64 protein-coding genes and 1 pseudogene (2 of these 65 cut by a window edge) are annotated in these 55,827 nt (G+C 56.7%); 16 read left to right on the forward strand and 49 right to left on the reverse strand.

Going from position 1 to position 55,827, the window contains the following annotated elements; translation table 11 throughout:
• Positions 1 to 53 carry the 5' end (the start) of a 23S rRNA (adenine(2503)-C(2))-methyltransferase RlmN gene (rlmN, locus tag ACWFRF_RS15275; protein WP_378626392.1) on the reverse strand. It extends 1,057 nt beyond the left edge of the window, so the window shows 53 of its 1,110 coding nt (coding positions 1-53); it begins with the start codon at positions 51 to 53; its stop codon lies off the left edge, out of view.
• Positions 54 to 154: 101 nt separating this feature from the next.
• Between rlmN and ACWFRF_RS15280 the strand changes: the two genes are divergently transcribed.
• Positions 155 to 535 carry a LapA family protein gene (locus ACWFRF_RS15280; protein ID WP_378992208.1) on the forward strand — a complete coding sequence of 127 codons (381 nt, stop codon included), beginning with the start codon at positions 155 to 157 and terminating at the stop codon, positions 533 to 535.
• An 11-nt stretch (positions 536 to 546) separates the two neighbouring features.
• Here ACWFRF_RS15280 and ACWFRF_RS15285 read toward each other — a convergent pair whose 3' ends face one another.
• The 5 genes from ACWFRF_RS15285 to rpsB form a co-directional block, all read right to left on the reverse strand.
• Positions 547 to 1,425, reverse strand: coding sequence for a phosphatidate cytidylyltransferase (locus ACWFRF_RS15285; RefSeq protein WP_378992400.1), 879 nt, complete (start codon positions 1,423 to 1,425; stop codon positions 547 to 549).
• Positions 1,426 to 1,536: 111 nt separating this feature from the next.
• Entirely contained in the window at positions 1,537 to 2,094 is a 558-nt protein-coding gene (gene frr / locus ACWFRF_RS15290; RefSeq protein WP_101468579.1) for a ribosome recycling factor, read from the reverse strand.
• Positions 2,095 to 2,143: 49 nt separating this feature from the next.
• Entirely contained in the window at positions 2,144 to 2,872 is a 729-nt protein-coding gene (pyrH, locus tag ACWFRF_RS15295) for a UMP kinase (protein WP_378607015.1), read from the reverse strand.
• A gap of 168 nt (positions 2,873 to 3,040) precedes the next feature.
• Entirely contained in the window at positions 3,041 to 3,865 is an 825-nt protein-coding gene (gene tsf, locus ACWFRF_RS15300) for a translation elongation factor Ts (protein WP_378992207.1), read from the reverse strand.
• A gap of 108 nt (positions 3,866 to 3,973) precedes the next feature.
• Positions 3,974 to 4,864 carry a 30S ribosomal protein S2 gene (gene rpsB, locus ACWFRF_RS15305; protein WP_062989975.1) on the reverse strand — a complete coding sequence of 297 codons (891 nt, stop codon included), beginning with the start codon at positions 4,862 to 4,864 and terminating at the stop codon, positions 3,974 to 3,976.
• A 914-nt stretch (positions 4,865 to 5,778) separates the two neighbouring features.
• Here rpsB and ACWFRF_RS15310 point away from each other — a divergent pair.
• From ACWFRF_RS15310 to ACWFRF_RS15320, 3 genes are all read left to right on the forward strand, one after another.
• Positions 5,779 to 6,027 carry a hypothetical protein gene (locus tag ACWFRF_RS15310; protein WP_378992206.1) on the forward strand — a complete coding sequence of 83 codons (249 nt, stop codon included), beginning with the start codon at positions 5,779 to 5,781 and terminating at the stop codon, positions 6,025 to 6,027.
• A gap of 340 nt (positions 6,028 to 6,367) precedes the next feature.
• Entirely contained in the window at positions 6,368 to 6,847 is a 480-nt protein-coding gene (locus ACWFRF_RS15315) for a M23 family metallopeptidase (protein ID WP_378992205.1), read from the forward strand.
• 61 nt (positions 6,848 to 6,908) lie between these two features.
• Complete coding sequence (locus ACWFRF_RS15320; protein WP_378992204.1) at positions 6,909 to 7,421, forward strand: DUF1990 family protein; 513 nt, start codon at positions 6,909 to 6,911, stop codon at positions 7,419 to 7,421.
• 31 nt (positions 7,422 to 7,452) lie between these two features.
• Here the strand turns inward: ACWFRF_RS15320 and ACWFRF_RS15325 are convergent, their stop codons facing one another.
• The 6 genes and pseudogenes from ACWFRF_RS15325 to ACWFRF_RS15350 form a co-directional block, all read right to left on the reverse strand.
• Entirely contained in the window at positions 7,453 to 7,794 is a 342-nt protein-coding gene (locus ACWFRF_RS15325; RefSeq protein WP_378992203.1) for a GatB/YqeY domain-containing protein, read from the reverse strand.
• Between the two features lie 61 nt (positions 7,795 to 7,855).
• Positions 7,856 to 8,155: a DUF202 domain-containing protein gene (locus tag ACWFRF_RS15330; protein WP_378992202.1), complete on the reverse strand. Its 300-nt coding sequence runs from the start codon at positions 8,153 to 8,155 to the stop codon at positions 7,856 to 7,858.
• Positions 8,152 to 8,517, reverse strand: a complete 366-nt coding sequence (locus ACWFRF_RS15335; protein ID WP_378992200.1) for a YidH family protein — start codon at positions 8,515 to 8,517, stop codon at positions 8,152 to 8,154. The genes ACWFRF_RS15330 and ACWFRF_RS15335 overlap by 4 nt, the downstream gene beginning before the upstream one ends.
• Before the next feature lie 417 nt (positions 8,518 to 8,934).
• Positions 8,935 to 9,858: a tyrosine recombinase XerC gene (locus ACWFRF_RS15340; RefSeq protein WP_378626382.1), complete on the reverse strand. Its 924-nt coding sequence runs from the start codon at positions 9,856 to 9,858 to the stop codon at positions 8,935 to 8,937.
• Positions 9,859 to 10,119: 261 nt separating this feature from the next.
• The gene (gene dprA, locus ACWFRF_RS15345) at positions 10,120 to 11,301 is read right to left on the reverse strand and encodes a DNA-processing protein DprA (protein ID WP_378992199.1); all 1,182 of its coding nucleotides are present in this window, start codon (positions 11,299 to 11,301) and stop codon (positions 10,120 to 10,122) included.
• Positions 11,298 to 11,924, reverse strand: a pseudogene (locus ACWFRF_RS15350) (ATP-binding protein); the annotation flags it as partial. The pseudogene ACWFRF_RS15350 and the gene dprA, both read right to left, overlap by 4 nt.
• Before the next feature lie 19 nt (positions 11,925 to 11,943).
• Here ACWFRF_RS15350 and ACWFRF_RS15355 point away from each other — a divergent pair.
• The 5 genes from ACWFRF_RS15355 (at position 11,944) to ACWFRF_RS15375 (ending at position 17,122) form a co-directional block, all read left to right on the forward strand.
• Entirely contained in the window at positions 11,944 to 13,419 is a 1,476-nt protein-coding gene (locus ACWFRF_RS15355; RefSeq protein ID WP_452450454.1) for a recombinase family protein, read from the forward strand.
• Between the two features lie 245 nt (positions 13,420 to 13,664).
• Positions 13,665 to 14,030, forward strand: a complete 366-nt coding sequence (locus tag ACWFRF_RS15360; protein ID WP_452450456.1) for a hypothetical protein — start codon at positions 13,665 to 13,667, stop codon at positions 14,028 to 14,030.
• Between the two features lie 192 nt (positions 14,031 to 14,222).
• Positions 14,223 to 14,438, forward strand: a complete 216-nt coding sequence (locus tag ACWFRF_RS15365; RefSeq protein WP_452450458.1) for a hypothetical protein — start codon at positions 14,223 to 14,225, stop codon at positions 14,436 to 14,438.
• 36 nt (positions 14,439 to 14,474) lie between these two features.
• Positions 14,475 to 16,826 (forward strand): type IV secretory system conjugative DNA transfer family protein, encoded by a 2,352-nt coding sequence (locus tag ACWFRF_RS15370; protein ID WP_452450460.1) that lies wholly within the window; start codon positions 14,475 to 14,477, stop codon positions 16,824 to 16,826.
• The gene (locus ACWFRF_RS15375; RefSeq protein ID WP_452450462.1) at positions 16,823 to 17,122 is read left to right on the forward strand and encodes a hypothetical protein; all 300 of its coding nucleotides are present in this window, start codon (positions 16,823 to 16,825) and stop codon (positions 17,120 to 17,122) included. Before ACWFRF_RS15370 ends, ACWFRF_RS15375 begins: the two co-directional genes overlap by 4 nt.
• A 165-nt stretch (positions 17,123 to 17,287) precedes the next feature.
• On the opposite strand, the gene ACWFRF_RS15380 is transcribed toward ACWFRF_RS15375, so the two are convergent.
• The 34 genes from ACWFRF_RS15380 to ACWFRF_RS15545 all read right to left on the reverse strand — a co-directional run bounded on the left by ACWFRF_RS15380 (position 17,288) and on the right by ACWFRF_RS15545 (position 45,082).
• On the reverse strand, positions 17,288 to 17,710 hold the full coding sequence (locus ACWFRF_RS15380) for an HNH endonuclease (protein ID WP_452450616.1): 423 nt from the start codon (positions 17,708 to 17,710) through the stop codon (positions 17,288 to 17,290).
• Positions 17,711 to 17,777: 67 nt separating this feature from the next.
• Positions 17,778 to 18,167 carry a histone-like nucleoid-structuring protein Lsr2 gene (locus tag ACWFRF_RS15385; protein WP_452450464.1) on the reverse strand — a complete coding sequence of 130 codons (390 nt, stop codon included), beginning with the start codon at positions 18,165 to 18,167 and terminating at the stop codon, positions 17,778 to 17,780.
• Between the two features lie 286 nt (positions 18,168 to 18,453).
• A complete protein-coding gene (locus tag ACWFRF_RS15390) occupies positions 18,454 to 18,918 on the reverse strand; it encodes a hypothetical protein (protein ID WP_452450466.1) in 465 nt (154 codons plus the stop codon).
• On the reverse strand, positions 18,915 to 19,199 hold the full coding sequence (locus tag ACWFRF_RS15395; protein ID WP_452450468.1) for a hypothetical protein: 285 nt from the start codon (positions 19,197 to 19,199) through the stop codon (positions 18,915 to 18,917). The genes ACWFRF_RS15390 and ACWFRF_RS15395 overlap by 4 nt, the downstream gene beginning before the upstream one ends.
• Positions 19,196 to 19,663 (reverse strand): hypothetical protein, encoded by a 468-nt coding sequence (locus tag ACWFRF_RS15400; RefSeq protein WP_452450469.1) that lies wholly within the window; start codon positions 19,661 to 19,663, stop codon positions 19,196 to 19,198. The genes ACWFRF_RS15395 and ACWFRF_RS15400 overlap by 4 nt, the downstream gene beginning before the upstream one ends.
• A gap of 354 nt (positions 19,664 to 20,017) precedes the next feature.
• The gene (locus ACWFRF_RS15405; protein ID WP_452450470.1) at positions 20,018 to 20,803 is read right to left on the reverse strand and encodes a CHAP domain-containing protein; all 786 of its coding nucleotides are present in this window, start codon (positions 20,801 to 20,803) and stop codon (positions 20,018 to 20,020) included.
• Positions 20,800 to 21,999, reverse strand: coding sequence for a hypothetical protein (locus ACWFRF_RS15410; protein WP_452450472.1), 1,200 nt, complete (start codon positions 21,997 to 21,999; stop codon positions 20,800 to 20,802). The genes ACWFRF_RS15405 and ACWFRF_RS15410 overlap by 4 nt, the downstream gene beginning before the upstream one ends.
• Before the next feature lie 12 nt (positions 22,000 to 22,011).
• Entirely contained in the window at positions 22,012 to 22,416 is a 405-nt protein-coding gene (locus ACWFRF_RS15415) for a hypothetical protein (RefSeq protein ID WP_452450474.1), read from the reverse strand.
• Entirely contained in the window at positions 22,416 to 22,835 is a 420-nt protein-coding gene (locus tag ACWFRF_RS15420) for a hypothetical protein (protein WP_452450476.1), read from the reverse strand. Before ACWFRF_RS15420 ends, ACWFRF_RS15415 begins: the two co-directional genes overlap by 1 nt.
• 71 nt (positions 22,836 to 22,906) lie before the next feature.
• Positions 22,907 to 23,428 (reverse strand): hypothetical protein, encoded by a 522-nt coding sequence (locus ACWFRF_RS15425; protein WP_452450477.1) that lies wholly within the window; start codon positions 23,426 to 23,428, stop codon positions 22,907 to 22,909.
• Entirely contained in the window at positions 23,425 to 24,621 is a 1,197-nt protein-coding gene (locus ACWFRF_RS15430; protein ID WP_452450480.1) for a hypothetical protein, read from the reverse strand. Before ACWFRF_RS15430 ends, ACWFRF_RS15425 begins: the two co-directional genes overlap by 4 nt.
• Positions 24,621 to 25,472 (reverse strand): phage distal tail protein, encoded by an 852-nt coding sequence (locus ACWFRF_RS15435; RefSeq protein WP_452450482.1) that lies wholly within the window; start codon positions 25,470 to 25,472, stop codon positions 24,621 to 24,623. Before ACWFRF_RS15435 ends, ACWFRF_RS15430 begins: the two co-directional genes overlap by 1 nt.
• Complete coding sequence (locus tag ACWFRF_RS15440) at positions 25,469 to 26,995, reverse strand: hypothetical protein (RefSeq protein ID WP_452450484.1); 1,527 nt, start codon at positions 26,993 to 26,995, stop codon at positions 25,469 to 25,471. The genes ACWFRF_RS15435 and ACWFRF_RS15440 overlap by 4 nt, the downstream gene beginning before the upstream one ends.
• A 424-nt stretch (positions 26,996 to 27,419) precedes the next feature.
• Positions 27,420 to 27,776, reverse strand: a complete 357-nt coding sequence (locus tag ACWFRF_RS15445) for a hypothetical protein (RefSeq protein WP_452450486.1) — start codon at positions 27,774 to 27,776, stop codon at positions 27,420 to 27,422.
• A 23-nt stretch (positions 27,777 to 27,799) separates the two neighbouring features.
• Complete coding sequence (locus ACWFRF_RS15450) at positions 27,800 to 28,753, reverse strand: phage tail tube protein (protein WP_452450488.1); 954 nt, start codon at positions 28,751 to 28,753, stop codon at positions 27,800 to 27,802.
• Positions 28,746 to 28,898 carry a hypothetical protein gene (locus tag ACWFRF_RS15455; RefSeq protein WP_452450490.1) on the reverse strand — a complete coding sequence of 51 codons (153 nt, stop codon included), beginning with the start codon at positions 28,896 to 28,898 and terminating at the stop codon, positions 28,746 to 28,748. Before ACWFRF_RS15455 ends, ACWFRF_RS15450 begins: the two co-directional genes overlap by 8 nt.
• 38 nt (positions 28,899 to 28,936) lie before the next feature.
• On the reverse strand, positions 28,937 to 29,392 hold the full coding sequence (locus tag ACWFRF_RS15460; protein WP_452450492.1) for a hypothetical protein: 456 nt from the start codon (positions 29,390 to 29,392) through the stop codon (positions 28,937 to 28,939).
• Positions 29,393 to 29,420: 28 nt separating this feature from the next.
• A complete protein-coding gene (locus ACWFRF_RS15465; protein ID WP_452450494.1) occupies positions 29,421 to 29,870 on the reverse strand; it encodes a hypothetical protein in 450 nt (149 codons plus the stop codon).
• A 5-nt stretch (positions 29,871 to 29,875) separates the two neighbouring features.
• Positions 29,876 to 30,769 carry a hypothetical protein gene (locus tag ACWFRF_RS15470; protein WP_452450495.1) on the reverse strand — a complete coding sequence of 298 codons (894 nt, stop codon included), beginning with the start codon at positions 30,767 to 30,769 and terminating at the stop codon, positions 29,876 to 29,878.
• A gap of 170 nt (positions 30,770 to 30,939) precedes the next feature.
• Entirely contained in the window at positions 30,940 to 33,369 is a 2,430-nt protein-coding gene (locus ACWFRF_RS15475) for a hypothetical protein (RefSeq protein ID WP_452450497.1), read from the reverse strand.
• Positions 33,369 to 34,076, reverse strand: coding sequence for a LamG domain-containing protein (locus ACWFRF_RS15480; protein ID WP_452450499.1), 708 nt, complete (start codon positions 34,074 to 34,076; stop codon positions 33,369 to 33,371). The genes ACWFRF_RS15475 and ACWFRF_RS15480 overlap by 1 nt, the downstream gene beginning before the upstream one ends.
• Entirely contained in the window at positions 34,073 to 34,960 is an 888-nt protein-coding gene (locus ACWFRF_RS15485; protein ID WP_452450501.1) for a hypothetical protein, read from the reverse strand. The genes ACWFRF_RS15480 and ACWFRF_RS15485 overlap by 4 nt, the downstream gene beginning before the upstream one ends.
• 6 nt (positions 34,961 to 34,966) lie before the next feature.
• Positions 34,967 to 35,770 (reverse strand): hypothetical protein, encoded by an 804-nt coding sequence (locus tag ACWFRF_RS15490; RefSeq protein ID WP_452450503.1) that lies wholly within the window; start codon positions 35,768 to 35,770, stop codon positions 34,967 to 34,969.
• Between the two features lie 119 nt (positions 35,771 to 35,889).
• Positions 35,890 to 36,372 carry a hypothetical protein gene (locus ACWFRF_RS15495; RefSeq protein WP_452450505.1) on the reverse strand — a complete coding sequence of 161 codons (483 nt, stop codon included), beginning with the start codon at positions 36,370 to 36,372 and terminating at the stop codon, positions 35,890 to 35,892.
• 11 nt (positions 36,373 to 36,383) lie between these two features.
• Entirely contained in the window at positions 36,384 to 37,007 is a 624-nt protein-coding gene (locus tag ACWFRF_RS15500) for a hypothetical protein (protein WP_452450506.1), read from the reverse strand.
• Between the two features lie 11 nt (positions 37,008 to 37,018).
• The gene (locus ACWFRF_RS15505; RefSeq protein WP_452450508.1) at positions 37,019 to 37,966 is read right to left on the reverse strand and encodes a hypothetical protein; all 948 of its coding nucleotides are present in this window, start codon (positions 37,964 to 37,966) and stop codon (positions 37,019 to 37,021) included.
• Positions 37,967 to 37,983: 17 nt separating this feature from the next.
• Positions 37,984 to 38,352, reverse strand: a complete 369-nt coding sequence (locus ACWFRF_RS15510) for a DUF2190 family protein (RefSeq protein ID WP_452450509.1) — start codon at positions 38,350 to 38,352, stop codon at positions 37,984 to 37,986.
• Positions 38,353 to 38,354: 2 nt separating this feature from the next.
• Entirely contained in the window at positions 38,355 to 39,509 is a 1,155-nt protein-coding gene (locus ACWFRF_RS15515; RefSeq protein ID WP_452450511.1) for a phage protease, read from the reverse strand.
• A 40-nt stretch (positions 39,510 to 39,549) separates the two neighbouring features.
• Positions 39,550 to 40,347, reverse strand: coding sequence for a hypothetical protein (locus tag ACWFRF_RS15520; RefSeq protein WP_452450513.1), 798 nt, complete (start codon positions 40,345 to 40,347; stop codon positions 39,550 to 39,552).
• Positions 40,322 to 41,695, reverse strand: coding sequence for a phage portal protein family protein (locus tag ACWFRF_RS15525; protein ID WP_452450515.1), 1,374 nt, complete (start codon positions 41,693 to 41,695; stop codon positions 40,322 to 40,324). Before ACWFRF_RS15525 ends, ACWFRF_RS15520 begins: the two co-directional genes overlap by 26 nt.
• A gap of 16 nt (positions 41,696 to 41,711) precedes the next feature.
• Positions 41,712 to 43,226, reverse strand: coding sequence for a hypothetical protein (locus ACWFRF_RS15530; RefSeq protein WP_452450517.1), 1,515 nt, complete (start codon positions 43,224 to 43,226; stop codon positions 41,712 to 41,714).
• Complete coding sequence (locus tag ACWFRF_RS15535) at positions 43,186 to 43,683, reverse strand: hypothetical protein (RefSeq protein ID WP_452450519.1); 498 nt, start codon at positions 43,681 to 43,683, stop codon at positions 43,186 to 43,188. The genes ACWFRF_RS15530 and ACWFRF_RS15535 overlap by 41 nt, the downstream gene beginning before the upstream one ends.
• Before the next feature lie 314 nt (positions 43,684 to 43,997).
• Positions 43,998 to 44,204, reverse strand: a complete 207-nt coding sequence (locus tag ACWFRF_RS15540; protein WP_452450521.1) for a DUF397 domain-containing protein — start codon at positions 44,202 to 44,204, stop codon at positions 43,998 to 44,000.
• Positions 44,201 to 45,082, reverse strand: coding sequence for a helix-turn-helix domain-containing protein (locus tag ACWFRF_RS15545; RefSeq protein ID WP_452450523.1), 882 nt, complete (start codon positions 45,080 to 45,082; stop codon positions 44,201 to 44,203). Before ACWFRF_RS15545 ends, ACWFRF_RS15540 begins: the two co-directional genes overlap by 4 nt.
• Positions 45,083 to 45,505: 423 nt before the next feature.
• On the opposite strand from ACWFRF_RS15545, the gene ACWFRF_RS15550 reads away from it, so the two are divergent.
• On the forward strand, positions 45,506 to 45,697 hold the full coding sequence (locus tag ACWFRF_RS15550; RefSeq protein WP_452450525.1) for a hypothetical protein: 192 nt from the start codon (positions 45,506 to 45,508) through the stop codon (positions 45,695 to 45,697).
• 1,520 nt (positions 45,698 to 47,217) lie between these two features.
• On the opposite strand, the gene ACWFRF_RS15555 is transcribed toward ACWFRF_RS15550, so the two are convergent.
• From ACWFRF_RS15555 to ACWFRF_RS15565, 3 genes are all read right to left on the reverse strand, one after another.
• Complete coding sequence (locus tag ACWFRF_RS15555) at positions 47,218 to 47,463, reverse strand: DNA cytosine methyltransferase (RefSeq protein ID WP_452450527.1); 246 nt, start codon at positions 47,461 to 47,463, stop codon at positions 47,218 to 47,220.
• A gap of 14 nt (positions 47,464 to 47,477) precedes the next feature.
• Complete coding sequence (locus tag ACWFRF_RS15560; protein ID WP_452450529.1) at positions 47,478 to 47,933, reverse strand: hypothetical protein; 456 nt, start codon at positions 47,931 to 47,933, stop codon at positions 47,478 to 47,480.
• 108 nt (positions 47,934 to 48,041) lie between these two features.
• A complete protein-coding gene (locus ACWFRF_RS15565) occupies positions 48,042 to 48,755 on the reverse strand; it encodes a replication-relaxation family protein (RefSeq protein WP_452450531.1) in 714 nt (237 codons plus the stop codon).
• Positions 48,756 to 49,430: 675 nt separating this feature from the next.
• Between ACWFRF_RS15565 and ACWFRF_RS15570 the strand changes: the two genes are divergently transcribed.
• The 6 genes from ACWFRF_RS15570 to ACWFRF_RS15595 form a co-directional block, all read left to right on the forward strand.
• Positions 49,431 to 50,372, forward strand: coding sequence for an ERF family protein (locus ACWFRF_RS15570; protein ID WP_452450532.1), 942 nt, complete (start codon positions 49,431 to 49,433; stop codon positions 50,370 to 50,372).
• 826 nt (positions 50,373 to 51,198) lie between these two features.
• The gene (locus ACWFRF_RS15575) at positions 51,199 to 51,522 is read left to right on the forward strand and encodes a hypothetical protein (protein ID WP_452450534.1); all 324 of its coding nucleotides are present in this window, start codon (positions 51,199 to 51,201) and stop codon (positions 51,520 to 51,522) included.
• Between the two features lie 2,167 nt (positions 51,523 to 53,689).
• Positions 53,690 to 54,037, forward strand: a complete 348-nt coding sequence (locus ACWFRF_RS15580) for a hypothetical protein (RefSeq protein ID WP_452450535.1) — start codon at positions 53,690 to 53,692, stop codon at positions 54,035 to 54,037.
• Between the two features lie 397 nt (positions 54,038 to 54,434).
• Complete coding sequence (locus ACWFRF_RS15585; protein ID WP_452450537.1) at positions 54,435 to 54,893, forward strand: hypothetical protein; 459 nt, start codon at positions 54,435 to 54,437, stop codon at positions 54,891 to 54,893.
• Between the two features lie 271 nt (positions 54,894 to 55,164).
• A complete protein-coding gene (locus ACWFRF_RS15590) occupies positions 55,165 to 55,461 on the forward strand; it encodes a hypothetical protein (protein WP_452450539.1) in 297 nt (98 codons plus the stop codon).
• Between the two features lie 157 nt (positions 55,462 to 55,618).
• On the forward strand, positions 55,619 to 55,827 hold the 5' portion of the coding sequence (locus ACWFRF_RS15595; RefSeq protein ID WP_452450541.1) for a hypothetical protein. 19 nt of this gene lie beyond the right edge of the window; only the first 209 of its 228 coding nucleotides appear in the window; the start codon lies at positions 55,619 to 55,621; its stop codon lies beyond the right edge, outside the window.

Here is a 55,827-nt window from a genome sequence, read left to right on the forward strand (position 1 = left end):
GGCGGCATACCGCGGCGCGGGGCATCGAACACGAGGGGCAGGGAGATGGCCATAGTTTCACCATTGTCCCAAACGCCACGTCGGACCTGCCACGCCGGGCGACGTTATCGAGAAGATGCGTGCGTGAGCCATAGCAGTCGGCCATGATCGAACCATGAGTACACACGCGGAATCCGGTGCGTCACCGGCCGAGCACGACCCGCCGACGACCGATCTCACCGGCAAGCACAGCAAGCCCGCCGAACCGGCGAAACCCGCGGCCGCGCCGGTACCCGTCCCACGCGACGCCGTGCACGGGTCTCGCACCGGCTACACCTGGATCGCGTTGCTGGCCGCCGCCCTGCTCGGCATCGTGCTGCTGACCTTCATCATCCAGAACCTCGACAAGGTCCGTACCAACCTGCTGTTCTGGGATTTCGAACTGCCGCTCGGTATCACCGTGTTGCTGTCGGTGATCGCGGGCGCGCTGGTGATGGGTCTGGTCGGCGGGGTGCGCATTCTGCAACTGCGGCACGCCGCCAAGCGGTCGTCCTGACGCTGAGTCGATCAGATCAGCGCGCTGAGTACCAGCCAGGACACGAACGCCGAGGGCAGCATCGAGTCCAGGCGATCCATGATTCCGCCGTGCCCCGGCAGCAGGGTCCCCATGTCCTTGATGCCGAGTTCCCGCTTGATCTGCGACTCGATCAGGTCACCGATGGTCGCCACGGCCACCAGGCCGACACCGAGCACCACACCGATCATCGAGTTCGCCTCGAGCAGCAGCGTGACGGTCAGCAGACCGCCGATCACGCTGAACACCAGCGACCCGCAGAACCCCTCCCACGACTTCTTCGGACTGATCGCGGGCACCATCGGATGCCTGCCGAACAGCACACCGGCGACGTAGCCGCCGACATCGGAGCACACCACCAGGATCATGAAGGTGAGTACCCGGAGATTGCCGTCGGGTTCGAGCAGCAGCAACGTCGAGAACGCGGCCAGCAACGGAATCCAAGTGAGGGTGAACACAGCGATCGCCGTGTCACGCAGGAAGTTCTTCGGCGCGGTACTGAGGCCGTGGTCGAACAGACGCCACACCATGCACACCAGCGCGGTGGCGGCGAACGCGCCGAGCACCCCACCTGCCCCCCACGGCCAGCCCAGCCAGAACACCGCCTGACCGCCCACCAGCAGCGGAATCCGCGGTACCAGCACATCGGCTTCGCGCAGCCGCTTGGTGACCTCCCAGGTCGCCACGCCGACGCCGATGCCCGCGACCGCGATGAACACCTTCGGGACGAACAACAGGATCGCGATCAACGACAGCCCGAGCGTCAGCCCGACTGCCAGTGCCGCGGGCAGATTGCGCCCGGCCCGTGAGGTCGGGGCGGGCGGCTGCTCGTCCTGCGGCGCGGCCGCGGTCTCCTCGACCTTGTCCGGCATGGGATCCGGTGCCGCCCCGGTGGCGGCGGCGTCTTCGGCCACGATTGTCCCGTCGCTCAACTCGTCGTTCCGTTCATCCCCCGCACGAGCGGGACTGGCGAGATCTGGCGCTCAGACCTCGAGCAGTTCGGCTTCCTTGTGCTTGACCAGCTCGTCGACCTGGGCCACATACTTGGCGGTGGTCTTGTCGAGCTCCTTCTCGGCGCGCCCGACCTCGTCCTCACCCGCTTCGCCATCCTTCTGGATGCGACCGAGTTCGTCCATCGCCTTGCGGCGGACGTTGCGAATCGAGACCTTGGCGTCCTCGCCCTTGCTCTTGGCCATCTTGACCATCTCGCGGCGGCGTTCCTCGGTGAGCTGCGGCACCGAGATGCGCAGGATGTCGCCGTTGTTGGTCGGGTTCACGCCCAGGTCGGAGTTGCGGATGGCGTTCTCGATCAGGCCGAGCGAGCTCTGCTCGTAGGGCTTGATCACGACCATGCGCGGCTCGGGCACGGTGATGCTCGAGACCTGGGTGATCGGGGTGAGCGAGCCGTAGTACTCGATCAGCACACGGGTGAACATGCCCGGGTTGGCGCGACCGGTACGGATGCTGCCCAGGTCGTCCTTCGCCACCGTGACGGCCTTGTCCATCTTCTCTTCGGCATCGAAGAGCGCTTCATCAATCACGACCGAATCCTCCACAGCGTCGTCATCGTCATCGTCCGCGGGTGCGGGGTCACGACCGAACCAGGGTGCCGATGGGTTCACCGGCGACCGCGCGGGCAATATTGCCCTTGATCAACAGATTGAACACCAGCATCGGCATCTGGTTGTCCATGCAGAGACTGAACGCGGTGGCATCGGCCACCTTCAGGCCCTTTTCGATCACTTCCTTGTGGGTGATCTCGGTGAACATGCTCGCATTCGGGTCGACGCGCGGATCGGCGTCGAACACACCGTCGACCGCTTTCGCCATCAGCACCACGTCGGCGCCGATTTCCAGCGCGCGCTGCGCGGCCGTGGTGTCGGTGGAGAAGTAGGGCATGCCCATTCCCGCGCCGAAGATCACGACGCGGCCCTTCTCGAGGTGGCGCTTGGCGCGCAGCGGCAGGTAGGGCTCGGCGACCTGGCCCATGGTGATGGCGGTCTGCACGCGGGTGTCCACACCCTGCTGCTGAAGGAAATCCTGGAGGGCAAGGCTGTTCATCACGGTGCCGAGCATGCCCATGTAGTCGGAGCGCGCCCGCTCCATGCCGCGCTCCTCCAATTCGGCGCCGCGGAAGAAGTTGCCGCCGCCGATCACCACGGCCACCTGCACGCCGGTCTCGACGATCTCGGCGATCTGCTCGGCCACGGTCTGCACGACGTCGGGATCGAGGCCCACTCCGCCACCACCGAACATCTCCCCACCCAGCTTGAGCAGCACCCGGTTGTATCCAGGGCGGTCGTTACCCGGGTCGGTCATGGGTGTCGGTCTCCTTCGGCGAGGTCGAGAGCGGGGCGAGCAGGCGGCATCCATCCTGCCCTATCAGGTTGCGGTCACCCGGAAGTGGGGTCGGTCGATCCATGAGGAAAGCCCCTCCGGCGCGGCATCACACCGCGCCGAAGAGGCTGTTCGTGAAGTTCAGGCGGATCAGGCCTGGCCGACCTCGAAACGAGCGAAACGCTTCACGTTCACGCCCGCCTCTTCCAGAAGCGCCTTGACGGTCTTCTTGGAGTCGGTGACGGCGGACTGCTCGAGCAGCACGACGTCCTTGAAGAAGCCGTTCACGCGGCCTTCGGTGATCTTCGCCAGCGCGGCTTCGGGCTTGCCCTCTTCGCGCGCGGTCTCCTCGGCGATGCGACGCTCGTTGTCGACGACATCGGCGGGCACCTCCTCGCGGGTCAGGTACTTGGCCTTGAGCGCGGCGACCTGCATGCCTGCGGCACGCGCGGCGTCGGCAGCGGCGTCGCCGGTGCCTTCGTACTCCACCAGCACGCCGACGGCGGGCGGCAGGTCCGAAGCGCGCTTGTGCAGGTAGGTGGCGACCGGGCCGTCGAAGGACACGACGCGACGCAGTTCCAGCTTCTCGCCGATCTTGGCCGACAGCGCCTGCACGGCGTCGTCAACGGTGCCGTCGGTCAGCTTGAGCGCCTTGAGGGCGTCCAGGTCGGCCGGCTTGGCCGCGGCGGCCGCGGTCACGATCGCGTCGGCCAGCTGCTGGAACTCGGCGTTCTTGGCGACGAAGTCGGTCTCGCAGTTGATCTCGACCATGACGCCGTCCTTGGCGATGACCAGGCCTTCGGCGGTCGCGCGCTCGGCGCGCTTGCCGACGTCCTTGGCGCCCTTGATGCGCAGCACCTCGACGGCCTTGTCGAAATCGCCGTCGGAGTCGGCCAGCGCGTTCTTGCAGTCCATCATGCCGGAGCCGGTGAGCTCCCGGAGCCGCTTCACATCAGCAGCGGTGTAGTTCGCCATCGGGGGCGAGCCTCCTCGTGTGTGGGGTGCTTGGGTGTTAACACCACCTTGCCGACCGCTTCTGAATTCAGAAGGGCCGGCAAGGTGAACGTAGTGCTACCGGTCAGCTCAGAAGTCGGCCGGGGTGTGCTGTGCCGGGTCGGCCTTGACCTCGGCCTCGGCCTCGGCCGGGGTCTCGACGGCCGGGGCCTCGGTCGCGGCAGCGACATCGGCTTCGGCAGCCGGGGTCGCCGAGGACAGGAGCTCCTGCTCCCACTCGGCCAGCGGCTCGCCTGCGCCGGCTTCGGGCTTCGCGTCGCCGGAAGCCTGGCCCGCGCGGGCCTGCACGCCCTCGGCCACCGCGGAGGCGACGACCTTGGTGAGCAGTGCGGCGGAACGGATCGCGTCGTCGTTACCCGGGATCGGGTAGTCGACCAGGTCGGGGTCGCAGTTGGTATCCAGGATCGCGATGACCGGGATGTTCAGCTTGCGCGCCTCGCCGACGGCGATGTGCTCCTTGTTGGTATCGACGATCCAGATGGCCGAGGGAACCTTGGCCATGTCACGGATACCGCCGAGGGTGCGGTCCAGCTTGGTCATCTCACGCGTGAGCATGAGGATTTCCTTCTTGGTGCGACCCTCGAAGCCACCGGTCTGTTCCATCGCCTCGAGTTCTTTGAGGCGCTGCAGGCGCTTGTGCACGGTGGAGAAGTTGGTGAGCATGCCACCCAGCCAACGCTGGTTGACGTAGGGCATTCCGACGCGCAGCGCCTCGGAAGCGATCGACTCCTGGGCCTGCTTCTTGGTACCGACGAAGAGGACGGTGCCACCGTGGGCGACCGTCTCCTTGACGAACTCGTAGGCCTTGTCGATGAAGGTCAGCGTCTGCTGCAGGTCGATGATGTAGATGCCGTTGCGGTCGGTGAAGATGAACCGCTTCATCTTCGGGTTCCACCGACGAGTCTGGTGGCCGAAGTGCGCGCCGCTGTCGAGCAGCTGCTTCATAGTTACGACAGGCATAGCCTTCGTATCTCTCTTTCGTTGCCGGTTGTCGCGGTCGATCGGCGATCGACTGCCCTGGCGCCACCGAAACCGCCGGACCCGATTCGAAGAATCCGGGACCAGCCGACGATTTCCCTGTTCATCCGCTGGAGAACTCGCGCTGACATGCCCTCGCGGACCGTCTGCATTGCGAGCGACGACCGGATGGACGAGCACGGGTGGCGCGCGAAGTCGGTCCGTGCTGTGCACACGCATTGGCTGCTGAGCACAAACCGCTTGTTCAGTCTACGCGGAGCAGGGCCAGGTCCGAAATCGCCCCTGCGCAAAGACCGCCCATTTCGCGGATGAAGTACGCGATATCCACATGCGGGAACGTTGTCCACATTCCCGAAATCGTTGTCCCGGTGGGGTTGTCCAGCGCCCAGAGTTGGGGCATGAACACTGTGACACGCACCCTGATCACTACATTTCCGCTGCTCTTCGCGGCGGGGGTCGCTGCCGCACCGGCCGCGGCACACCCTGAGAGCGGTGCTCCACCCGCAGCTCGACCCTCCGCTACCGACGTCGCACCAACGGTCCCACACCCCAGCGACCCATCGCCGATATGCGCCGGTGGCGGGGCACACGGGGCCGTGGTCCTGGCCCACCCGCCCGAGCGGGTCGGCCAGGCGACTCGCCCATCGCAACGTGCGGCCGCGCCCGGCACGGTGCCGACAGCGCCGCCCGCGCCCAACCCACAGAACGCGCCCACCTCGACAGGCCGACCAGCGGCGGCCGCTGTTCCCGTTTCGATCATCCTCGCAGCGGCGGTAGCTGTGGAACTCCCGCCGAGGCCGGCGATGGAAGGTGCGCGCAGGAGTGGTTCGCCTGTCCAGCCGCCGGAGCACCCGTCCGGCGCCGTCTCGTGCGGCCGGGAATCGAATGTGGTTCCGGTGACCGTGCCCCGACGGGAACTCGTTCCCGCTCCTGTCCCGGTGCAGGTGACGATTCACGATTTCGGATCCGCGCCGGCACGACCGCAGGGTATGGATCCGAGTGCCGGGGCTCGGTCGGAGATAGGGATCAGGGTGCTGGCCGGAGGCGGGAGCGGGTCGGCGGCGCAGCTGCCCGCGGTTCTGCGGGAGATGCTGCGGGCGCTGGCGGCGCAGCAGCGGGTGCCGACACCACGACCGCACCGCTGAGGCCTCGATGTTCGCGACCCACGACGGTGGGCTGAAGATGGCGGGTCGCGTTCTTCGGCCCGGTTGGTCCCGACCCCGCTCCACAGCGTGGCCAGCTGGCGCCAATCGGCCCGGTCGGTCTGACGCCGTGGCGTGGTCGACGAACCGAGCACCCCGTCATCGATCTGACGCCATCACATCAGCGACCCGCCTGTACCGGGTCGACCAGCCCTGGCCCGGCTGTGATGCGTGGTCGGCGGCACCCGATCGTGGCCGGCGTCCTCGCATTCCCGAGCAGCTGCGACGCGCGGCGCTTCGGGTGCGGTCGATTTTCCGGGGAGTACTCGGGGTCGTCTGTCCGGTGGCCATTGTGCTCAGTGGCGCGGTACCGGCCGATGCGGCGGAAGCGGGGCCGTTCGGTTGGCCGTTGCGGCCGCGACCGGCGGTGGAGCGCCGGTTCGACAAGCCGGAGCGGAATTGGCTGCCGGGGCATCGGGGAGTGGATCTGGCGGGTACCGCAGGGCAGACGGTGCTGGCGGCGGGGGACGGCATCGTGGTGTTCGCGGGGGAAGTGGCGGGCAAACCCGTGGTGTCCATCGATCATCCGGGCGGCTTGCGCACCACGTATGAACCGGTGACGGCGAAGGTCGCGGTGGGAGGCCGGGTGGTCAGGGGTACGGCGATCGGCACGCTGGTGACCGGACACGAGGGGTGTCCGGTCGCCGCGTGCCTGCACTGGGGAGCCCGACGTGAGTCCGGTGCCCACAACCGGCGCGAGTACGTCGACCCGCTCGGACTCCTGCACGAGGTGCCGGTCCGGCTGAAACCGCTGGATCCGTGATGTGACGAAACGCTCCGCCACCCCGCACCTATGACAGCCCGGAGCGGACGAGAATCGAGGTGTGTCCGAGAAATCAGCGCCTTTCACCTATCCCGACGTGGGCGCCACCCGCGCCACGATGCCCGACGGGTACCACCGGTTCCGGAATCGGCGGCCGATCGGCCACGGCCGCGATCTGTTCGAGCGCGCGGCCGCCCACATTCTCGACTTCGGAATTCAGAAGGGCGTCGGCACCTTTCGCGGCGCCGATACCGAAACCGCGCAGCCCGGAACCGAGTTGACCGTCGTCCTCCGCATCGGGCCACTGAACATCAGCGCGCCCTGCCGCGTCGTCTACGTCCTCGACGAACCCGACCGCCGAGGTTTCGCCTACGGCACCCTGCCGGGACACCCCGAGGTCGGCGAGGAACTGTTCGCCGTCGAATACGACCCGACCGACGACACCGTCTACGGCCTGATCACCGCCTTCTCCCAGCCGGGTGCCTGGTACGTCCGTCTCGGCGGACCCGTCGCCCGGCTGATCCAGCGCTGGTTCACCCACCGCTACCTGAACACTCTGCCCACCAACGACTGACGTCGCAGCCCGGCCCGCCCGGGTACGGCCGTCAGAGCAGCGCGGCCAGCGCGTCGGCCTCGGCGCTCAACCGATCGCGGCGATCGATCGCGCCGAGTCGGTCGTAGTCAGATGCCGCGCAACGTCTTTCGTCGATCTCCCGACGGACGATCGCCTCGATCTCGACCTCGGTGAGGTCGCGGCGAACGGCCTCGGCCGCACCGAGGCCGACTGCGCTTTCCTCCACGGCGCCGGCTCGTACGTCACCGGCATCGATCGCCTCCGCGTTGTCGATCGCCGCCAACGCCGAACGCAGCGCCGTGACCGCACCGAGGTCACGGGCCTTCATCGCAGTTTTCAACGCGGCGCGCAGCCGCTCGCGCAGGGAAGTCACGTCCACCACAGTATTTCTGACAACGCCACCGGTGCCGAGTACATCGCAGGGCGAGCGCGCGCTACCCGTTGAGCACTACGGTGACTGCCGCGATGAGGGCGACGGTCGCAACGGCGAGGGTGGTGGTCGCGACGAATCGGTGCGCGGTGCCGCAGTGTCCGCGATCGAGTGCGCGGCCGCGCGACCAGCCGACTCCGGCCACGAGCAGGGCGACCGTGGCGGCGGCGAGCGGGACCGGCCATGCCGGCCAACCGTCGACAGTCGCCTCGTGCACGAAGAGCAGCGCGCAGCCGGCTGCTCCGAGAGAGGTGCGCCGCCAAGCCAGAGCGGTGCGCTCCATCGCCAGGGTCGCTGCGGTCACGACAGCACGACCGCCACACAGGCGAGCACGGCGACGATCGCGATGCCGGCCGACAACACGGGAACCAGGACCGTTCCTGGCAACGGTCGCCCGGTCCGCATCGCGAGATCGACCCGCCGCCAGTGCCGGAAGGCAGCGAGCGCGACGGCCAGCGCCATGATCAGGCAGATCATCGAGATGGCGCCGGCGAATCCGGCCAGCCGAGTCGGCTGCACGAGGGTGTGCACCGCGACGCCGCCGGCGAGCAGACCGATCGCGGTCCTGATCCACGCCAGAAACGTCCGCTCGTTGGCGAGGGTGAACCGATAGTCGACCTCCTCCTCGCCGTCGTCCGATTCGGCCCCGACCTCGGGCAACGTCACGACCACCACCTCCTGCCCCCATCATGCGCTACCCCGATCCACCCACGGATGATCCGCACGAGCGCGGCGCCGATCAGGTTGTCGCCGCTGATCTGTGCGGTGCCGGCGCGGCGCCGATCGTGCGCACTCCGTGACAAGGACTCGCGCGGGTTCCCCGCCCACCCAGAAACTCCCGGAGCGGCACGGTTCCTGAAGCCGACTTCCAGACCGGACACGAGAATAGGCACGTTGCGGGCCAGACCGAGGTCACCTGCCGACGGGTGGGATCGGGCGTAAAACCGCTCCAAGGCGACCGGTCGCCGGGTGGGCCGGCCGCTGACCGCTCGAGTCGGTCGGCCGCGCACGGGACCTGGCCGAGAACCCACTCGACACGATCAGCCATCGAAGTCGACCGGACCGAAGACCGACTCGACACGGTCAGGCGCGGGGGTGGGCCTGGTCGTGGACTCGTTTGAGGCGCTCTACGGAGACGTGGGTGTAGAGCTGGGTGGTTGCCATGCTGGCGTGACCGAGGAGTTCCTGGACAACGCGCAGGTCGGCGCCGCCCTCGAGGAGGTGGGTGGCGGCGCTGTGGCGGAGGCCGTGCGGGCCCATGTCGGGAGCGCCGGGGATCGCGGCGATGACATCGTGGACGACGGCACGCGCTTGGCGCTGGTCGAGGCGGCGACCGCGCTGGCCGAGGAACAAGGCGCGGCCCGAGTTGCTGTTGACCAGCGACGGCCGGCCCGCCCGGAGCCAGGCCTCGAGCGCGGTGTCGGCCGGACCACCGAACGGTACCGAGCGCTCCTTGTTGCCCTTGCCGAGCACACGCACCAGACGACGCTCCCGGTCGATGTCGTCGAGGTCGAGACCGCACAGCTCGCTGACACGAATCCCGGTGGCGTACAACAACTCCACCACCAGCCGATCCCGTAGCGCCATCGGATCCTGCTGCGCCGCCCCGGATTCCGCCGCGACCATGGCCTGTTCGGCCTGACCACGGCCGAGCACCGCGGGCAACACGCGATGGGCTTTCGGAGCCTGCAGGCGCAGCCCCGGGTCGACACCGAGCCGCCCGGTCTCGGTCAGCCACGCGGTGAAAGTCCTTGCCGCCGATGCCCGCCGAGCCAGGGTCGTCCGGGCCACCCCCGCCGCCGCCAGCTCGGCCAACCACGACCGCAGCAACGGCAGATCCAACTCCCGCACCGCCGAATCCGCCGACCGCGCGTACAGATGCTCGAGCAACGACCGCACATCCCCCAGATACGCCCGCACCGTATGCGCCGACCGATTCCGGCCCAACCGCAGATGCCGCCCGAACTCGGTGAGCAACGCGGTCAGGTCATCAGGCAACACATCCATGACCCAACCGTCACCCTTCCCGGTCCCCCACGCAACCCACCACGCCGCCGAGCCGACCGAACGGTCCGCTTCCCCGTACTGCTCGTCTTCGCACCGTCGCCGCCCGGCCCGCGAAGCACTCAGTCGCGATCCCACTCGACCATTGCCGCGCAGCCGGGACAGACCTGTACTCGCCGAAACGTCGATGTCCACACGTCACGCGACCTGCGCTCGCCTGAAACGTCGATGTCCACACCTCACCCCCGCTGGACGCCCACCGTGTCAGCTGGCCCGTCGACTGGATGTCCGAAACCAGCCACCGGAATCGCAGCCGACCAGTTCGGCGAGCTCCAGGCTCGGCAGGACCGCTCGAACCGTGGCCAGGTCCAAGCCGGACTGCTCAGACAGTTCGCGAGGTAGACGCGAGCCGATGGTGGGTAGAGCCGCGTAGATCTCAGCTTCAGCACCGCGCAGGTGGCCGGCGCGGTCCGTCGAGCCACCTTCGCTGACAGGGAGGCGGAGGGGACCCGCTTCGTCGATGATGTCTTCGGCTCGGGTTACCAGCAGCGCCTCGCCGTCTCTGATCATGCGATGACAGCCTGCCGAGGAGGCCGACCCGACCGGCCCCGGCACAGCCATGGCCGGCCTGCCCAGTCTGCGGGCCCATTTCACGGTGTTGCGAGCGCCGCTGCGCAGCCCTGCCTCGACCACCAGAACCCCGTCCCCGAGCGTCGCGATCAACCGGTTCCTCGCCAGGAACTGATGTTTCTGCGCCGAGATGCCCGGCGGGTATTCGCTGACGACCAGACCACTGTCGGCGATGGCGGCGAGCAGGCGGTCGTGCTGCGCCGGATAGGGACGGTCGACACCGCAGGCGAGGACGGCGACGGTGGTTCCACCGACGGCGAGGGCCGCCCGGTGCGCCGCCGCGTCGATGCCGAAGGCCGCTCCGGAGACGATCGTCCAGCCCCGGCCTGCCAGGTCGCACGCGATCTCGCTCGCCACCTGCAACCCGTATCCACTGCTACACCGCGAACCGACCACCGCGACAGCACGTTCGGACGCGGTGTGGAGCGAGAGGGGACCCCGCGCCCACAGCACCAGCGGCACCGCCGCCTCGCGATCGCGCTCGCTGTCGAGTTGGTCGAGTCCGAGCATCCGCCAGCCCGGCCATTCCTCGTCGTCGGGAGTGATCACCCGCCCGCCCAGACGAGCAATCGCCTCCAGATCTGCTGCTGCCGAGTCGATCTCACGCCGCATCGCGGTGGGACCACGCAGTGCCGCGGGCAACTCGTGCTCACGGACAGCACGCGCGGCCTCGCACACCCCGACCGAGGCGATCAAAGCCGACAGTGGCGCACACGGCCCCTGCACCACCCGCGACAGGTACACCCAGGCGAGTCGGCGCTCGTCCGGATCACCGTCGAGATCCACCATGTCGCCGACCGCACGCGATTCGCTCATTGCGCACCTCGCTGCCGGAAGTTCAACGACGACATCACATCCCGCACCGTGGGCAGCTCCCCTTCGCGCAGGTCGCAGACCGTCCAGGCGACCCGGATGGCCCGGTCGGCGCCACGGGCCGACATGCGCCCCAGCCGTAAGGCCGTCTCGATCGGCGCGATCGATTCCCGCGGCAACGTGAATCGCTTCCGCAGAATGTGGCCCGGCACTTCGGCATTGGTCGCCCACCCGTCCTCGCTCCACCGCTGCGCCGCGCGGGCTCGCGCCCGGGCCACGCGTTCGGCCACCGTGCCGCTGCTCTCGGCCTGTTCGTCGCCGAACGTCGCACCGGCCTGCCCGTGCATCTGGACCCAGATATCGATGCGGTCGAGCAACGGTCCCGATAGTTTGCCCAGGTAGCGGCGTCGTGCCAGTGGCGCGCAGATGCAGTCCACATCGCGTGCCGGAGCGCACGGACAGGGATTGGCCGCCAAGACCAGCTGGAAGCGGGCCGGGTACCGGGCAACGCCGTCGCGCCGGGCGATACGCACTTCCCCCTCTTCGAGCGGAGTCCGCAGTGCCTCCAAGACTTTGGTGCCGATCTCGGCGCATTCGTCGAAACATTGCAAAGTACGCCACAACCTGCGAAAATAAGGGTACCCTATGTTGGCGTCAATCCCCCAGTCCCACAGTCGATTCGCAGTCATCTACTGCCGGATTTCGAGTGACAAAACAGGCAAGGCCGCAGGTGTCGAGCGACAGGAGGCGGATTGCCGAGCACTTGCGGAACGCCTCGGGCTGACAGTCATAGACGTTCTGGTCGACAATGATATCTCCGCCTACTCGGGCAAGCCACGTCCAGGATACGAGAAACTTCTTGGGTTGATGAAGGACGGCGGAATCGGCACGGTTCTTGCCTATCACCAGGATCGTTTGCAGCGCTCGCCGGTAGAACTTGAGACTTACGTCGACATTTCAGACGCAGGCAAAGTGACGACTCACACCGTGTTGTCCGGCCACCACGACTTGTCGACACCGTCCGGCCGGTTCCAGGCCCGCATCATTGGCGCAGCCGCTCGCTATGAAGTCGAACATATGATCGAGCGCCAACGAGACGCCAAGCTTGATGCGGCAAAGGCTGGCGAATACCTGGGCGGTCAGCGTCCGTATGGCTTCGAGCCTAAGCGTGTGGCGCTCCGCGAGAGTGAAGCTGAGGTCATTCGTGAGATCGCCCGCTCATTGATCAAGGGCGCATCATTCAACTCGTTGGCTATCGACTTGAACAAGCGAGCCATCCCGACTCAGCACGGTAATCAATGGAACGCCGCCAACGTCCGCAACCTCATGATCCGACCAATCAATGCTGGCATCGTCCATCACAAAGGGATTGACTACAAGGCAACGTCTCCTGCGATCCTCACCCCCGAGGAGTGGGGTTCGATGATGGCAATCATCAAGATGAACGCCGCCAAGTCTCCTCATCCAGGCCGGTTTCGTAAGTACATGCTCAACCGACTGATCTTCTGCGGGGCCTGTGGTGGACCGATGTATCACAAGCCTAAGCAGCAGCGCGACGGGTCATATAAGCCCACGACATCATGCGGCAAGAGTGACCCTCATACAGGCAAGTTCGTTGGGTGCGGCGGGGTTTCACGCATGGTCGAGCCGATTGAAGTTCTCGTTACTGACGCTGTTATCTACCGCCTGTCGTCACCCGAGTTTGCTGCGATGATCAACGCCGAGCAGACCGAAGCCAGCAGTCTCGATGATCTTCGCGGCCGACAGGTTCAACTTGAAGCGAGCATCGCCGAGGCAACGACCGACTACTACAAGAACAAGCTGCTCAGCCGTGAAGAGTTCCAGCAGATCAAACGACAGCTCGATGATGAACTCGCCGCTGTCACAAAGGAAACGAGCTCGCAGTACTCCCGTCGACTGAACGTTGATATTGATCTTTCAGGCGACATCCGGGCGGCCTGGGAAGATTTGGAAGTGTCACAGCGGCGGGAACTACTGATGACCTTGATCAGCAAGATCTATGTGGACCCGCGCCCCAAGGTGGAGGGATACACCTACCCGAAGTACAAGGACAAGTACCGGTTCGATCCTGAACTTATACGCATCGAGTGGGCGGCCTAACCGATCTAGTGTGATCGATGTCACAGCGGCCTAGGGTCTTAAGAACCCTAGGCCGTTCGCCTCTTCAGGACTGAACACGCATCTCAAAACCCACCCTCCGGTTTGCTTTGGATCTCTATCGCCTGTGCATGATCCTGATTTGGCTCATCATTCTAAATAAAACGGATGCATAACGCGCTGTGGCACTCTATGCAGCCCAATTCGCGATCACTAGATTGCTCGCCAACCCAACAGAAGGAGTGGTTATGAGCGACAACGAAGTGATCCGCTGGACTGGGAACCCGAGTCCCTTCCCCCCTACGCGTAGCCAGCCACCGGCTCGTTGGAGCACGGAGGGGCGAACCGTGTCTAACATCGAGCGCACCGCCAGGGAGGGCGCAATAAGCGCCGTGAATCAGGCAAAGCTCAATATGTTGCGGGCCGAGCTGCGTAAGGCGGAGATCCAGCAAATCATGATGAACACGGGTGAGATCATGCAGACGGCTCTTAATCTGGCTCAGGGTGATCCCGGCAAGTTGGATGTGTTCATTGAAATGACGCGTAGCTACGCTCAGATCGAGATGAACATCTTCAAGACAAACAATAATCCTCTGCTTAAGGGGATGTTGTGAGCGCCCTTCTGTTGGTACTCGGCATTCTGGGTGCACTCCTCCTTATCTACATGGTTCTGGCGATGGTGTATAGGGCGGCTCGTCCTAAGCCCGATCCTCCGGAGGTTGTGTACATGAATGAAATCGCCGCCTCTCAAGCCAGGAGGGCGGCCTCCAATGGTCGCAAGTATCGAGTGATCCAGGAGATGCAGCGTGAAGCAGGCAACTAAATACCTGTGGAGCTTTGCCTGGGTGCTGCTCATCATCATCGTGCTGCTGCCGTTGGCTATCGAGGTCATCAAGCCGCTGATCGTTCCCTTCCTGATCGCGCTGGCGGTGATAGGAGTATTGCTTCTCCTCCGGCGGTTCGGTAAGGCACTTCAGGCAAGTGGTGGTGACGGTGTGCGGTCGTTGTTCAACCGCTACTAAGAAACAACAAAGCGAAAAAGAAGTAGTATGGGGAAGATGGATTTGGCCGCCCTCTCCCCCATACTACTTTCTATTTTGATCGGAACTCCTACATATCTGGTATGGGACGATATGAAGATTAAGAATCAGCGAGCGCACGATTTGAAGCGTGACAGGTTTGAGCTCATCTTTCCTAACGATCTTAGAGCCGAGCAGGTTCAAGACTTCGCCAGGTCTATCGGCAGAAGTCTGGACAACAAGCTTGCTCGCTTCGCCGGAGTCCCTACGGTTGTATTCGAGGTGGTGGCGTCGGACAAGGGTATATCCCACTATCTGCGTGTGCCCCACGTGGATTCCGAGTATCTTCAGGGCCAGCTCGACGGCCACCTCCCTGGCATCGATGTAAGCCCGGTCGAGAGCGGTATCGAGGGGTTTGGTACTTCCCCACTGTTCGGCGTGGATCTTCGGATGAGCGATCCCCTGCGCCCTCTGCGAATCAACAGCGTCGTAGCGCACAGTACGAAGATCCTGAAAGCTATCTACACCGACCATCCAGGCGAAACCGTAGTGCTTCAGTGGATCGTCTCGCACTCCAATGGCTCGAAGCTTCCAGACGATGGCCGCACAGTCATGACGTCTAAGCCGACGTTGTTGGGCGCCTTTGTCTTTGGACTTGAGGCCAAGCCAGGGGAGATCAAAGACCGCCAGATCAAGGCGGTCGAGCAGCAGTTCGCCGCCGCCGGGCGAATCGTAGCGACCGCCAAGGACTCCAAGCGGGCCGAGCAACTAGTCTCCAAACTTACCCATGCGCTCCAGTCGGAGAACAAAACCAACTTGATCCAAGTCGGCCGGAAGATCCCGGCCGATCGCTTGGAAGAGGTTGTTACCCAGGCGCTCACGCCTCCGCGGTTCGCGAGCCAGCTCACTGTGACTGAACTGTCTGCACTGGCGGGATGGCCCCTCGGGAACATCCAACTCCCCGGCTTACGGCAAGGTTCGGCACGACGTTTCCCGGCGACCGAAGCGTTTGCCCGTGAAGGCTGGGTATTGGGGCACAGCGACGTTCCAGGTAGGAACCGTCCCATTGCTCTGTCTCCCGCGCACATGCCGAAACACACGATCATCGTGGGCAGCTCCGGATCAGGTAAGACTTCGCTCATGGGCAACGGTGGCATCCAGGTTGCCCAGCAGGGCTACGGCCTCTTCGTCATCGACGCTGGAACCGACGTCTCACAGGAGCGGCTGTTCTACCGCGTTCTCAACGGCCTTCCAGTGAAGAGGCTGCGTGACATCGTCCTAGTGAACCCAGCGGAGAATCGTGAGTTCCCAGTATCCATCAATCTGCTCGACCAGGGCTTTGGTCTGGGTGTGATTGATCAGATCGTCGGTGTGTTCGAAACCTTGTATCCCAGCATCAAGGAAGGCGTCTCGGTACGGGAGCTGTTGTACTTCGGTCTGTGGACGCTGCTTGAGGCGGGCGGATACACCTTGATCGACCTGGCTTCCCTACTGAGTCCACGTAACCCGGTGGAGCGCGCCTGGGCCAAGCAGCTTATCGAGGGTGTCAAAGATCCCGAGCTCAAAGACTTTTGGGATCGCAATCCAGGTGCAACCGCGGACCCAACGTCGGGCCGATCTACCAAGGCTGACGAGTGGGCACGGTATGTACAGCCGCTTCACCGTAGGCTCTGGCAGCTCGCCGGCCGACCCGAGATCCGCAACATAATCGGTCAGACTAAGAGCACGATCAACCTCCGAGAGATCGTGGCACACAACAAAATTCTGCTTGTCAGCGTCGGCGGGTTGCCTGACGATACGGCCGAGCTCTTCTCGACCCTGATCTTCAATCAGCTGTGGGCCATCGCCCAGCAGACGCGCGTCGAGAAGATGAACGTCCTGATGATCGACGAGTTCCAGGTGGCTGCGAACGTACGGGGAGGGTTGCCTGACGTCCTGGCGCGCGGGCGGGCGCACAAGCTCGGCCTTGTCCTTGGAACCCAGTTCATCACCCGCCGGGTCATTGGAGCTGAGTTGCAAGGATCAGTCATCAACAACACGGCTACGAAGATCGTGCTCAAGTCATCGGCTCAGGAAGCGGCCTTGTGGGCTAGGGAGCTGGGCGGCCGACAGGTAGCCGAAACTGACATCTCCAAACTACGGCCGTACCACGGCATGGCGCAGATCGCGAACGATGCAGGAGACAGCAGCCCAGTCACGTTCCGTGCACTCAAGCCACCGGAATCAACCGGCATCACCCGGCTAGCCCTTGATCGGAATCTTCAACGCTACGGCCGTCCGGTAGAGCAGGTGAGGGAAGAGATCGCGAACCGCCGTCAACCCGCAGTCAAGGCCACGAGAGCCGCTAAGCCGCAGGGGATTACCGACTACGACCCGGACGAGGAAGCATGAGCGAAGCCGTTCAAGAGTGGGCCAATCTTGTCCTTGGTGCCGTCGACGAGATCGACAGTCTCAGTGCGGAATTGAGCCGATGCGCGAGCAATATCGAAGCGGCTAGGCGAGAGTGTGAGCGCCTAGCCAATGACACTCGGCTCCCGGATACGGCGGAAGACTACGAAGTCCTGGAGCGCGCACGAAGCATCGCCGCTTCAGTCGAATCGTCGGCTACTCACATCCGCAATCACGTGATGGATGCGGGCAACGCAGCGCAGGACTTGAGCCGAGTACTGGGCTTCTATCACCACTAGGTAGGGGCGGGTGTTGGGGCGTACTCCCCTACTCCCCTACTTACGCATAAAAACAGCTGTAACACCTTACAGCTCCCCCTACCCTACTGGGTTCGAGAGGGGTCTAACGGAGGTAGGTGTTGTAAAAATTAAGTGGGGTAAAATACCGATAATATGCGCGATAGGCTAGTTCAGAGTAGGAGAGTTGGCTCCACCGAACCGCCAATAGTCCATATTGAAGAACTTGTGCCATAAAGCATGGCAAGGATGGCACAGTACAACTAAATTGTTCGGGTCATCCTTACCGCCGCCAATACTCTGAGACTTGATATGGTGCACCTCAAGCCTGTTCCGAGTTCCGCATCGCAGGCACGGATGACTTGCGCGCAGACGCGCCCCGACCGACGGATTTATCTTGGGGACCGAATTTCTGTACGTGCGGTTATACTTTGCGGTTTCACTAGCAACCTTTGCTCGATATCGCTTCTTTCCTTCGAGATACGTCGCACGATTGTTTAGCTTCCATGCTCGAACCTGGCAAGCATGTGAGCAATACTTTCGACGATTCTTACCAACAATTTCTATCCGACATACTAAACATAAGATCATATACAAATAGCTAACCACTCCCCGCCATCAAAATCAAGGGAGTGGTTAGCTATTTGACATTCAGAACCTAGCTGCTTTTCTTGTGCGCCTCGTCGTAGAGGTCGAGGAACTCTGCCTTGATACGACCGCGATCGTTGACCTCGTGGCCTTGTTTCTTGAGCCACTCGCGGATGTTGGCGAGCTCTTCCTTGGACCGGCCGGAGCCGGTATCTGGTCGGGTTCCGGTGGATGAGGAACCAGCCGGGCGACCACGACGACCCGGCTCCGGAGGAGCAGGTACAACTTCAGTAGCAGCCTCGACCCACGGCTGAAGGACCTTCTCAAACTTGTCGAAGTTCGTCTGACGAAGATCGATCTGGTAGTGCTTGCCGTTGAAGGAGAACTCTACCGGTGCCTCGAAACCTCCATCGATCTCCTTGCCGTCAACGTCATCAATAAGGATGACCTTCTTGCCCATGGCTCTAGCCTCTCTAAGACTGCTCGGGACGATACTAGACGTGTGTTAGTACATCATGCAGCTTAGACATCAACTAAGCAACTAGGGCGTGATAGCGTGGCTTAGGCGCGCTCGCGGGTCATGTAACCAGCCACGAAGACTCCTAAGGCCGTGATGGCCGAGGCAACTTCAGGCGGTACGGTGATACCGAACATACCTAGCATCCACACGACTATGACCGTGATAGAGCCACTAATACCCACAGCGGCGATCTTCGATGTTGGTTGCAGTGTTGGTTGATCCAATTTCATCTTTCCCCCTTCTTCGAAATCACTGTGAACCAGTTACTTTCGTTGTTCTCAGTGAATTTCCTAAATGTGTAAATGTTGTAGTCGACCGATATGGCGGCGCGACAGCGAGCGGGTAGACCTGGAATAGCAGTCGGTAGTCTCATCGGAATCTCGGTACTCCCGCTTCCTGCTCTACGATTACCCTCAGATTGACTGATAGGGTATCTCGATATTGAGCCCCTTTGATTCTGGCAGTCAACGTAGTAGTAAGCAGTGCCAGTCACTTCCATGACTTTCTTGTAGCTCGCCTGGATAACGAACTCGTCGCCAAGGGCGTATTCCCTGTCCTCTACAGAGATCTTCCAATCCTGGACCACATCTATGGGGGCTAGGAGCGCGTAGGCAAGAGCTAGAGATGCAGTCACCAGGGCTCCAGCAAAGGCAAATGCCAAAAAGTTAGCCACCCTGGCGAATGCGATCATAGACCACCTCCAAATGCAAACTTGAGAACAGCAAGGACCACAGCACCTCCAACTGTCACGGCGATACTAATGATGATCGTGTGCCAGGGTTGCTGCGACTCCTTCGTGACATACTTCTCGAACTTCTGATTAGTCTCTTTTACAAACTCGTTGAAGTCGGACTGTTTCACGAATGCAAAGTTGTTCATCGTGCTCTCGATACGATCCAGGCGCTTGAATAGCTCGGTAAAGCGATACTCGATGAGATCGCGGGGCGTATCGTTCTCGTGTTCATCTTTCACGGACAGCTATCCCCTAGGATTGGATTGTTCTTTATAGGAGACCAGATATTGTCATCGAGACATCGCCATTCGACTGCATCTGTAGATGGATTCTGACGGAACTCGACTTTTAATACAGTCACACCGTCTTTGCCATCTGACCCACCCTTAGGCGCGGGAAGCTTTGCAACCTCTTCTTTTACCTTGGTGCCAATGGCGGTTTCTAGGAGTGGGTAGTTGACTGGCTCCGGCTTGACTGTCGGCTTAGGCAGTGCCGCTACAGCTTGATTTACTGCCTCAGTAATGTGACCGTCTATCTTCTCATAGTCGACAACTGCCGGCCTGCCGTCGTCTCCCTTGATTGGGAGTACCGAGGCGGGGACCTTATTAGCCGTGTCCCTTTGGGTGACCGTCACTAGAAGGGCTACGAATAGAAGAGCTATGGAGAACTGCGAGAGCAGGATTACCACCCACACCCGTTTCATGCGGGGTACACCTTTCCAGATACACGGTATCCAGACACAGTGGTGATGAAGTTGAGCGTAAAGCCGTCAGGATCGAAGGAAGCAAAGCTAGCCTGGATGAGTCCACCTGGTGTCTGTAGGTTAATCAGCCTGTCGGTATATACAGGGAAAGTACCTATCGAGCTCTCGGCGGATAGGCAGGTCTGTATTGACCCATCTGAATCGCCCATACTCCACCGAATGCCTGCTTCGGTGACTGAATTCTTGCCCGAGGCTTTCAGCTCTATAAATGCTGGCTGAAATCCTATGCCGGTGAACGGTCGAAGTCCTGGCGTACTGTTTGTTGTAAATCGGATTGGTTTAGGTGCAGCCATATCACCCCTTGATTTCTAGCGCATCTTTCAGTGCTGCGCTTAAAGCCTTCAGTTTCCTCTCAGCCTCGGAGGTGTCTTGCGGCATGGCTGCCATCTGCTTCCGCAGATCGGCAATATCCACCTGAGCATCTTTTAGTGCCTTGACTGCCTGCGGGTAGAGGTCCAGCAGGATTCCGTTATCCCGGTGCCAGTCTTGTCCCCTCGGCGTGTTCGGGTCCAATGTTATTCTAGCCAGCTGGGAATACTCACCGCCTACCCAACCCGCAGCTTCCTCGTCTGAAATAGTGTTCCGAGGATAGTGGGTCATCGCAACGTTGACGTCTTTGTATTCATCTATGCTTGATACTCTTCCCATATCATCTCCGTTCTTAAATCTTAGGTATCCGAGTAGACCGTTTGTCGTGATGTATCCGATCGCGCATAGCGGGAGCGGAGCGTTCTGCTCGAAGACGTTTATGCTGTTGTGGCCGTTCTTACTGAGGAATATGGCAACGTGACTATCCGGCGTGAAGGGAGCATTTCTCCATACTGCGATGTCTCCGTACTCCGGTTCACCCTGGACCTTTTCTAGCCATTGACCTAGCCCGAGACCGTCAAAGTTGTTCCAGAGATCTTTTGCGTAGCCGGTAGGTCTCAGGGTCAGATAGTTGAATCCGGGCACTACGTCGCGCATGTACTGGACCCACAAGTCAAAGCACTGATAAGGCTGGTAGTTGGGAAAGCTATCCAGATCGAGCGGTCGACCATCCCATTTAGAAATGAGCGCCTTTACCTTACCGTCTATCATGGCGTCCTTAGCTCAAAGTCAACCCACCCGATATAGGTAGCGCTGGCTCGTGCTTGTGCGTTGTAGCTTAGGGATGTTGCCGAGGTATTAGTGTGCTGGAGGCCATGCAGGGTATCGGTGATGAAGTTGCAGATCATCGAGGTTCCAGATGGCGTATTGTTTCCGATCGTCGCGATGCCGACAGGGAGGCTCGTAGTCGCAGGCGTGAAGTACTCGCCGCTCACCTTCGTGAATGAGAATGATGAGCTGCGCTTTGCATAGCGTCGGTAAGTTCCCATGTCATAGATAGTCCAACCGTTCGCGTCAGTTTGTTTCGTACCGTAGGCCATAGGTCGGATGAGCTTTGCGTTAGTATCGACATTGGTCGTGTAGACTGCGGTGACAGCAGATCCATTGGTGACAACGATTGCTAGCCAGATGGAATTAGCGGGCAGGGTTGGGCTTGAGGCATTGTTAGCGACCTCCGTGTAGGTGATAGTGCCTAGGTAGTCGACGCTCACATACGTGTCTTTGGATGCAGTAAAAGAATGGTTGGTTATCACTGCGGGGGTTATCGGGATCATGATGCCGCCGACGTTTATATACCCAGTTCCGGCGGTCATGCTCGCCAGGAGGCCCGCGCCAGCTGACCACTGAGCGCCAGAGGTTATATGGGAAGCAATGCCTAGAGCTGGGGTCTTCGAAGGCGCTACGAATGATCGGACGTCAGTAATCTTGTCTGCTGCTATTACACTCACTCCCGCTTCTACACGGACCTGTGCAACAACGTCGTAAGGATTACCTGAACCAACTGCGGATTGAATAGCGGCTGAGTTAGGGGCCGATGGGCTGGCGCCCGGAGTGCCGGCCACGACGAGAGCCTTTGATGCGGCCTTTCCATCTGGTGTGTTCGCAGCAAGGGTATCGTCATCGGTATAAACAACGACGAGGTCTATGCGTGGATTGCTTACATCAGGCGTAGTGATCGTCAGGTTGAAGTTGGCTACAAGGCTTACGAGGCGAGCAGAGGCGACGTTCGCTGAGCCGTATCGGGCGAGGAGGTTTCCCGGCGCTAGTACTACCTGCAATCCGGTACCAGGACTGACAGTGAAGCCGTCGATGACTTCACCAGAAAACATCCTCGATAAGTGACGAGCATAGAGCTCAGGTGACATCAAGGCGTTTGGATAGTTTGCTGTTTTGAAGTCGTCGTACATATCTTGAGTTCACTATATTACGTTTATACTAAATGATCCAGCCCCAGCGGTGTAGAAGTAGAACTTGAGCTTTTGGCTATTCGATACTGCGATACGCCACACCTGTTGATTATTACTGACGCGCTTCCGGTAGATCCCGGATGTTTTTTGAGCCGGAGTACCAGTCACATCTACGACCACAAGCTTGTAGCAGAACGCTCCTCCGAAGGTCAGATCAGCAGGAAGGAACTCCACATCAACCACGTGGGTTCCGGACGCCGGAGTGAGCACGTCATACGTACTGGCACTGAAGATTCGACTAGTCAGGATGCTCCGGCTACCAAGCAGCTGAGGGGCTTTGAGCTCGCGCTCCAACTCCTCAACGGAGCGAAGCGCACTCACCATCTCTCCCTGTGGCAGTCGATCGAGAACGCCCACTAGTCCCTCCTCACTACACCAATGGTTACCTCATCCGTAGTGAGCGCCTGGAGCTTGAAGGCCACGTATGTGTTGATCGGACCGAACAACGACAGGAACCACTTCGCCTGAAACGGCGTGATCTCGATGGGGGCCGCAGCTTCGAGGATGTACAGCACGTAGCCGGAGGACGGATCGACCGCGGAGTAGGTAGCCCCGGCATCGACAGACTTGAACAGATCGACTACCAGGTCGTTCAGGAAGACCTCGGCGTTCACCGATGTCAGGGTCACGACAAAAAACGCCCCACCAGTGCTAGGGCTACCCGGTGAGGCTGTAGTGACTTGTCCAGTCCACGCGTAGGTTCCAGCGTTGTCCGTGCGGATGTAGTGAACGCTCGCCCCACCAGTGCGCTGTGCCGAGCCCTTGAGCTCGCGCATTACCTGCTCCGCTTCCCGGAGGACTGTCACAGGCAGATTGCCGGGCAGAACACTGAAATTCGTTGGGCCCATTACAACCTCACCAGTTCAACTGATCCGCCGGATGATGCGACGACTTGGGCCTTTGCTCGTATCGTGATGCTCCCCTGATACGTCAGGAGGATCGTCCAGCGCTGAATCTGTTCGTCTGCCAGGTACGACAGGGCAACCTTGATGCCGCCGACCAAGAGGATGTCCGAACCACTGTGGTAGCCCAGATCCCCGGCGAAGCCACCACCAAACAGGTAGTCGACTCGATTGGCGTCCGCGGTGCCGTTGATCCGGAGATCAAGGTAGGGCAGGGCAACAGGGAAAGACTGCGAGCCATCGGCCGTGTACGTGAGCTGAAGCGTCTTCTGCTGATAGGTGAACGGTGGTGTGGTCGTGAAGGTTTCGTTCACATCCCACGTGGCCGCGTTCTGAATCAGGTAGCTCAACTGACCACCGATGCTACTGATCCGCTGGCGAGATTTGATCTCGTTCGCTAACCGTTCGGCTTCCCGGAGACCAGTCACGAGCTGCTGGGCTGGAAGATTGGAGACAAGTCCGCTCATCCCTCGTAGTCCCCAGTCTTCTCGAAGTAGAGCGTGACAGCCTTCTGGAAGTGGTTCTCGTCGACTTGGGTCTCCATGCGCTCGATGCGGTAGTAACCCGTCAGGTCTTCCAGTAGCCGGCGCCCGGTCATGACGATGGGGATGATGTCGCCGATCTCTAACCGGACCGCTGGCATGTCCGCGCCCGACAGGGTTATCTGCGGCATACGTAGGAGATCCTTCACGCGCTGAAGGCGAGCCTCAGCGTTCTCGACCAACGTTGCGGCGTTGGAGACCTCATTAAACAGTACTGGCAGCTCGCGGAGGCCAAACTCCACCTGTGATGTGAGATCATCGACGCTCGGCACGAGCAGACCTGTCTGCGGGTCGACATGACCGGTCATCAACGAGTCCCCGCCAAAGCCTGAGCCGATGCCGTGAATCTTATTGAACAAGTTATTTGCTCCGCGATTCAGCACAGCGCTGTCGATGGTGGAGCGAAACTGGTTGCGGTCGAACTGTAGGCGGAAGTCTGATCGAGGTGAGCCGAGCGCCGGGTAGGTCATGAAGGTCTTGTCCGCTAAGAACTTGAAGTCAAACGTGCCGTCGACCAGGTTAGTAAGCCGCTGGAGGTTGAGTTTAGTTGAACTAGTATATTGTTCAAAGGTTCGATCTCGCAGCTTGGTCGTCACGTAGTAGCCGCTCGTAGGCAGGATGATTCCGTAGTTTCCATACACTACCGACTGATTCGACTGGATGAGCTGACGCGCTATCTCGACTGATTCAGTATTCGTGAAGGTCAGCGACGGATCAGGGTATCGGGTAGCGAAGAAGTTGAGGTATCCGTGTGCGTTGACGTCCACATCAGCAGAGCCAGCCGGAGAGAGCCGTATGGGAGCCCAATAGAGCTGTGTGCCAAACAGATACTCCCACGGTCCATTACCGCGCTTTTCTTTCACCTTGATCTCTGTTTGGCCCTCACGGAAGTTACTTACCGGATCGGCACCGACGTTGTTAATCAAATAGCTTTCGAAGGCGTCGAGGTCGAGATTAAACCTCAGCACTTCCGCCTCGTTGCGCTCCTCTGTCCATCCAAGATCCCTCGCCAAGTGGGTTATCTCGCAGATTCTCACTCCAGCACGGCTCCAGAGCTCGACGCCGAACTTCGTGATCCTTGAGGCCCGCGCTGCTGCCAACTGTTCCCGAGCTTCCATTAGATCCCTCGAAGCCCCGGACGCCACTCCATCGCGACACTCGATACATCACTAGATGAATCACTCTCAAACAAGAATTCGTTGTCACCAACTACAAGGCTGATCCACTCTGAGTCGAGGGGCACATAGCCGAACGCGTTGCCGCCATTGAGCGTGACCGTGTGGTTGAACATATCGATTACAGTGACCGATCCACTATCAACCGCGTAGCCAGCTAGATAGAATCGTTCACCGGTAGTGACGTTCGTGATCGATGGGTTTGTTGTTTTGCCTGTGATAGTGAAGACCGGATAAACCGTAGTAGTCCCGGGATTATTCACCGTCGTGTTAGGCATCCCCTCGCTGAAGGCAACCGACGTACCGAAGGTCGGGGTTGAGGCAGAGAAGAGCATTCCACCAGGTACCGCCTTGTGAATCGTAGCGGTAAGCGCTGCGCCGGCCGAGTTGTCATAGATGGTTGGATCTGGCGCTTCAAGCTCAATCTTGAAGTAGTGCTGGAATCGTTGTCGTTTGATAGGCATCTTGAAGTCCATTACTTGGCAATACATGATGTAAGACCGGCCGTCGTCGTCAACCATCGTCAGTATTACCGGCTCGGGATAGAGCGGTAAGGCGGCCTGTAGGTCCCGTCGCGTCTGCAAGGCTATATCTACGCTTTGATTGAATACACGACCGTTTAGGGTGATCTTACGCGAATCGGGGAGCTGCATACCGATATACGAGCCCCCTTGCCCCGAGCGCTGTCCGCGACTAGTCCTGATATCTGGCAGTTCGAATCCTTCCAGATCTTCATCCAGATAGACGCCATTGTCCGGCGCGTTGATTTCATAGTCGTTTAGAAAGATCCTCATGATGCTTGCCTCAGAGCGAAGCCGATATCGTTGAGCATTCGATGGGCATCACCGCCATTATTTATATTCATATTTTGGATTACAACAGTAGGGCTGTTGTTTGTCACTGAGTTGTTCTGCGACCGATAGGCCGGACTGACCTTAGATCCTCTAGGTAGGTCGACAAGTTCCGGGCCGTGTTCACCAACCCATGCTGACCCGCCTGGTGCATAGTTTGTGCCCATCGCAAAGCCAGGGAAGCCTGTGTTATGGAGGTATCTCTTGGCCAGTTCCTTGGCCTTCGGGCTGCTCACGCCGTTGTGATAGATGTCCAGATACTTTTGATCCAGCTCTTTACTGACTGAGTTGAATTCTTTCTGCGCTGCCTTCGCGCCCTCTATCGCCGACTGCATCTTGTTGTACTCGTTCCATACCGTTGCGATAGCCGCTAGCGCTGCGCCGATCGCTATGGCGGGCATGACCATCGGCGTTGAGATGAGAGTGTTGAGAGCGGCCATCTGAACCATCGTCTGCGGAATCGTCACAGTACGAATAAAGGCAAGACCTGCGTTGAAGGCATTGAAGGTCGCGTTCAAGGCCATAGCAGCGGCGAGGCCACCGAACGCACCCGCTAGCGTCCATACCCACGGGTTGCCCGCCTCAAGCTCGTCGTAGAGCCAGCCGAGGACCTCTACCAAGAGCCGCGTGGCATCGACCCCTAGACCGATCGCACCAACGAGCGACACGCCCAGCACTGGTATGAGCGGTTCAATCACCTCGTGCCGCAGCTTGTTGGTGACCGGGAACACCCGCTCTTCGAGTACGCGCCAAAGGTCATCAAACTTAGGCCCCAGATACCCACCTACCTGGCGCCCAAGCTCAACGGCCTTGGGTATGAACTCGTCGACGGCATCGATAGAACGGCCCACGACGCCGGCCAGGTTTTCCCCGAGCCCCGCGAAGTCGTATCTCCCGATGACATCTAGTTCACTCGAGATTCGAGTAAAGATCGGCTTTGTTGCCGCTCCGGCCATCATGGTGAGCTTGTCCTTCACCTGGTCGAATCGGGCGGCGGTAGTCTGCCCCTGCTTCGCGACCAGACTCATGTCGATACCCATCTCGTTCAGGGTCTTCGTGATGATCTCCATAGCCGGAACGCCCTGAGCCTTAAGCTCATTGATCCGCAGACGCGGCAAGTTGAAGCGCTCGACGATCGAGACCCAGTCACCGGACAAAGCCTCACGCAGAGCGAACGTCGCACCCGTCAGCCCCTCGGCGGGGTTCAGAGAGGCCAGCAGCTCGGCTTGACGTACGAGGTCTTCCAGGGACTTCCCAGACGACTTAGCCACTGGAGTTAGGTTTGCCGCAGCTTCTGCCATCTCAGCGAAGGCGAACTGTGTTGCAGAGGCTTCGTCTTTAACCCAAGCCAACGTTTTAGCGACACGCTCGTTGTCCTTCATGAAGGCCATCATTTTTGTCTCGGCGGCCTCAACCGAGCTGTTGAACTTGATTCCTATAGCGGCACCAGCCGTTGCCGCGGTCACACCGGCGGTCCCGACCGCTAGAGTCGCTGCACCAACAACACCGGTCAATGAGGCGAGAGAACTCCGTAATCTACCTGCGCGACCCTCAAGGTCCTCGATAGATTCGGCGGTCTTTCGAATAGGGCCATCTGCCCCGTTCGCTGTAACGACAATGTTTATTCGGTTATTAGTGGCCACGTAGATTAATCTCTGGGCGACTGGCTTTCTACCTGTCGCCTTCTATTGTCTAGATTATCACGCTCGGCCTCTAGCGACCAGATAAGCCTTGCTTGCTCTAGCGCTTCCCATGGCTCGTTGTCGTATTCTTCAACCGTCAGATGGAAGTGTGATCTATACCTCCATGCAAACATCTCTTCGTGAATCTCTAACGGAATTTTTGCCCGGAGATCGTGAAGGATGTAGTCACGATAGTGTTCTTCGACTTCTAAAAAGTCGTTTTCGCTTTTAAACGGTCGGCACCCGAGCTGAGCGCCACTGCATCATTAAGCCATGCGAAGCCCAAAGCATCGGCAACCGCAGGCACGTCTTGAGAGGTGATAGTTACGAGCTCGGTAGAGCCATCTTCATTTGTATTGAGAATAACACCGCCAATGATAGTCTGCAGCGCGCCTTCACGAACAAGCGCTTCAGCTTGCTCATTAGTCATGCCGGGCGTGAACTTCGACTTCCATTCATCTCGGAGCGCCTTGTTTGCAGCGCGGACTAATAGATAACAGTCCTGCCAACCTTGTCCAAAATCGGCTAAGCTCATCCGACGCGTTGCGGTAATATTTAGTCCCATAGAATTCTCCTATCTTTAGTTGTTTATGCAGCGGCGTAAGTCGCGCGAGAGTTGCTCAGTATGGCCTCGACAGTCTTGCCAGTGCTGGCATCTACTTCGTAGTAGAGGCTGAGGGTTTGCGTGACAATTTCGCCTCGACTAACAGTCTTTGCAAGCTCCCTGATTCGGACGTTGCCACCAACGAGGTTCAGACTGTTGGTGCCGTCGGTGATATAGATACCGAGAGCTTTAGCGGTATTAGCCAAGAAATCAGTATCATATGTCGTCGCATCGTACCGAACAACGATCTCCGCTTTAGCTTCCCACTCACCACGATCAAACTCTGCTGAGTTATCTGTACCGAGTGGATCAAACTTCTGTGATGCGCGCTCAAGAGTGACTTTTACCTTGCTCGCCTTGATAGCAGTAGCAGCGCCGAGACCGGCAATATTGGCGGCCTGCTTGACGGTGATGTGCTTACTAGTGAATTCAGCTTCCGTAGTGAAGGCTGGAGACTCTGAAGATGTCGAGCCGTAGCGCGCTTTTACCTGAGTCGCGAACATTACGTATCCGCCGGCCTCGGCAGATATTTCGAGGTTATCCAGCACCGCGTACGGATGACGGCGAGACTCAAGAGGGGTGACGTGAGAGATAGTGAGGGTAGTCGGTAGAGCCAACTGGTTCACAGAGAAGGTGTGAGGGTAAATACCGCTGGTAGGTGATCCGGTACTGACAGAGCCAAACATACCGAGCAAGAAGAATCCCATGCCATGAGCGGTGATCGTCCCGCCGATAGGTCCTTCAACCCATTTCGCAGTAACAGCGCTACCATTTACCTTTTCCACTACGCCCGTAGCGCTTTCGTTTTCCACGATCTTAGTCTTGGGCTCGATCTTCTGATCTAGCCAGCGGGCCCATATCTGCGGAGCTACTGCCGTCCCCGCGGTTCCTTCAATACCGAGCCCGATTAGCTCGCGTCGTCCAATATAGTTAGGCATCACCGTCCTCTTCTTGCTTTAGTTTTTCGAGCGCTTCCTCATAGGTGTCAGCTTTTACGGTACGGCTCAGCAGCGGAAAGAAGTACAGAGTAGGCTGATCCTGCTCGATTGCTTCAGCTTCGCTGCTTGAACCTTTCGTCTTCATATTCGTATAATATCTCAAATCAACAATTAGTTAAATACCTATAGAGCTTCATTGACGTCTATCGAGTACTCGATAGTAAAGGTGACGTGCCCCTCGGCAGTAACGATGCCGTTCGCTCTAGGCAATATGCCGTAGTTCACGCTGAAGCTTGGAGCGACCGCAACAATGCCCTGGGTCCGATACCGACGGATAGCGCCCTTCACGGTATTCTCTCCATAACTACCGGTCGCAGGATTGCGCTTGCCGACAAGATCCCTGATCTTACGACTCGTCGTTCCTTCTTCCTTCACCTTGTTATTGTCGTAGTCATCCTTCTTATTAAAGATCACTTTCACGACAATCTCATCTATAACATCGTCCTGGCCGATAGCGCCTTGATCGGTGTTGTCGTTGGGTTGATCGACCACTATTGCAGGCAGATTGAATTCCGGTATAGCTTCAGGATCGCCGTCATAGAACGACTTGATATCGCTCCCTTTGAAGGTAGCCTTCATCAAGTTCAGGATACGGGTGACACTATCCTCATACACCAGCGCGGCCCATCGCTTTCTCGATGTCACGCTCGACGAAGCCCTTAATGCGGTTTTCACGGCTGGAATCAATGTCCATCATGATGCGAGCGGGCATGTTCTTCGTACCGTCCTGGTGGAACTTGAAGTACCACGCCTCGTTGAACACTTCTACGGACAGTCGGCCACTGGTGTACTTGAACGAGCGGTTCATCAGGCCCTTGCGGAAGAGTGGCGGGCGGCCGGGGAACTGTCGAGCCTTCTCAGTCGCGTACGCCTCGTTGAGTCGGGGCCACGGATGCCCGATGATCCCTCCCCTAGATGCGAACACCTGGCCGGAGAAGAAGTCGGTCAGGTAGCGACCGCTGTCTGACATGGCGTCACTGAGGTCAAGCACCGCCAGGCCGAACTTGCGGAGTCGTCGAGCAAGTTCGTTGGCCCCCTCTACCCGGATGCTAACCACCGTCACTAGAAAATGTCTCCCATGCGGAAAGCTCTGTGCGCGTTTGCATCTGGGTATCCAGAGAAGGCGCCAGACTCCACGAGGGAGTTGCCTTCATCGTCGGTGATAGTCGCGGCTCGGTCGGCGTACGCCTTGATTGCGTCACGTGCTGATTTGAGTCTGTGCTCATAGATCGCCCCGAAGGCAGCCACTAGGAGCATGGACGCCGCCAGCTCGACGGTGAGTGTGTTGACCTCCCCAGGTACGGGGCTGAACGGAACGCTATAGCTCGCAGCCAGTGCACCGTTGACCTCTCGTTCAGCAGCTCGACGGTGTAAGTCGATGTCACTGTCCTTTAGGTTCACGGCTTCAGCCAGGCCGGCCTTCGATCGGATCTCGCTCAGGCTTGCGTAGTGGCCATAGTCGTCCCCGCGGACAGGTTCTGAGTTCTGCAGCAACGTCTCGTCGCTCGAAGTGGCGTTGTAGTACGTGTAGCGGTACCAGTACGAACTAGAACCATCGGCGTCTCGGTAAAAGCTCGATGTCTGATCGGGATCGATTGAGCGGGTTGCTATTACAGTGAAGTCCCCATCAGCTGGGACCGATCCATCAACGTTCGCAGCTCGCCAGAAGTGGATCAGGTCTCCCAGGACCGCCGTCACGTCGGCGTTGACTGCGTGGTCAAGCTTCAGGTTTGCAGTAAGCCCCAGGGTCACGCCATCAGCGTTGACCGAGGAGACCACAGCGCGTTCGCAGCCTTCGCGGCTCAGGGTGCCAAGGTAGATGATCCGGCCTACTTCAATGCCTTGAGTACTGACTAGGAGGAGCGAGTTATCCCCGGTCTCCGCAGCCTCGGCTAAAGACGATCGCTCGACGATGTTTATATCATTGAATGAATCTGCCTGGAGTGTTGTTGCCATAGAGCGTGACTAATTTCCTTTGGTCCTCATTATGGTGACCTTCGATTGATTGGTCAACCGGCTAGTTGCATCCCCAGAGTGCAGAGTCGTGAAGCGCGGTAAATCATTACTTAACCAGCCGATGAAGTAGTACGAACCGAAGTATGTGAATCCAAACATGATTAATCCCCCTACGCTTGATAGTGATACTCAAGCAAATAACTTTTAAGTTCTATGTTGTCACCAGAGTTAGCAAGCTCTCCCGAGATTACGAGCGTCTGCGCTGATGTCGTGTCGATTGCGGCGGTCACCTGGGCGCTCGTCGACTGGCCGTATCCGCTTGTGTTCCCAGGGTTGCTCCCTCCTATCTGCGCGTTCGTAGCATTCTGGTTGTAGATCATCACGACCACATGAGTACGGAGCTGGCTGGCGGCTGCTGCCGACAGGAAGGCCGTCCCCGCGGCACCACCGAAGCGGGCGCGGATAGTCTTGGCATTGCCGTTGTTATTGTGTGAGAAGTTCAAGGTAAGGCGGATGACTCCATTGGGGCCAAGCGCATTAGCGGGGATCGTCAGCGTAGCTAGGACCGTCTCTAACACTGAACCGGTCACCGCGACACCGACGCCGCTAACTACCTTCCAGGCTTGATCGACGTAGCTCTTAAAGGCAACAACCTCAGTCGTTGACCCTTTGCGAAATTTGAGATCGCTGTTATACCATGATTCACCATCATTAGGTGACACAGGATCGTCGCCGGACCGCCATCGAGCAGACGCTTTACTGGTAGTCGAGGGCGCAAAATCCACATGAGAGGTAGCGGCGCCAGCCGATCCCCCGAGATAGGTGCCACCGTTTACGTTGAGCACCGAGCCCGGATTAGAGCCTTGGCCGATAAGCATCTTGGGAGTACTGCTCGATGTATCGATATAGACAACATTAGTAGTTCCGTCGGCTCGAGTAACCTGGAATGCTCCCGCGCCGTTAGCTGGCGACCATTTCGCGACCATGGGTAGTGCAGCGTCGCTGATCCAACCCTTTCCAGTAATGAGGTTTATTGCCTGGTTGGTAGTATTAGAGCCGACTAGCGCGCCTACAACAATCCGGCCGCCCTTATCTACCGAGTAACCGACAGTGGAGCCTACCGCAGTTGACGCGTAAGCATTAATCATGCTCCCTTCAGTCGAGCTAAAGCCAATAGGACAGCCGGTAGCGCTCGCTCCATGTGCATTGACTATCGCGGCACCTGTAGCACTGACCCCAATAGTAAGACAATTGTCAGCAAGGCTGCCGTCTGAGAAGGTAATGGTAGAGGTTTCACTAGCATGAACACCGATACCGGAACCAGACACATTGACCTCAGTGGCATCGATATGGCCGCCATAGGCGGCTAGTACTCCATACTCGATACAGTCCTTCGCACTGTCGCCAATCCACATTGCAGCTGGATCAGCCAGCGAATTGTGTGAGCGGGCGTCGATAGTCCCAACGTGGAGCGCATGATAGCCGCGCCTAGAGCGCGCCACCTGCGATTCACGCATATTTAGAATCGAAGCGTCCCTGGCTACAGCCGCAGTACCGTTGATAGTGTCGTTTACCTGACTTTGATAGAAGTCGCCATCAGACCTCCAGATCGCGTAGATACCATAATCACCTAGGCAGTGGTCAAGTTTAGAGCGCGCGAGACCGGCTGTAGAGTGGAACGACAACATCACCGCCCGAACGGTCGCATAGGAGAAGTTGACTCCTGTTACTAGACCTGCGCCCGATCCTCCCCCGCCCTGAGTTAAGCCAGGCATATAACAAGTAGGATCCGATCCGTAGAGAGCTCTCAAACCATTTCGAGCTCTCTTGACACCCGCACCTGGCCTGAATAGAACGCGCGACTTAAAGGCAATAACAATCCCGTCCTTTGGCGAGGCGGCATAGCCATCGCCCCGATCGGGATAAGCAAATAGAACATCCATGATTGGTAGGTCGGCATTGTCGATTCCACCGAAGATGGGAGTTAAGTTGTCCTCATCAATAAGCTCAGCGGAGATGAAGGTCGGATTTACAGGCACCTCAGCGTCTTCGCTGGTAATGGTGATCCATGATAGATCCAACGATCGAACAAATACTTGCTCTGCCATCGTAAAGCCGGAGAGTAAGTTGATCGTCGCCGCAAACCCGTTGTCCGTGTAGGTTCCTTTCAGCCGAGACAGTGCCGCGATAGCTGCCTTAACAGTGGCGTAGTCGCCGCTAGACCCAACAGTGACTGTGATATCACTGTTGCGAAAGAGCGCTTCAATCTGTGCACTTGTGTAGGTCGGGATATAGGTCTCAATGTCCTCGAGTGTCTTGGCCGTGATCGAACCGATCATCATCCAGCCGGCCTCGACGGCCTTAGCTGGGGTCTCCTGCCCTCTGTTAACAGTCACGGTGTCGCCGTTAACCGCTGTCACATAGGCAATCTCGGCGTTCCCGTGTTGAGGCACCACACCAAAAGGCACCAGGGTAACCGGCATGTTGGGTGCGAAGTACTCGCCCTGGCCGTCGTAGAGCACAAAATCTGTACCAGCTAGGGCATCGTCCGGTGGGGTGACGATAGTAGCAACAGCTAAGTTTTTGTGCGTATCAAACATTACGCAGCGGCTCGCAGCTTAAAGGGCGTATCAGTGGTAGACCACGAGGCCGAGGTAATCGTTCCGTTGTTGCTGTTCCCGGAGGAGTCGACTGCGGTACTACCGCTAGCATCGTTGAGTTTGTAGAGGATATCCAGAGTCACGAGAGAGAAACGCCCGTTCATGATATCTACGAGGTTTGTAGGTGTCAGGGCAGATTGCACACAGAAGAGTTCAGCTATCGAGCCGCAGAAGCGACGCTCCGCAGCACCCGTGCCGCCACCTTCCTGGAGGAATAGATTTCCGCCAACGTCGTTAGCCTTGCGGGTAACTGATATAGACCATATCTCGGTGCCGTTCACGTAGCCCTTAAGCGATGTGCCGCTTAGTACCCACGCCACATGAACCCACTCGCCATAAGGTATTGAGCGGACGCCTGAGAGGCCCGTAGCGTTGCCACAGAGCAAAGCCATAGACCCATCGCTCGGACGAATCTGGAACATATAGCCAAGGTTGCTCGCGAAGTTGAAGCCAGAGCGCAGGATCGTGTGCGCGTCGGCGTTGCCGGTAATAGATTTCTGTTTAAGCTTTACCCATGCACCAACTGAAATCGAGTTGGTAAGTCCGACAGTCAGAGGCGTAGTGTTCGATGGTGTAATGTTCCCCGTCGTGCCGTTTCCCGGAAGTACTAGCGCTGACGCCATGCTCCTAACCACTAATCTGCTCATATGACTGTTTCTCCTCTCTTTAAGTAGACTCTTCTACCGTTATTGCTCTCTATGGCGTTCCATGCTCGCCGGAAGGTTCCATCGTTGTAGCGCATATAGAAGCTGTCGTTACCGTCGATGCCGTCGTAAGCGCGGTACTGGTAGAGATAAGCCCGTGAGACACCGCTTTTAGATATAAATCGGTGCATCTCAGTCAGCTCGTCTTCGCGCAGATCCTCTGGCATACCGTTGAAGGTCGCCGATACGGCCTCGACGTTGAACTCTGAGATATACCAGCCAGAGCCGAAGGCCGCCTGCATCTGCGGGATAACTGTCCGGTAGTTGAGACGGTTGTAGTATCCGCGCGCGGGGAAGTAGTTCCCGTAGACGTTCCCAGCTAGGTAGTCGATATCGCCCTTACCCGCAGATATCCAGAAGTTTCCATGGTTACCGAAGGCGCCGAAGCTATAAACGATTTTGATGCCTGGTGCCGCAGCCTTGACCGCGGTGGCGAGCTGCTTGGTTCTTGTGACGAAATCAGCTTCGGTAATGTCGACTAGATGAAGCTCTAGCTCATTACCAATATTGAACTCTGCACAAATACCGTTGTCGGCGCAGTATTTAGCCTCAGCCACTACATGATCTGCCCAGTTCTGCCACTCAGCATCATTGGGGTTGACCCATGAGATCCCAAACAGGACGGTGAAGCCAGCCTCCGTAAAGCGCCGGGCGATTACTCGCCACAGCGCATACGAAGTTGAGTTCCAGGTTTGTCCACTCTTGAAAGCAGGGATGTGAACTCTGATGTATCGGAGACCGATCTTGCGGAAGTACCGAATATCTTCAGCGATCACGTCGGTGTCGCGAGACTTGTAGTTGAGTCCTAACCCTGGCCAGACCGTCATAGCAACCTATTGGTTGGTGATCTTACGGACTAATACATACACAGCTGCTGAACCTGATACGAGATCGAAGTACACACCGTTGGTCATGATGACTGGCTGAGCAAACAGGACCAGATCGTTAGCGGCAACGGACTTGCTGAGCGCGCCCATCGTATTCCCCAATGCTGCAGATGCGTTGTCGTAGAAGGAGATGACGCCGGAGCTCGATGATTCCACGTACCAACCACCAAACACACAAGTAGACGCAGAAGCGATTCCATCGGCGCTGAGCTTTACAGCAGTGAACCCCTTCGCATAAGAGGTGATCGAATCAATGTCCTCGTCCAGAGCGTTTGCCAGTCCCGTCTTGAGATTCCCGTTTACCGAGTCCCAGACGTTCGACAGGATGGTGACGAGCCCGCGCAGCTTGCCAGACAGTGTGCCAGTCGTACTCGTAGTGACGGCGGCATCGGTGGTTGCCCCAGCGTTGACGTCAGAGCCGTTCCCGATCGACATGGGAATTGCGTTACCCGCACCGTTCTTGATCTCGATGTCACCAGCTCCGCCCTGTTGAAATGCGATATCAACGGCGAAAGTCGCGGTAGGAGCTGTGCCGCCGGTGAAAGCGAGGGTGTAGACCGGCTTGATACGACGGGCAACACCAAGGCCGACGCCGGTGAAGAGCTGGCTGCCCACTGCGGTCAGCTGAGTAATCGCACCAGAGGGAAGATCGAACCAACGTGATCCAGATATGTCCGGTGAGTACTGGAGCTTCACGTCAAGCGCGGTGGTGCTCGGTGAGCCACCCAGGGCGGTCAGGTCGACGAGCATCGACGCTGATGTATAGCTATCAACGCGGTACTCGGTGCCAGATACGGTGGCACCGGCCGAACGAGCCGCAGAGCTTAGCGGTTTCAGGACTCCGCGACGTTGTTCGACACGAGCCATGACTAGCTTTGGCCTTCTTTATTATCGTTTACAGCAGATTCGAAGTCCGCTTTCTTGATAGTCTCGCCGTTCCTTGCGTAGCGGACGATGCCACTCGCATAGGTGGTTTTTGTATACTCGTCGTCGCCGACCTTAGCTTTTTCGACTGTAGGCTCGGCCTCTTCGGTCGCAGGTTCCGAGACCTCCTCATCAGGTTTGCCGGGCTCGGCTTCCTTCAGAGCCTCAGCCTTGATTTGCTCGGCTTCCTTCTTGGCGTCTTCGACGATAGCCTTGGCTTTCGTTTTCGCGCCGGCCACGATCTGAGCTGCTTGATCCTTAGCCGCAGCGACTTCGTTCGACTGCTCCTTAGCCTGGGTTGGCTCAACTAGTGAGCCCTCAGCTAAGAGTTGGGCTACTACCTCTTCACCAACAACTTCAGCATCGATAGAATCACCTACGACATAAGTAATCCCATCATGTTTGAGATTCGTTTTTAGTACATACATAGATGCTTCTCCTACGCGGTGGTCTGCTTATAGTTGGTGATTTCTGGGGTAATGAAGGCGATAGTGAAATCGCGGGAGCCGTTCGGTGCTGTGTTAGTGATGACAGTGTTGCCACTGATCAACGTCGCCGAGAAGGCAACAGTTGGCATAGTGGTTTCACGTACACCATCGACGTAAGCGTCCAGTACAGACGCAACACTCATCTTGCGATCAAGACCGAGCTTCACACCGGTACCTACGTTGTAGGTTGCAGCAGCGCCGTCCTGGACCGGGAAGACAATGCTTGTGATTGTCTTGAATGCCTTAGAGCCGGTCGAGGCGCTTGACTGATCGGCTGTGAGCGTGAAGGTTTCGCTGATCACCTGACCGCGGATGTTGGTACCAGTGACGACGATGTCGCCCGCAGGGACATCTCCGGTTGTACCACCAGGAGTGATCACGATATTTCGAGCGAAGTCAGGTTGAGCTAGAAAGCTAACGACTGTAGTGATGACGCTGTTAGATGTCGCCTGTGCGCTCAGGATGGCCGCCGCGCTAGCAGTCGCAACGTCCGTGAACTTCTGTAGCCGGATTGCGCCAGCTTTGGACTGCACTTCAGCGAATGCAGTCCTTCCCATAGGTTTTTTTAATGCCATAGATAAGCCCCTTAGGCGATTGCCCCGGTAAAGAGGAATCCAGCTTCGTTAGAAACGATCCCCTGTTGGTAGTAGTCATCACCACGACGAACGAAGGTCCCTCGGCGGTCTTCTTCATCAGTACCGCGTAGGCGCTGAACGATTGGAGACTGCCAGCGGTAGGTGCGACCGAAGGTCAATACTTTGTCACCTTGGCTTGGGTTCACATAGCCGATGATCACGTTCTTGCCCCAGATGTAGCCCATAGTGTCGGTCTGGCCAGCGCGAGCGGTGTTTTTACCGGCTCCGGCTATAACAACCTTCTCAACGTTCCAGAGACGAGCCAAGAGATCAGTAGTCACTACGCCGAGCTGTGTGTATTTAGCACGTTCGAGGAAGTCAGGGTGATCCTGGATTACGTCGAATACTTCTCGTGGCAAGATGATTTTATTGGCTCGAACGAATAGCTTTCGATGGATAGTACTGATCGCAGCGTGGACGTCCTCGATAGGTGTCGAGTTTCCAAAGTCGCTCCATTGGCTTGAGCCTGCCAGCGGTGTGACATGGCCGCTCGCGTAGTTTCCACTGGTAGTAAGCAGTGTTGCTGCCTCGACTTCGCGGTCTACCATCTGGATTTCTGTGATGTTCTCAGTAGCATCTGAGAATGGATCGCGACCGGTTACTTTAGCGTTGGTATCTTCTTCATCGGTGATGAAAGATTTCTTTGCATGATCTTCGGCAAAATATGGACTACCGAGCGTGAACTTGTGGATCACTTCTTCCGAGTTAGCACCCTCAGCGCGTTTACCGCCGTTTTTAGAGGGACGGAATCGACCGCGGTCGTAGACCCATCGTTTGCCACTTTGCGTTGCGACTTGTGTAGAAGGCAAGAACTCCTCGGCAATGTAATCATCGTTGGTGTAAGCCAGTGCGAGATTCGTCAGGATAGGATCTTGTCCTAGGTATCTGTTAGTTGACATCTATGTATTTCCTTTCCTTAAACCTTGTGATGGAACGCCACAAGCATGATTTCTATTAGGTCGCCGTCTGCATCCGCAGCTTCAAGTGCGATACCACGAACGAGGTGGCCGGCTGTTGTTGTAGCAACCGCTTTACCGGCAGCAGTAGCAGTGACGTAAGCGCCCTTGCTGATTGCGGCTGAAGCCTCGACGATTGCCGTACCGAGGACGATTACGGGAGCCGTCTCGCCAGCTGCAACCGAGCTAGGCTTATTCATTACTCCGTAGATCTTGTCTGTTCCGGCCGTGGCTACGTCGATACCTGTCGATGTCAGCTTTACAAACCGACGTGATGTGAGTGCGTTATCCGCTAGCTCAGATTTTACTAAGACTGGGTTTTCTTGCATGATTATTCTCCTTTGCTCATCTCACTTTGATAGTCCGCGTATAGCTGAGGCTTCTCAGCTCGCACCTGCGCGAGAGCATCTTTATAGCTGAGTTTTGCACTAGCCATAAGAGCGTTTACTTCGATGTTCACCTGGGAAGCCGCATTAGCGGCGCTATCTCCGCCATCACCTGCAGCACCTGCGTTGATCGTCTGATTGTCAGGGAGCGACGCGAGCATGGTTTCAAGCGATCGGTCGGCCATAACTTTGTCTGCCCAACCTTTAGCGTCATCGCTCTTAATAGCGCCACGGGATACATGGGCAGCGATGGTCCGATCGACCTTTTCACGTTCATAGCTTTCGATTACTTTTGCGCTGGCTTCGACCTTCTTCTCGAGACTGCGATAGGCCGATGCTTCGATGACTACATGAGTACCGGCTTTAATGCTGGCTCGAAGCTGTTCGGCTTCTTTCTCATCTTCAGTTTTTTTATCACCGTCTTTCTTGTCATCTTTCACTTCTTCGAGGCCGAAGGTTTTCAGCTGCTCTGGAGTAAGCTCGGCACGGTTTCCCGTTAGGAACTCTTTTTCTTCTGTAGTGAGGTCTTCAGGCTTTTTGGCGAGTAGATCTTTTACATTCATATTTGGTCCTTTCTTTGATTTATCACTGGTTCCCTTGACTTTGGGCGGAACCGCCGTGGCCATAACGGGCTTCAGTTTCTTGTGTAATGGTTCATTGGTCAGCGCGGCAGCGGTTAGGACGTTGGAAACGAATTCATGTTCGTGCTCTGGGTTTTCCCACGGATAGGCACGGGGATTGAACTCGGGTGAGATGTACTTATACTCTCCAGCCAGTACCGAATCTCGGCCTGATTGCGTCCACTTGACCTTGCCCCATAGACGGGTATCGTCTTCTTTAGTGAACAACTCCGTTATCCAGGCGCCGGCCTTCCCGCGCTCATGATTGAAGTTGACGTGTGCTTGCTTATCCGCTTCTACAAGGCCGATACCCTGATTGAAGTGCTGTACATATTCCCGCATATCTTGCTGGGTATGTTCCCAGTCACCGTGATAGGGAGCGTTCCAGGTACCAGTGTGAAGGAGTTCAATCTCATCAGGAAGATTGCCGTTCTCGTCGGCCTTGATGATGATGCCTTTAGTGACTAAACCGCGAGTCATATACCATAAGCATGGAACTACGCCTTTAAAAAGTCAACGCTTAGGGGTAGTTGTAGATTAATCCACAACGGTCACGGGGATGGCAGCTTGGATGATCGACCTCTAACCCGTTAGATAGTTTGAATAGTCCGTTGATTGGAATCGTCTGGCCGATTAGTGGAGCACATAACTTACACGCCCCGGCCAATCCATCCCACGTCTTAGAGATGGCCCCCGTCACTACCGCATAGCCCTTGAGACCAGTCTGGTAAGAGTTCACCGACTCTGTCGCGGCGATCATCTCAGCCCGGACCGGGTTGTTGACGACCTTCAGTATGCGGTCCCTCGCAGCGTTGATGTCCTCCCCCGCCTTGATACTGAGTTGGATCGACTCACGGATGCGGTCACGTGTCGTCACAGTGACGTTGCTGACGAGGGTTCCTACCTGGGTCCGTGCGGCCAGCATGATCGCCTCATCCAAGGTGCTGAAGCCCATAGGGATTCCGTAGATGCTCTCTCCAGCAATGGCGCCGGTAGCAACCAGCTCGGCGACGAGGTCCATCACCGCGGACGTAAGGAGAGCCTCTTCGTCCCTCCAAACTGGATCATCGTTATTAGCAACGGGCCCGGCGGTTGCTCTAACTGGAGCAGGTAACTCGTGCCAGGCGACAAACCGGTCAATCCGCAACGACTGCTCGTAGAAGTACTCGGCAACCGACTGCTCTAGGGCTGACTCGCTGTTGATCAGAGCCTTAAAGGTCTTCGGATCTTTCCGGTAGCTATCTTGCCAATCCTCGGATGCCAGAAGCGCCACACGAAGTTGTCGTCGGGCCTTAAGCAGCTTTGCCCGTGTCGCCATAGAGTTTCCGGGTTATCGACGCATGGAGAGCGACGGCCGCGGTGACAGCCTTGTTCGCGGCGTCTTCGTCGTCCTTACCGTCAGGGTTGCCGCCGGGCTTCGAGTTCTCCTGGAGTAGCTTCTTGGCCTCCTCGGCTTCCTTGTTGCGCTGCTTGATTTCTTCCTCAGTTAGCTCACGCCAGCCGATCATGCGACGGGTAACGTTCTCGTCTTCTGCTGTAGGAGCCAGCGCCCCGGCCGTGACGAACTTGCCTACCGCCTCGGAAAGCATAGGAATGTTCTCATCACCGAGCTTGCCATGACGAAGCTTCGGGTACTCGGTCACATTGAAGTTGAGGTCTACCAGTGTCTTGATAACCTTCTCTGTCATCACCTGGGCGATGTAGTCGGCAAGGGAATCCTCGGCAAGCTCGAACAGGCGGCTATGATCCTCACTCGTCGAGCGAGTGCCTGAGCCACCAGAAGCACCAATTTCAATGAACTGCAATAGAGAGTTCTTGCTGATCTGTCGGTCGTGGTGGTCGGCGTCAGAACGAGTGTTCGACGTTGATCCTGCCTTCATATCCATGAACCCAACTTCAGTACCCTGCGGATACATCATGAAAGCTTCTTCGTTCGAACGAAGGTTGCGCAAATACTTCTCAATATCCCGCTTTTCTTCCTTCGTCGCACCTTGACGGTATGAGGCGTACGGCACACCGACAGCTTGACGCTCATGGCCGATTCCTGCAATTTGGTCGAGCTTGCACTTCATGTACCAGTTTTTATAGGCACTACGCAGGACGCTGATACCTTCGTAATTATCGCCCTCTTTCTGATATGTGAACAGAGCAAGCTTTTCGATGGGAATGTCAAAGACACCTCTGACCGTCTGCTGAGTCACGCCGTTCGCATGATCTCTAGTCTCCCACGATGTAATCGTGGTCTGTTTACGGAAAGCCAGGTCTTTCAGGCCAACCCTGAGCTTTCCCTTGATATACATTGCCTCAAGAATCATCTCGAATAGGCTGAAACCAAAGGGAAGCAGAGTCAGGATCTCTTCAAGCTTCTTCTTGAACTTGATAATCTCGATGATGTTTTCTTGCACCATCTCGGCGATTTCTTGATCTTTAGCGCTATCACTGGCTGCCTCAACTTCCCAGTCAGCTGCTATGATCGGGGCGTTCATCGTATGGAGCGTCATTCGGACAGTAGCGTCACTACGGCGCATCTCGTCATACATTCTGAGACCACGAATCCCCACAAGATCCATGTTGTATTCTTCGTTGACGATAATGCCAGAGGTAAGAGAAACGCCGGAGTCGCCGATTTCGCCTAGTTTGATTTTGACTTTTTTAGCATCAGCCATTTACTCTTAAAATACGCTAGAATTGCTGCTTTAGCAATCCGCCTGTTATAGTGTCAGCCCCGAGCCCGTCATACTCGGCATATTCGAATTGTTCACCAATGTTTGATCGAACCCACCAAGCAGATTGCAGCGAATCAGCATAGTCAGGCGAGCGGCCTATACGAACCTTCATTCTCTTCTTGCTCTCGACTACAGTTTGGCGTTCGACGGTTTCATATAGATGGTCGGCGAGGTCGCGCTTTAGCTCGGCATAGAATGGAAGCTCACGTAGGAATAGAAGTTCACCCTTATGAGCGGCCTGGGCCATGTCGTAGAAGTTCTGCGAACGGATCTTGTCGAACAGGGCAATAGTCTGCGCCTCATCCTCCAACCGCGGTTGCTCGATGATGTTCCCGTACCGATCCAGCCGGCGGATGCCATGGGTTGAGCCCGCGTTGAACGCCTGGACATAGAAGCCGAGGCGGTTGCAGGCGTCCAGTACGCTAGCGCCGATGCCTACGACGTCCAGGGCCGCATGGCTGTATCCGATCCCCCGCTGTCGACAGAACTCGATGTACTTCTGAGCTACGAAGGTGCCGATGTCCAGCTTCGGATCGTCGCGAGGGATGACTAGCCTGACCTGGTCCACGATGACGTTCTTCTTGATGTGAGTGAACACGCAGGCGTCCCCGCCCCTTGATGGATCGCAACCACCAAAGTCCTCGTCAGATGCAGGGACATCGTCGGCAAACTGGAACAGGTGCGGCTTGAACAGTTTGGCGTCATCGTCGTCGAAGTCCCAGTCCCCCTCTAGAAGTCGACGGCGTTCGACAGGCCCCAGTCCGCGGAGCGTCTGAATGTAGTTCGGTGATAGGAACGGGTTGTCCGTTGGGAGGCTCTTGACGTATGCACGGCGCGCGGGGAGCATCTCGCCATTGATCTCCACGAGTATCGGTTCGCCGATGTCATTCGAGTAGGGCCACGACTGGGAATCTCCCCCGCCAAGCTTGAGCCACGGCTCATAGAACTGTTGGCGAACGAAGTTCTGGCCAGGGTTGCACGTAAGGATAACCTTGCCAGTAATCCCGTACTCCTTGTTGAGCTTTCGGTTCTTCCTGGAGCTGAAGACCGACTTTGCCTTCTCTTGAATTTCGGCGGCCTCTTCGATGATTACGTGCGTTAGATTGAGTGAGCCGAGGTTGTCGAAATTGGGATTACTGGGTGCCGGTGCGAGGTCAATGAACACGATTGCGCTGCCGTTGCTGAAGTAGATGCCTGGGTCAACCAGTGAACTGTATCGGTAGTCTCGGCCAACAACGATGCCAAGCAGAGGGAACACCTCGGCGAGAAGCGTTTGCCCGGTGGTCTTTCGAAGGTTAGAGAGTTCTTTCCGTCCCAGTCCAATCTTGATACCCGGAAACTTCCGGCACTGGATTACCGCCCATAGAGAGACTAGCCAGCTCTTGCCGCCACCAGCAGCGCCGCCGAATAGGAGCTCGACTACAAACGGATCATCGAGTAGTCGTAGAGCCGTCTGTTGCTTCAGGCTCAATGTTAATTGGATTCTGTCCATCAACTACCGTGATATCTAGTCCGGCTGCGGTGAACAGCCCGACACCACCTTCATGTTTAATTTCTTGCCTATCGCGCCAGTTCTCTTTTCGGCGGTTCTTCATCCAGAAGATTGCAGCCGTTGAGTCAGGCGGCACTGTCTTTTGAACCGATACGACCTCAACATGCTCTTTCTCGCTGATTCGCTTGCCGTTATCGTATAGGACTTCTTTAACCTTAATAGGTTGATTCTCTATCCAAGAGAATCCTGTCGCGCGCTGGTGAAGCCTGTCAGCTACGTCGGCATCGGCAGATGCCTTTCCGCTTTTTATGGCCTCGGAAAATATCTTGTGACGGTTCTTCCAGGTGTATATCGTGTCGACGTTCACATCGAAGAAGTCCGCAAGCTCTTCATCGGTTGCCCCCAGTAGACAGAGCTTCCTAGCCTGTTCTACCATTTCCGCTTTGTACTTTGTTGGGCGACCCATATTGCCTTAGTAATAACATACTGCACTGCAAGCATCAATAGATATTCCCGATATACAGATACAAATAACCCCCACATCGTAGCAGTGGGGGCATTTGTCAACTAGGTACGTATAGGAGTTTGTATTCACCGAACCCATGGATATTATACAAAGTCTCTATATAACAAACAACCCCCAACCAGTTAAGGAAGGGGGTTATTTGATTCCTTGAAGAGTCTAGGCCGCCAGAGCGGTAGTGTTTCCCAGCTCTATTTTCTCACATCACGTAAGAAAGTCCAGCCCTACTACGGACGGTTGAACTCTCCGCCTTGGGCCCCTCCGATAAAGGCATCCCACTCGCTAGGAGTGAACACCAACGCCGGGCCCGTGGGGTTCTTGGAGTCCCTGACGCCAACGTGACCGCCATCGAGGTGACTGACCTCTACACAGTCGTTGCCGCCGGTGCTGAGGCTGGACTTGAACCACTTGGCATTGGACAGGTCTACGGTCACTGCTCTTGCTCCCTTGCTATGCGCCGCAGCGCTTGCTTGCTGTCTGCTGGGGACAACGCCTCCGCGGTGAGGCGGTTGAACGTCTCGCGATACTGGGTGATCGCCTCGGCCTTGTCGTAGTACATGTTCCCACGGTAGCCCTCGATGTAAGCCGTCGCCTTCTCCCCGGTCGCTGGGTCAAAGTCGAGGAGGGTGAAGGGTCCGGGAGCTACACCGAGGGGATAGCCACTGGTGAACGGAAGAACCAAGACGTTGACGTTCGACGGAAGATCAGCAAGATGCTGAAGTTGGTCAGCCATCGTCTTCGAGCTCCCCACTGTGCGCCTGAGAACAGTCTCGTCAAGTAGAAGGTCCACTTCAACCGGGTTTCTGCGCCTGGTGATGATCCGTTGCCTGTTCAGCCGGATCGTGAACCACTGAAGGAACTCCTCTTCCGTAGCGTTCGGGTAGAACCTCCCATCGAGAACCCGCGCATAGCTTCGGGTTTGGAACAACCCAGAGATCAGGTCAGGCCGGAACACGGTGAGTTTCGATGCGGCGGCCTCCAGACTGACGTACAGCTCAAAGTCAGCACGGATGGCTTCGCTGTACTCGTGCCACCACATACCCTCGCCATCGTTGGACGCTGCGACCTTCGCCAGCTCCAGGAGCGCGGGGAGCTGCGCGTCGCGTTCGTACAACTGGCACAGCGCTTGGACGTCCAATAGACGGATTCGGCCCGCTTCCCCCTTCTCAAGACGCTGGAGTGTGCTCGTCCCCCGTTCGATCAGACGGGCCGCGTTGGGGATAGACATACCCGCTTCGAGACGCATGTCTCGCAGTTGGCGGCCTAGCTGACGTCGCGGAATCGTCGTGGGTGGTTTCTTTGGTGCGGGCATCGTGGGTGTCGACCTCTCCGTTTGGTGGGTAGTGCCTCGCGTGTTGCTGGGAATCAGTGTGGCCCTGTGGCGGACGACTTGCTGGGGAAATGGAAAAATCTTTCTGGGCTGTCCATTTCAACTGTCCAGTGTGCCATGCCCGGTGTCTACTGGCCCCTGAGCTGGTTGGTAGTCGGAGTCCCGGATACGTAACCCTTCCCCGATTGCCAACCAGCTCACCTCAATCCGTAGCTCGGCTGGAGGGGTGAGCGAGTTGGTACAGGTAGATCAGCGTTGGCTGGATTGCGACCATGATCCCGAGGAGTTGACCGAGCAGGCGGCCAACATAATTCTGAACTTCCACCAGCATCCGACGTGGCGGCCCTGTCTCCCGCAGATTGCGGCCTTGGCTTTTTTATCCGAGCCGTCCTCAGGTGACTGGGAATGAGCAGCTTCTTGCACGTACACATCCAGTACGCCGTCGGGCCCGCCTTTGACTACCAGCTCAAGCGGGTGTCTGCGGAGATCTTCATCGAGAGCTTTCAAGAGTGGGCGCCGGATGCTGTGGTGACGATCGACGAGTCCATCACCGCGGAGATGCCCCTGATGCCCTGTGCGGCCCTGTGGGAGCCGTGATGTGGTTCTTAACGGCCCTGATTGCCGTCGCCGGCGGTCTGCTTCTGTGGAGGCTTCTCTACCTCGTCGAGTGGCGGTCGGCTGAACCTGGCCGTCATGCGATCGGGTATGTAGTGGCCGCAGCGACGCCAGAGCCCCCACGTGACGACGACTACCCAACTGAGGTACTGCCCGTCTACAGGGATCACGAAGCATACAAGAACTCCTATGAGCCGAGCCTCTACCGACTGAGTAGGGCCGTACAACGCTGGAGTGAGGAGACCAGAAACCATGAAGCGTAAGCCGCGTTGGCGTGAGATCCGCAGGGGTAAAGAGTTTCCTGTTCGATTTGAGGCCGACCCTTATAAGGCCAATACCTGGATCGCTCATCTCTCTGATCGGGGCGAGGTGGAACCAGACCCGACGTACAGGTTGCTCCGGGACTACTCACCTGCGGGCGCTACTGTCATTATCCGGTCTAGGCTTTGAGGGATGGCACTCTAAGTACTCCCTCTTTTTCTTACGTGGCTACGCGGGGAGTTGGTTTTCAAGCATTACCTGAGTGGGCGGCGGTCGGCTGGCTCATCAGGCATAGCTTGATTATCCAACTCCCCTTTTCCATGTTAGGGACATCTATGTCTCTAACCTACCTAGGTGATGTTTGTCTGTTGAAGGTAGGTATCTCGCGGTTGGAATTGAACCAACTCCGTCTACCTACGTAACCTAGACGAGCCTTGCCACGCTTCACGAGATATCTACCTTCAATCTTTCAGAACAGAACACATCGTAGTGAGGCAGGGATTTGCCGAGAGAGTTTAGTGCATTGCTGCGGCTCACTCGTATAGTCACCCTGCGCATGAAGTGCCCGAAGCTTACCGGCGACCTACCGCTGGGTCATGCCGACTTTGCCTTACTATCTTGGCGACTCACTACGATGTGTTCTGTTCTGAAGAGTGTTATAGGGATTGAGCGTATGGCGCTAGTAGCAAGACGTTTTGACGTGCCAGTACTGACATTATCCTTGGTGCCGTCTCGTCTATGCAGTGCCGTGGCCACGGTTTCGCCCTTTAATCTGGAGACTAGAGTGTCCACTGTGCTACCAGCACTACTACGCTCAATCTGACTATAACCGTTGCAGATAGTACGGGAGAGACGACAAAGGATAATCGATACCAAACTCGTCTGAGTCTCCCGCCTTAGGCATAAGATGAATGGGCGAGCAACGCTCCCCGTACTATCTGCAACTATCAGACACCAAATTGTTAAGGTAGCTCGATTACTATTCCTCTATACCATCAGTATAAAGCAAGCTTTACGATAGCCTAAAACGTTGAGCTGTTTTATCGGCGTATGCTTTATGTCCTCGCCGAAAGCCAACAGTCAGGGACTCCCCAGGACTACGAGAAAGGCACCCGCTAAGGGGTGCCAATTGTCTCAAGACTCACTTAAAATTATGAGCCAAAGATCCTAAAATAGCAATACCCCGTGGGTTCAATTCTTGCCAGTAAGCCGCAATGAGTCTTGAGACTTACTAACCTCATTTAAGCACGGCCTTCGCTATTCTGCAATACCATCAACTTTCCGAAGACAGCCTTTACTACATTGACGGTGACTGCATTACCGCACATCTTGCGTCGATGAGAGTCACTCATATCAACCCTTACACCGCGAGCATCTTCCCCGTACTTCGTCCAGTTATCTAGGAAGCCTTGAAGGCGCTCACACTCGACAGGCGTATAGCGTCGGATTACTCCGCCGGTAAGTACGAAGCCCATGTTATATTCCATGTCTCTGTTGCGGCCTACTGATTTTCCGCCGACCGAGATTGTGAAAGATACGCCTTTATCGCTGACGACTCACGGGACCAACGTCCTTCTAACCCATGCTCTTGAACACCAGCGCGCACAGCCTCCCAGTAAACGTCCGTCTCGGATGTGAGGATTGTTTGCACCTTCAGGGCTAGGGCTTCCACCTGATCATCATATACCTCCTTAGGCCACTCAGGCCGATAATCATCGTCGTCAGCAAGAGCCAGTGCTATGTCATCACGCGTCAAGGATATGACAGGGAAAGATTCCTTTTGAACTTTGGCTCCGGACGGTAGGTGCGCAAGCGCCTGTTCAAAGTTATCGAAGTCAGTGCCACATCTTGTGCAATGAAAGGGCTGACGCTCGACGGTAACGTATTCGTGTAGCTCTATACCGCTCAAGATAGCTTCGCCCTCAGCATCTACCGAAGCATCTACAAGCAACTCCACCTTTATATTATTTCGATCACATGGTTGGTTCATATTAAGTTGTTCTCCTATTTAGTTGTATTTAAAGTATGCTCCAATTGATCGTCTATTGCAATACCTAAACACGATTCACCTCAGTAAGATCGCCGGAAAATCCGATATTAGCTCAGCAGCTATGAAGCCCTCAGTGCCCTCTACCTCCGATATGATCCGACGCATCACTTTGAGGTCTTCCGGGGTCGGTACAAGGAACAGGACGGACGGGAATACTTCTAATGGATAGTCTTCGGCATGCTTACGCGCGTGGACATAGCGTTTGATCTTTCCTATCAACTGTTTACGCCCTTCAGACGCGCGATCCACCTCTAGCCAGATGCTTGCCTTTTGCCGCTTCGCCCTTAACCCGACTTCGACAAACTCATCAGGATGAAGCTCCGCCCCTGCGACATTCATCCAAGCATCGTACTCGACGTCATAATGCAGTAGATCAATGTGTCCGGCCCGAGTGGCTTGGAGCATAGAGATATGAACGTCGACTGCTTTTAGGGTGTGCAGGATATTCATTTGACCGACCCGCTCGCTATACGGCCGGTTATGGAAGTACTTCCATCCTTGCCTAGTGAGCTGGTAGCAGCCCATAGGGCTACCCCCACGTGTGCTCTCTGGATAGCGGAATGGAACTCGCACGAGCGTACCGCCGTCGACGAGGCGACGCAGGGCCCTTATCCGCGGTGTATCGGACTGATTCTCATAAAAATAGATCTCGTCTATCTGCGACGTGAGCATCGCGCCGAAGCAAGCGATGCCACGCGCAACCTGGACGTCCCGCTCAAGAAGTTCCATATCTACAAGATACTGGTACAGAGCCGGGTGCACTGCGGGATCATCACCCCTGGTCAGCGGGTTCTGAGGTGTGTCGTCATCTAGTCGGTTCGAGGTCGGTTGTTGGTCGGTTTGCACACACCTGATTTAACCTCTTATAAGCTATAAATGATAGCGCGAAATAGATATTTAGTATTGCAATTATAGACACATTGGAGCATACTTTATATAGATCGACGCAGCAATATTGAGCTGGCCAGTATAACTGATCTGAACCCATCAACTACTAGACAGGAGAATATGTGACGGATGAAGGATATTTAATATGAACGATACGCAGTGGGAACCACCCCGACGAACCCGAGGCTTACGCCGACCAAAGATTTCCTATGTAGCCGACAGTGCAGAACTGTTATGGGCTCTTAGGGAGCTTTCGCGACGACGTGGTCTCAGGGTTGGGCACCGAGTCACCCCATCGATGATACTTAATCGAATGCTTTTAAAAGACGAAAGCATACGCAAGCTACTCGATGCCCGTGCTGCAAACAACTAATCAACTATAGGAGCAGAACCCACCATGACAAAGCGAATAAACACGATCAGATTCAGTGGCATATTGCCACGCACATATATTGCCCGCCGAAGGGACTTCAGTGAGGCGTCTCGCTTCACCCGAATTATACGGAAACTATTTGTATGGGGAGCGTAGTCGAGGGAGCAACAAGCATCCTGCCTACGATAGAGATACCGCCGGTCATTGCAGCCGCACTCGTAGAGATTCAGAAGACTCTGAAACCTATGAAGCGCACGAGCAACAACGGTGAGTACGACAGCAAATACACGCCGCTCGAAGAGATGATGCCTAAAGCTCACAAACTTCTTACTAAGCACAAGATCGCTGTATCTCAGCCTCCCGTGACGCTACCTACGGGAGAGGCTGCTCTTACAACCATCCTGGTACATGAGTCAGGTGTCAGTTACCAGACAACCACCAAGATTGCCGTGTTCAAGCCAGATCCGCAGGTCCATGGATCAGCCATCACCTACATGCGTCGGTACGCACTTGGATCAACGCTGGGTATCACCACAGAGGGCGAGGATGACGACGGAAACTTAGGCTCTGGAAAATTCCCTAAACCATCAGAGGACCAGCTTAAGCAAATCAGGGCAATAATGGTCACTCTTAAGCAGAGCGCGGAGCACATAGCAGCCGAGCTACGGAAGATCCATACGCGGGACCATGCGTCCGCGGTGATCCGCAACCTCAACGAGTTGATATCCAAACGTGAGCGAGTGCTAGAAGCCCGTGACCGCGCCGAGGTGATAGCCAACGATCCTGAGCCAGATGATACAGGTAGTCAGGAGAACCCACTTGGTGATCTTGAGGAACGTATGGTCGCATTGGGGCTCGATACAAAGGCCCTGCGGAACAAGTTCGCGATGGCGATGGTCCGTAAGCCTTTCCTAGCTAACTGCACCGCCGAAGATCTTGGAGTCCTCGATATGCAGCTGAAGTGGATCGAGAATGGCGCACAGACCTTGCCACTTGAACTACTGAAATCTATACCGGTCACCGAGGAGGGTGGCGAACAGAAACCTAACGAGGCGCACGGCGCCGGAGAAACGCATGAGCAATAGAGGAATCACCAAGCATCAGTTTACCCAGACACTGAGACTACTCAGTAAAGACTACGCACCATCGACGGTCGCCAATCGGGTTGGAATCAAGCCATCAACGGTCAAGTTGATCAGGCAGGCCGGAACGTATGCAGAGTATGACCGACGCAGGCGAGCTAGGTCGGATCGCGAACATGCACGGAGGGTGGTGAGTCGCCCAGTAGCAAAGGCCCCTGTAGCTGAAACCATCGGTGAACCTACTCTGGACAAGCCGACCAAAGACATGCGAGCAGTCGAAGCTAAGTTCAAACGTCAAATCAAGAACATGCAGCAGCGTACTCGCAGTGCTGAAGCCTCTGCTGCTGCGGCGCTTACCGCGGTAAACAAGCTCAACCGCAAGATTGGAGACATGACGCTTGCCGAGGCCGAGCCCGTTAGGCCGACCGAGCCAAAGGAACTGTCCCGTCGAAGCTGGCCCTGGCCCTTCTCTCGGTAAGTCAAGTTGCACAATAACCAATATCACTAGGAAACGGAGGCATATGGCCAAATCAAAAGCAATCATACTCAACGGGGTTGAGTATGTACCTAAGGGATCTGAAGAACCCGTCAACTCAAACATTAAGATCGTAATCCTTCAGCGTGGTTGGGTCTTCATCGGTCGATACTCAGAGGATGGTGATAGGTGCTTCCTCGACAATGCCTACACGATCCGCCGATGGGGCACTACGAAGGGCCTGGGAGAACTAGCCCTCGAAGGTATGAAACCCGATACTAGGATCGACAAGGCCGGCCGCGTTGAGTTCCACCGTTTGACGATTGTTGCGTCGTTGAACGCGGAGGAAGAGCTATGGACCTCAATATTGGTTTAGTTGCCTCTCGAGCAGAGGACTCCCAAACAACCGTTGGTGTGAACGGCAATAGCGATGGCTTCCGCGATCGCGATGGTGACGGGGATGGCTACGGCTACCGTGGCAATGGCTACGGTAATGGCTATGGTGATGGCAACGACTATGGCCACCGCTATGGCTACGGGGATCGCAATAGTGGTGATGGCTACGGGGATGGCTACGGCTATGGCTATGGCAACCCTGGTGATGGCAGTGGTGATGGCCAAGGCTATTACTACGGTAGCGCCGATCGCGATGGTGATGGCAAAGGCAACGGCTGGTAGCTCACACCTACACATCACCAGCTCGCGCACACTTCCGACACACGAAGACCGCCGACTGAAGATCGGGACCGAGGAAGCGTATGTGGCAATCGAACGCCGTGTAGTGGCCGTTGACGCAGTAGTGAGCATTCAGCCCACTTCCGACCATCCAGGCCACCACGGCATCCCTGAGCTTCGTTCGGCTTGCACCTGGCCGCCGAGGCCGGGGGCCACGGAACTTGTTCACGGTCTTCTGGATCGTCCGCGGTACGACCCTTAACTCCAGGTCTTCAATGATCTGTGAGGCGGTCTTTCCGGATTGCGATAGTGCAAGGACTTCGTCTAGGTCGTACTGGCGGCGCGGCATACAAACTTAAGAATAAAGGAATATTTACTGTGACTCAAGAAGGAGGAGGCCAAGAAATGTCAAACGATGAACTATTGGGAATGGCAGAGCTCTGTCTAAGAGATGACAGGCCGGGGGATTCCATTGCCGCTAGTCTACTTGTACTAGCGCGCAACTCAGAAGCAAAGCTGGATGAGGTTTCTGGCGTGGAACCAAGCATGATTCCTATTGTGCCGACACCGAACTTGCCGCCGAGATAGCAAAGCGCCGATAGTTCGCGATAGTGCGCTTCGCACAACAGAGCTTGTACGACGCACTAAGATCCGCCTCAACAGAGGTGGGGTGCCTAAAAGCTAGCCCCGCAACATTACACGGCATCGTCAATACCCATAATTCATTGACGCATAGCATCAGATATTGCACAGCTCGCTATTAGAACATCAAGGAGCACTTTGTAGCAAACTACAAAGCGGTCGGCATGAACGGTCGACTTATCCACACGTTGACTTCAAATACTAAACATGAATAAATCAACCTAAATGAAACCAAACAAACCTTCCATCTTCAATGTTGTCGCATCCGCCGGCCGTAAGCTATGGCCTTGGATCAAAGACTTCATTGGAATCGCAATAACGGTATGCGTCCTGACGATTGCCGTAGCACTAGCTATCTACTACTTCGGGATCATTATCCTGGTATGTCTATCGTGGCTACTGTGGCATTGAACTTTGTTTATAGGCCGAACCTATTGCATTTCTAAATCGTTTGGAGCATACTTTATATAGGGGGAAATCGTTGCATGATAGATCAGCCCGACACATTTTCGCAGTACATAATACGCTTCGAGCTCTCTGACGACTCAGCCTTTAAACGGCGGGTTGGCAGATATAAGTCTCGACGTAGGTACAACGAACGTCGTAAGCTCATTGGATTTGTCGGCAAGGCGCTTCGGCGCTCGCGCGGCAGATAGACCCTGACCTTGCCTGTGAGCTCTCGTATCAAGCGACAGCGCTTCCGGATCAGTACTCGGTTCCCACATCCGGCACAGGCAAGCCCCGAATCATTCTTTAGCAATCTATCCGCTGTCTATGTATGGCAATGCGAGAGCCATACATAGACAGTCTCCACCACATAACAACTAAATAGGAGTAAATATTATGAGGCATCGAGTCATCACAACCAGAGATCGAGCGATCGTTCAAGAGCGTCGTTGGTTCTTCTTTTGGTCCGACATCGCAAGCTACTTGATTTTCGATAACGGCGTTCAGCGAGCACAGGCATTCAAAGATCAGCTAGACGGTCTGGACACGCGCGAGCTGTGGGGCGGCAAATAGTATGCCGGTCCTGTCACTTGATCTACGTGACACTATCCTCGGTGCCGTCTCGCTTGCTTATAGAGCAGGCTACCTGATCCGGAGTCACCGCGGCCGGAACAAGTTGGTGAACCTGCGCGGCGGGATTCAGTAATGGACCAGTGCCGTACAGACTCGTTGGGGACATGCCAGCACGTAACAACCAAGCCCAACAGAGTGGCTACTATCCCATTGGGCGAACACTATGTCTTCGGTACTAAAGTTCTTAATGGCGTTGCGCCACAGCAGGAGCCGGACAGTCTACAAACTCATTTAGTCAGGAGCCTTGAGGGCCGAGGTTGGTCCAGGCAGATAGCCGAGCGCTACGTAGCCGATGAAGTGATGTCGATTATTGACGCTCATGGTTACAAGAAGGTCGAGTCATGACTCCCCTCGCTCACGCATACCTAGCCATCTGTGCCGCAACGATAGTCGCAATGATGATCGTTGCTGTGCTAGTGCTGTTCATGACCCGGAGGAAGAAGTAGTTATGGCCGATCAATACAAATGCCAAAGCTACTACGACGATAACAACGTCATACAGGACTGTACGTGCGGGAAGTGCGCTAACCCTAATGAAGTAATGGATGTAGAGGACATTTTAAAGGCTTTTGCTATTAAGACCCACGAGGCAACGCCAGGCGAAGATGAGACACCAAACTTTGAGGAAGCCGCTAATGCTATTGATGCCCACGTCGCCCAACAAAACGCTGCATTGCTAAGAGAGCTGCTAACCCACAAAGAGTACGTCAAGAACACTCAGCCACCTAGATACACGGTCGACGCATCCATCCTAGAAGCAAAACTAAATGAGATCACTGAGGAGGTGAAGACATGAGATTCGGAATCGAACGGACTACGCACGGTAATTACACATGCCCATTCTGCCCTAAGCGCAAGATGATGAAGTCCCTCAACGGCATAACCGCACATATCGAGAGTGACCACCCCGCAGATGCCAAGTTATGGGACAAGGACGAGCAGATACGACTTACTCGAAAAGAGCGTGATGCCGCACAGGAAAAGCTACGAATCTATACAGAGCAAATTAAACAGAAGCCGAAGACTGAGTACTACAACGCCGAGGTGTTCTGCACTAACTGTAAGAAGCTTGCTTCATGCGGAATGCCAAAAGGAACACTGCCGGCTAATGTCACTTGCCCCAACTGTGGTATTTGCGCGCTACATCTTGTCTCAAATGTTAGAAGTTGGTCTGAGAAGTTTTGAGGAGGCATATGGAAGATAAAGACCGCACACTATTCGAGCTGTGTAAGCAGGTGTATGAGAAGACTGGATGGAGCCCCGGCTGGTGGCACACCGAGCGTCATGGTATTCAGCAACAAGACGGCACCTTCAAAGACGGAAGTATAAGAACCCTTCCTGTTATAACTGCTGAGTTGATTGCCCCCGCCTACACATCAGACTACATCCTAGAGAAGCTACCCGACGCGCTAAACAGCCCGTCGTTCAACGTGAAGTACCGACTCGCCTTAAAGAAGATCGACAATTGGTACTTCGCTGAATACTCAAATCATGGATGGTTCCGTGACATGAAGTCGGTCTTCGCCCGCAAAGGATATGACACGAGTGATGACAGCCTTGCCTACGCTATAAAGCCTGTCACAGCCGATACTCCCCTAAAAGCCCTCCTAACGCTGACTCTCGCACTGCATGAAGCAGGGGAGCTTAAGTAATGCCAGATACATCTATACAACAGGACAAACGATACGACTGCCAGGAATGCGGGCGACTCGTGACATCTATGGAATATCACCCCTATGCCTACTGCATACTTCAAAAGGCCGGACAGCTCAACGAGTGGCTGAAGGAAGTTTCTGAGATACGTAGCAATGAGCTAGAACGCCGGGCCCGGATTGATGAACTTAAGCGCCTGTCAGCTAGCAGAGGACTCGTATCTGTCCACTCGATAAATCGTCGCATTGCCGAGCTGGAGGAGCTTTCATCATGACAGCTATAGAGGAAGAAACTCTCGGGAAGTTCTTGAAGCGCCATACCGAGCGAGATATCGAGTTGACGGTTGTGGATACTCCAGTAGTTATCCTGCGTAAAGATGAGGTCAAAGAGCTCTTGACGTTAGTGAGGACCGACCTATCCCTACAACATGAGCGGGAGATAGTGGAAGTTGCGAAAATGGTTCGTCAAGCAACGATGGATGAGCTGAAAGACGCCGGGATGCTGAGTGCCTATGGGAATCGAGTAGTTGCGGAGCTACAGCAACAATCTAATGGAGGGGAATCATGAAGACCTGGCCTCTCATAGTGATTTCGCTACTTGGGGCAGGGTGGGCCCTCCTAGAAATCGTCTCGGGTAGCCCATTCGACGGCTTTGTAACCATAGTGCTTGCCGATTGCTTGCTCCTGGCCGCATTAAAGATTGACGATCTTCGGGAGAAGCTGTCATGACAGATAACCTCCGCAAAGCCATAGAGCCAGTATGGATACACATAACCGACCCCGCCCATCCTCACTACAACGAGTACGGAATCTTGGAGCCGGAGAATAAAGTAATGTATGGCGCGATGACCTCGGTAAGGCTTGATAACTGCAAACACGGCACCAACGGCTGTTACGTCATGTCGAAGCAGTATGAGGTGATACAAACCCAATT

Source organism: Nocardia sp. NPDC055165, assembly GCF_053606985.1.

Bases quoted from the DNA above. Each gene is read 5' to 3' on its own strand.
- ACWFRF_RS15585 (WP_452450537.1), top strand. From the start codon at position 54,435: ATGGAAGATAAAGACCGCACACTATTCGAGCTGTGTAAGCAGGTGTAT.
- ACWFRF_RS15480 (WP_452450499.1), bottom strand. From the start codon at position 34,076: ATGAGCAGATTAGTGGTTAGGAGCATGGCGTCAGCGCTAGTACTTCCG.
- ACWFRF_RS15525 (WP_452450515.1), bottom strand. From the start codon at position 41,695: ATGGCTGATGCTAAAAAAGTCAAAATCAAACTAGGCGAAATCGGCGAC.
- ACWFRF_RS15485 (WP_452450501.1), bottom strand. From the start codon at position 34,960: ATGACGGTCTGGCCAGGGTTAGGACTCAACTACAAGTCTCGCGACACC.
- ACWFRF_RS15475 (WP_452450497.1), bottom strand. From the start codon at position 33,369: ATGTTTGATACGCACAAAAACTTAGCTGTTGCTACTATCGTCACCCCA.
- ACWFRF_RS15495 (WP_452450505.1), bottom strand. From the start codon at position 36,372: ATGTATGTACTAAAAACGAATCTCAAACATGATGGGATTACTTATGTC.
- dprA (WP_378992199.1), bottom strand. From the start codon at position 11,301: ATGAGCGAATCGCGTGCGGTCGGCGACATGGTGGATCTCGACGGTGAT.
- ACWFRF_RS15505 (WP_452450508.1), bottom strand. From the start codon at position 37,966: ATGTCAACTAACAGATACCTAGGACAAGATCCTATCCTGACGAATCTC.
- ACWFRF_RS15435 (WP_452450482.1), bottom strand. From the start codon at position 25,472: ATGAGGATCTTTCTAAACGACTATGAAATCAACGCGCCGGACAATGGC.
- ACWFRF_RS15515 (WP_452450511.1), bottom strand. From the start codon at position 39,509: ATGACTCGCGGTTTAGTCACTAAAGGCATCATCATCAAGGCCGACGAG.
- ACWFRF_RS15445 (WP_452450486.1), bottom strand. From the start codon at position 27,776: ATGGGACTAAATATTACCGCAACGCGTCGGATGAGCTTAGCCGATTTT.
- ACWFRF_RS15360 (WP_452450456.1), top strand. From the start codon at position 13,665: ATGAGCGACAACGAAGTGATCCGCTGGACTGGGAACCCGAGTCCCTTC.
- ACWFRF_RS15545 (WP_452450523.1), bottom strand. From the start codon at position 45,082: ATGCCCGCACCAAAGAAACCACCCACGACGATTCCGCGACGTCAGCTA.
- ACWFRF_RS15520 (WP_452450513.1), bottom strand. From the start codon at position 40,347: ATGGCGACACGGGCAAAGCTGCTTAAGGCCCGACGACAACTTCGTGTG.
- ACWFRF_RS15370 (WP_452450460.1), top strand. From the start codon at position 14,475: ATGGATTTGGCCGCCCTCTCCCCCATACTACTTTCTATTTTGATCGGA.
- ACWFRF_RS15425 (WP_452450477.1), bottom strand. From the start codon at position 23,428: ATGAGCGGACTTGTCTCCAATCTTCCAGCCCAGCAGCTCGTGACTGGT.
- ACWFRF_RS15470 (WP_452450495.1), bottom strand. From the start codon at position 30,769: ATGGCAACAACACTCCAGGCAGATTCATTCAATGATATAAACATCGTC.
- ACWFRF_RS15385 (WP_452450464.1), bottom strand. From the start codon at position 18,167: ATGGGCAAGAAGGTCATCCTTATTGATGACGTTGACGGCAAGGAGATC.
- ACWFRF_RS15355 (WP_452450454.1), top strand. From the start codon at position 11,944: ATGTTGGCGTCAATCCCCCAGTCCCACAGTCGATTCGCAGTCATCTAC.
- pyrH (WP_378607015.1), bottom strand. From the start codon at position 2,872: ATGACCGACCCGGGTAACGACCGCCCTGGATACAACCGGGTGCTGCTC.
- ACWFRF_RS15510 (WP_452450509.1), bottom strand. From the start codon at position 38,352: ATGCAAGAAAACCCAGTCTTAGTAAAATCTGAGCTAGCGGATAACGCA.
- ACWFRF_RS15555 (WP_452450527.1), bottom strand. From the start codon at position 47,463: ATGGAATATAACATGGGCTTCGTACTTACCGGCGGAGTAATCCGACGC.
- ACWFRF_RS15420 (WP_452450476.1), bottom strand. From the start codon at position 22,835: ATGCGCGAGCTCAAGGGCTCGGCACAGCGCACTGGTGGGGCGAGCGTT.
- ACWFRF_RS15575 (WP_452450534.1), top strand. From the start codon at position 51,199: ATGGACCTCAATATTGGTTTAGTTGCCTCTCGAGCAGAGGACTCCCAA.
- ACWFRF_RS15580 (WP_452450535.1), top strand. From the start codon at position 53,690: ATGGCCGATCAATACAAATGCCAAAGCTACTACGACGATAACAACGTC.
- ACWFRF_RS15405 (WP_452450470.1), bottom strand. From the start codon at position 20,803: ATGATAGACGGTAAGGTAAAGGCGCTCATTTCTAAATGGGATGGTCGA.
- ACWFRF_RS15400 (WP_452450469.1), bottom strand. From the start codon at position 19,663: ATGAAACGGGTGTGGGTGGTAATCCTGCTCTCGCAGTTCTCCATAGCT.
- ACWFRF_RS15590 (WP_452450539.1), top strand. From the start codon at position 55,165: ATGACAGCTATAGAGGAAGAAACTCTCGGGAAGTTCTTGAAGCGCCAT.
- ACWFRF_RS15455 (WP_452450490.1), bottom strand. From the start codon at position 28,898: ATGAAGACGAAAGGTTCAAGCAGCGAAGCTGAAGCAATCGAGCAGGAT.
- ACWFRF_RS15535 (WP_452450519.1), bottom strand. From the start codon at position 43,683: ATGGTAGAACAGGCTAGGAAGCTCTGTCTACTGGGGGCAACCGATGAA.
- ACWFRF_RS15340 (WP_378626382.1), bottom strand. From the start codon at position 9,858: ATGGATGTGTTGCCTGATGACCTGACCGCGTTGCTCACCGAGTTCGGG.
- rpsB (WP_062989975.1), bottom strand. From the start codon at position 4,864: ATGCCTGTCGTAACTATGAAGCAGCTGCTCGACAGCGGCGCGCACTTC.
- ACWFRF_RS15380 (WP_452450616.1), bottom strand. From the start codon at position 17,710: ATGATCTTATGTTTAGTATGTCGGATAGAAATTGTTGGTAAGAATCGT.
- ACWFRF_RS15500 (WP_452450506.1), bottom strand. From the start codon at position 37,007: ATGGCATTAAAAAAACCTATGGGAAGGACTGCATTCGCTGAAGTGCAG.
- ACWFRF_RS15460 (WP_452450492.1), bottom strand. From the start codon at position 29,392: ATGAAGGCTACCTTCAAAGGGAGCGATATCAAGTCGTTCTATGACGGC.
- ACWFRF_RS15565 (WP_452450531.1), bottom strand. From the start codon at position 48,755: ATGGAACTTCTTGAGCGGGACGTCCAGGTTGCGCGTGGCATCGCTTGC.
- ACWFRF_RS15550 (WP_452450525.1), top strand. From the start codon at position 45,506: ATGAGCAGCTTCTTGCACGTACACATCCAGTACGCCGTCGGGCCCGCC.
- ACWFRF_RS15430 (WP_452450480.1), bottom strand. From the start codon at position 24,621: ATGGAAGCTCGGGAACAGTTGGCAGCAGCGCGGGCCTCAAGGATCACG.
- ACWFRF_RS15280 (WP_378992208.1), top strand. From the start codon at position 155: ATGAGTACACACGCGGAATCCGGTGCGTCACCGGCCGAGCACGACCCG.
- ACWFRF_RS15450 (WP_452450488.1), bottom strand. From the start codon at position 28,753: ATGCCTAACTATATTGGACGACGCGAGCTAATCGGGCTCGGTATTGAA.
- ACWFRF_RS15375 (WP_452450462.1), top strand. From the start codon at position 16,823: ATGAGCGAAGCCGTTCAAGAGTGGGCCAATCTTGTCCTTGGTGCCGTC.
- ACWFRF_RS15390 (WP_452450466.1), bottom strand. From the start codon at position 18,918: ATGATCGCATTCGCCAGGGTGGCTAACTTTTTGGCATTTGCCTTTGCT.
- ACWFRF_RS15490 (WP_452450503.1), bottom strand. From the start codon at position 35,770: ATGCTCGTCGACCTGACCGCCCTGGGTGGCTCACCGAGCACCACCGCG.
- ACWFRF_RS15410 (WP_452450472.1), bottom strand. From the start codon at position 21,999: ATGTACGACGACTTCAAAACAGCAAACTATCCAAACGCCTTGATGTCA.
- tsf (WP_378992207.1), bottom strand. From the start codon at position 3,865: ATGGCGAACTACACCGCTGCTGATGTGAAGCGGCTCCGGGAGCTCACC.
- ACWFRF_RS15570 (WP_452450532.1), top strand. From the start codon at position 49,431: ATGGGGAGCGTAGTCGAGGGAGCAACAAGCATCCTGCCTACGATAGAG.
- ACWFRF_RS15285 (WP_378992400.1), bottom strand. From the start codon at position 1,425: ATGCCGGACAAGGTCGAGGAGACCGCGGCCGCGCCGCAGGACGAGCAG.